A 56621-nucleotide genomic window follows, 5' to 3' on the forward strand; every position below is an offset into this window, starting at 1 on the left:
CATCGGTGGCCGAAGCGATGCGCTTGTACAGGATCAGGCGGGCGTGCACGTCCGGCAGGTAATCTTCCGGAATCAGCGCCGGCACCCGCAGGTTGACTTCCGGGCCACCGCCGAGCGGTTGGTCGAGGTTCGGCTGTTCGCCCTTGCGGATCGACTTCACCGCGCGCTCGAGCATTTCCATGTACAGCGTGAAGCCGACAGCCTGAATCTGCCCGCTCTGACCGTCGCCCAGCAGTTCGCCGGCACCACGGATTTCCAGGTCGTTGGTGGCCAGTACGAAGCCAGCGCCCAGATCCTGAGTATTGGCAATCGCCTCCAGACGTTTTTCCGCATCGCCGGTAATCTGCTGGCGCGGCGGGGTCAGCAGGTAGGCGTAAGCCTGGTGGTGGCTACGGCCAACGCGGCCGCGCAACTGGTGCAACTGCGCCAGACCGAACTTGTCGGCACGCTCGATGATGATGGTGTTGGCGCTCGGCACGTCGATGCCGGTCTCGATGATGGTCGAGGCGATCAGCACGTTGAAGCGCTTGTGATAGAAGTCGCTCATCACCTGTTCGAGTTCGCGTTCGCGCATCTGCCCGTGGCCGATGCCGATCCGCGCTTCCGGCACCAGTTCGGCCAGTTCGGCGGCGCACTTCTCGATGGTCTTCACGTCGTTGTGCAGGTAGTAAACCTGTCCACCGCGCAGCAGCTCACGCAGCAAGGCCTCTTTGACCGTGCTCTTGTTCTGCTCCATGACGAAGGTGCGCACCGACAGGCGTCGCGCCGGCGGCGTGGCGATGATCGACAGGTCGCGCATGCCCGACACCGCCATGTTCAGCGTGCGCGGAATCGGCGTGGCGGTCAGCGTAAGAATGTCGACTTCGCTGCGCAGAGCCTTGAGCTGTTCCTTCTGACGGACACCGAAACGGTGCTCTTCGTCGATGATCACCAGCCCGAGATTTTTGATTTTGACGTCGTCCTGCAGCAACTTGTGGGTGCCGATGACGATGTCGATGTTGCCCTCGGCCAGTTCGGCCACCGCAGCGTTGACTTCCTTGGCCGACTTGAAGCGGCTCATCACTTCCACGGTCACCGGCCAGTCGGCGAAGCGGTCGCGGAAGCTGTTGTAATGCTGCTGGGCGAGCAGGGTGGTCGGCACCAGGATCGCCACTTGCTTGCCGCCGTGCACGGCGATGAACGCGGCGCGCATGGCGACTTCGGTCTTGCCGAAACCCACATCGCCGCAGACCAGTCGATCCATCGGTTTCGGCGAAAGCATGTCCTCGCGCACGGCTTCGATGGTGGATTGCTGGTCCGGGGTTTCTTCGAACGGGAAACCGGCGCTGAAGGTCGCGTAATCGGCCTTCGGATCGGCAAACGCATAACCTTCGCGGGCGGCGCGGCGGGCATAGATGTCGAGCAGTTCGGCAGCCACGTCGCGCACTTGCTCGGCGGCCTTGCGCTTGGCTTTCTGCCAGGTCTCGGAGCCGAGGCGGTGCAGCGGAGCCAACGCATCGTCGCTGCCGGTGTAACGGGCGATCAAATGCAGGTTGGCCACCGGCACGTAGAGCTTGGCGTTCTCGGCGTATTCGAGGGTCAGGAATTCGGCGGCCTGATTGTCGATTTCCAGAATCGTCAGGCCGAGATAACGACCGACGCCGTGGTCGATGTGCACCACCGGCGCGCCTTCGCGCAGCTCGGTGAGGTTCTTGATCACTGCATCGTTGTTGGCGTCGGCGCGTTTTTCGCGGCGGCGACGCTGCATCACGCGCTGGCCGAACAGCGGACTTTCCGCAACCAGTGCCAGCGCCGGGTCGTCCAGCATCAGGCCTTCGTCGAGCGGGGCAATGGTGATCGCCAGGCGATCCTTGCTCGCGACGAAGTCCGGCCAGCTGTCGACGGTTTTCGGTCGCAGCTTCAGGCGATCCAGCAACTCCAGCAGCACTTCGCGACGGCCCGCGGATTCGGCAGTGAACAGCACGCGTCCCGGGAACTCGTCGAGGAATGCCGAAAGTGCGGCTAACGGCTGGGTAGCCTTGGCTTCGATCGCCAGATTCGGCAATGCCTGCGCCGGGAAGCGCTCGCGGCCGACGCCAGTTTCCACGTCCTGCTGGCTGGCGACCACGCGCGGCCAGTTCTTCAGGCGGGCGAAGCAGTCTTCCACCGGCAGGAACAGTTCGGCCGGCGGCAATAAAGGACGGGATGGATCGACGCGGCGCTCTTCATAACGGTTGCGCACATCGTTCCAGAAGTTTTCCGCCGCCTGCTCGATGCCCGGCAGCGAGAACACTTGAGTGTCCTGTGGCAGGTAATCGAACAGGGTTGAGGTTTCTTCGAAGAACAGCGGCAGGTAGTACTCGATACCGGCCGGCGTGATGCCGCTGCTCAGGTCCTGGAAGATCGGGCAGCGACGGAAGTCGACGTCGAAGCGCTCGCGAAAACGCGCCTTGAAGCGAGTGACCGCGTCTTTCTGCAGCGGGAATTCCTTGGCCGGCAGCAGCTTGACCGAATCGACTTTGTCGATGGAGCGCTGATTTTCCGGATCGAAGGTGCGCAGGGTTTCGATTTCGTCGTCGAACAGATCGATGCGATAAGGCAGTTTGCTGCCCATCGGGAACAGGTCGATCAGTGCCCCACGTACGGTGAACTCGCCGTGCTCGTAGACCGTGTCGACGTAGCGATAGCCACTGGCTTCGAGCCGTGAGCGCATCTGCTCGACATCGAGTTTCTGCCCGACATCCAGCACCAGGCTGCTGCCGAGCAGGAATTTGGTCGGCGCCAGACGGTGCAGGGCGGTGGTGATCGGCACCACCAGCACGCCATGTTCCAGCTCCGGCAGCCTATAAAGGCTGGCAATACGCTGGGAAATGATGTCCTGGTGCGGCGAAAACAGATCGTAGGGCAGGGTTTCCCAGTCGGGGAAATGCAGCACCGGCAAATCCGGGGCGAAGAAACTCAGCTCCTGCTCCAGCCGTTCGGCACTCTGGCTGTCGGCGGTCAAAAGCAGCGTGAAGCGCTTGGCAGCGCTGGCAGCCTCGGCAATCGCCAGGCTCAGGGCGGCACCGGGGAGGTTGCCCCAGTGCTGTTTACCTGCCGCGGCAGGGAGAAGCGGTAGACGCAGAACAGGCACGGAAGGTTGAGCTCCAGGCGTTGCGACAAAGTCGGTAATTGTAGCGGCGTCCGGTGCCGCCTGTCAGTTGCAGGATGCGTCTATCTGCACCGTTTGGGAAAAATGTAGTGGTAACCATAAAAACCAGCGCTTTTTTTACGGTTATGTAGTGCCAAAAGTCGGTGGTGTTACGGAGGGTTACAGACATCGTCTAACAGTCGTCGAAAAACTGACTGCGCTGGAAGCCCCGTATTTACTGGGCTGGCGGAGGGCGTTATTTTTTTGAACGGATTTTTGTTACCGATTGCGCGACAGGCGCGCATTGCTACAAGAGGTTCTCGGCGGCATAATGTAGCCCCTTTTTTCTGCCCCTACATGTGGAAGGTTACCGTGACTCAGAAGCCCGACCAGTGTCTTGGTGAATGGATCGACCGTGAAGCACTCGCAGAAGCGATGATTCCGCTTATCGGTCAGCTCTACCGCAACAACAACGTGGTGAGCTCGATCTATGGCCGCAGCCTGATCAACCAGTCTGTCATCGCGATTCTCAAAGCTCACCGCTTTGCTCGCCACCGTTCTGCCGACGACAGCGAACTCTCCGTCCACGAAACATTCCCACTGCTCAAGGCCATGAGCGAGCTCAAGCTCGGCGCGGCCTCGGTAGATCTGGGCAAGCTGGCGTACAAATTCCGCAACGAAGGCAACGGCCGCACCGCCGAGCAGTTCGTGCGTGAAGAAATGGCTGACGTGGTAGGCCAGCAAAACGCTTCGGCCCGCAAAGGCACCGACGTTGTGCTGTACGGCTTCGGTCGTATCGGCCGTCTGCTGGCGCGTATCCTGATCGAGAAAACCGGTGGCGGCGACGGCCTGCGTCTGCGTGCCATCGTGGTGCGCAAGGGCGCCGAAAACGACCTGACCAAACGCGCCAGCCTGCTGCGTCGCGATTCGGTACACGGTTCGTTCAACGGCACCATCACCATCGACGAAGAAAACAACACCATCACCGCCAACGGCAACCTGATCCAGGTTATCTACGCGAAGAACCCTACCGAAGTGGACTACACCCAGTACGGCATCAAAGATGCGCTGCTGGTGGACAACACCGGCGTATGGCGTGATGCCGATGGTCTGGGCCAGCACCTGGCGTGCCCGGGTATCGACCGCGTTGTTCTGACCGCGCCTGGCAAGGGCAAGCTGAAGAACATCGTTCACGGTATCAACCACAACGAAATCACTGCTGACGACAAGATCGTGTCCGCCGCTTCCTGCACCACCAACGCCATCGTGCCGGTGCTGAAAGCCGTGAATGACAAGTTCGGCATCATCAACGGTCACGTCGAAACCGTTCACTCGTACACCAACGACCAGAACCTGATCGACAACTTCCACAAGGGCGATCGCCGTGGCCGTAGCGCCGCGCTGAACATGGTCATCACCGAGACCGGTGCTGCCACCGCTGCTGCCAAGGCCCTGCCTGAGCTGGCCGGCAAGCTGACCGGTAACGCGATCCGCGTTCCGACGCCGAACGTGTCCATGGCCATTCTCAACCTGAACCTTGAGAAAGCCGCCTCCCGTGAAGAGATGAACGAGTACCTGCGCTACATGGCGCTGCACTCCGATCTGCACAAGCAAATCGACTTCGTCAACTCGCAGGAAGTGGTTTCGACCGACTTCGTGGGCTCGCGTCACGCCGGTGTGGTCGATGCTGAAGCGACCATCGTTCAGGACAACCGCGTTGTTCTGTACGTCTGGTACGACAACGAGTTCGGCTACAGCTGCCAGGTGGTTCGCGTGATGGAAGACATGGCCGGTGTAAACCCGCCAGCGTTCCCGCGCTAAGCCTTAGCTGCAAATGAAAACGCCCCGGCTCTGGTCGGGGCGTTTTTGTTTGCGCGCGATTTGCCTTAGCGGGGGATGGCGGCTTGGGCCGTGCGCAGTTCGTGCCTGTTGCCACGGAACAGCACCAGCGTGGCGATCAGGCCCAATACGGCTGCGCCACTGAGCCAGATCCCCGGCGCCGCCTTGTTGTCCAGCACATGAATCAGATAAGTGCAGGCCGCCGGGGTAAAGCCACCAAAGGTGGCGGTCGCCAGGCTGTAGGCCAGCGAGAAGCCAGTCGTACGAACTTCTACCGGCATGATTTCGGTGAGTGCCACCACCATTGCCCCGTTGTACGAACCGTACAGGAACGACAGCCACAATTCGACGATCAACAAATGGCTGAAGCTCGGGTTCGCCACCAGCCAGGACAGTGCCGGGTAAGCGGTCAGGATCGCCAGAATCGTCGCCGCCAGCAGTAGGGGTTTACGACCTACCTTGTCAGACACCGCGCCCATCACCGGCAACCAGAAGAAGTTCGACAGGCCGATGCACACGGTCACCAGCAACGCATCGAAGTCCGATAGGTGCAATTCCGCCTTGCCGAAGGTCGGTGTGTAGGCAGTGATCAGGTAGAACGACACCGTTGTCATGACCACCAGCGCCATGCCAGCGATGACGATGCCAAAGTTCTGACCGATCGAACGGATGATTTCCTGCAGAGTAGGGCGATGTTTGCGCGCCTGGAACTCCGGGGTTTCCTCCAGCGAGCGGCGGATGACAAAAATCACCGGGACGATCATGCAGCCGATCAGGAACGGCACGCGCCAGCCCCAGTCGCCCATCTGTTCCGGGCTCAGCCAATGGTTGAGACCGACACCGAGCAGGCCGGCGAATACCACCGCCGCTTGCTGGCTGGCGGACTGCCAGCTGACGAAAAAGCCCTTGCGGCCCGGCGTGGCGATTTCCGCCAGATACACCGACACCCCGCCCAGTTCCACGCCGGCCGAGAAACCTTGCAGCAATCGGCCGAACAGCACGATCAGCGGCGCGGCAACCCCAAGGGTGGCGTAGCCCGGCACGCAGGCAATCAGCACGGTGCCGGCCGCCATCATGGCCAGCGTGATGATCAGGCCCTGGCGCCGGCCATGTCGGTCGATGTAGGCGCCGAGAAAAATCGCCCCCAGCGGGCGCATCAGGAAGCCGGCGCCAAACGTGGCCAAGGAAAGCATCAGGGACGCGAAGGCGCTGTCGGTGGGAAAGAAGGTCTTGGCAATGGCCGTGGCATAGAAGCCGTAGACCATAAAGTCGAACATCTCGAGAAAGTTGCCGCTGACAACGCGAAAAATCGCCTTGCCTTTGCCGGTCGTGGAAGACATGGGTAGGTACTCGCTCTAAATCTTGTAAGAAAGCGTTGCGCTCGTAGCCCATAATGGCCGGCGCGGTTTTGCGGGGAGATGAAGAATTGTTAACTGGACGCTGGGCGATTCTCGTGCTGCTGACCGGGTTTTTGTCCGGCTGCGGCAACGGTGATTCCCTGGAGACTTTCGGTGGCCCGACGATGGGCAGCACCTATTCGATCAAGTACGTGCGCCACGCCAATCTGCCTGCCCCGCAGGAGGTGCGTGTCGAAGTGGAAAAAATCCTCGCGGGCGTCGACCGGCAGATGTCGACTTACCGCGCAGACTCCGACATCTCGCGCTTCAATGCATTGCCGGCTGATCGCTGTCAGGTCATGCCCGCGCCGATCCTTGAATTGGTCCGCGTGGGCGAGCAGCTGTCGCGACAAAGCGAAGGCTCCTACGACCTCACCGTCGAACCGCTGATGAATCTGTGGGGGTTCGGCCCGCAGGGGCGTGAAGAAAAAGTCCCGGATACGGCAGCGCTGGCCGAGGTGCGACAGCGGGTCGGTCATCAGCACCTGCGCATCGACGGTGACCAGTTGTGCAAGGACGCGGCGGTCGAGGTGGATTTCAACAGCATCGCAGCCGGTTACGCGGTCGACACCATTGCTGCGCGGCTCCAGGCTCTGGGCATACATGATTACCTTGCCGAAGCCACTGGCGAACTCAAGGCGTCCGGCAGGAAGCCCGACGGTTCGCCATGGCGTATCGCACTGGAAGAGCCGCGCGACGATCAGCAGGTTGCAGAGCGCGTCATCAATGTCGATGGCTTCGGTCTCTCCACTTCAGGCGACTACCGCAACTATTTTCAACAGGATGGCCGGCGTTATTCCCACACCTTCGATGCCTGGACCGGTGCGCCGGTCCTACATGATCTGGCGTCGGTCACGGTAATTCATCCTTCAGCGCTGATGGCCGATGGACTATCGACGCTGTTGCTGATTCTCGGGCCTGAAAGGGCCTGGGACTATGCCGAAAAACACGACATTGGTGCATTCTTTGTGATTCGTGCCGATACAGGTTTCGTCACACGCACCAGTCACGCGTTCGAACGGCTCAGTGGCGCAAAAGTTGACTGAGAACAGTACGAAAACTGGCGTTGTAGTGCAGGCAAAAGTAGCCTACGACGCGACCAAGGGTTAATGTGCGCGGCGTTGACGCTTCTATAGACTGTGTCCGGGTTTTCTACTGGCCCCCAATTGTTCCTTCGCGCCGTCGTTCGGCGTGATTTAGCCGCCGGTGCTGCTGGCACCGCGGCCTGTTCTGAGGAGTACGCATGGCTGTCTACAACTACGACGTGGTGGTGCTGGGTTCCGGCCCGGCGGGAGAAGGCGCGGCAATGAACGCCGCCAAAGCAGGGCGCAAGGTGGCGATGGTCGACAGCCGTCGTCAGGTCGGCGGCAACTGCACCCACCTGGGCACCATCCCGTCCAAGGCCCTGCGTCACTCGGTGCGGCAGATCATGCAGTTCAACACCAATCCGATGTTCCGTGCGATCGGCGAGCCGCGCTGGTTCTCCTTCCCGGATGTGTTGAAAAGCGCCGAGAAAGTCATTTCCAAACAAGTCGCTTCGCGTACCGGCTACTACGCCCGTAACCGCGTCGACGTGTTTTTCGGCACCGGCAGCTTCGCCGACGAGCAAACCATCGAAGTGGTCTGCGCCAACGGCGTGGTCGAGAAACTGGTGGCCAAGCACATCATCATCGCCACCGGTTCGCGTCCTTATCGCCCGGCGGACATCGATTTCCACCACCCGCGTATCTACGATAGCGACACCATCCTCAGCCTCGGCCACACCCCGCGCAAACTGATCGTTTACGGCGCCGGCGTGATCGGTTGCGAATACGCTTCGATCTTCAGCGGTCTGGGCGTGCTGGTCGAACTGGTGGACAACCGCGGTCAGTTGCTGAGCTTCCTCGACTCGGAAATCTCCCAGGCGTTGAGCTACCACTTCAGCAACAACAACATCACCGTGCGTCACAACGAAGAGTATGACCGCGTCGAAGGCGTGGACAACGGCGTGGTCCTGCACCTGAAGTCCGGCAAGAAGATCAAGGCCGACGCCTTGCTCTGGTGCAACGGCCGTACCGGCAACACCGATCAGTTGGGTCTGGAAAACATCGGGGTCAAGGTCAACAGCCGTGGCCAGATCGAAGTCGACGAGAACTACCGCACCTGCGTGCAGAACATCTATGGCGCCGGTGACGTGATCGGCTGGCCGAGCCTGGCCAGTGCCGCCCACGACCAGGGCCGCTCGGCCGCTGGCAGCATCGTCGACAATGGCAGCTGGCGTTTCGTGAATGACGTGCCGACCGGTATCTACACCATTCCGGAGATCAGCTCGATCGGCAAGAACGAGCAGGAACTGACCCAGGCCAAGGTGCCGTACGAAGTGGGCAAGGCGTTCTTCAAGAGCATGGCGCGTGCACAGATCGCCGGCGAGCCGCAAGGCATGCTGAAGATCCTGTTCCACCGTGAAACCCTCGAAGTGCTGGGCGTTCACTGCTTCGGTTATCAGGCGTCGGAGATCGTGCACATCGGTCAGGCGATCATGAACCAGCCGGGCGAACTGAATACCCTGAAGTACTTCGTCAACACGACGTTCAACTACCCGACCATGGCCGAAGCCTATCGGGTAGCGGCGTACGACGGCCTCAACCGGCTTTTTTGACGGGCTCCGGCCGGTGGCCTGAGCCGGCCGGGGAGACCGATTTCAGCAATTCCCGAGGGTGGCAGTGGCCAAACCGGGAAAGTCTGTAATCAGGCTGTCAACGCCGAAGTCAACGAGTCTGCGCATCAGCGCAGGCTCGTTGACGGTCCACACCGACACATGCAGCCCTTGACGCTGCGCCTTCTGCAGGCGTTCCGGCGTACACAGCGTCCAGTTCAACGCCAGAATCTCGCAACCGTAACTTTGTGCGACCTTCAGCGGGTCGAGCCAGGCGTATTCGGCCACCAGGCCGCGCGATACGTCGGGCACCAGATCCAGTGCAGCCTTCAAGACTTCCCGCGAACTCGAGGTGATTGTCACCTTGTCGAGCAGCCCGTGTCTGACTGCCATTTCACGGATCGCCAGCACGGTGGTCGCGGCGCGGGTGCGAGAAGCGCTTTTGACTTCCAGCTGCCAGTGCTCGAAATCACACTTTTCGAACAGTTCTTCCAGCGTTGGAATCGGGCATGGCTTGATCCAGCCCGGACCGCCCTTGCGCGCGTCGTAGGTCACCAGCTCGGCGGCGGTGTGCTCGACCACCTTGCCGCGCCGGTCGGTGGTGCGCTTGAGGGTCGGGTCGTGGATGACCATCAGCTCGCCGTCCTTGGACAGGTGCAGGTCCAGCTCGCAACGGCGAACGCCGTGCTTGAGACATTCCTGAAAACTGCTCAGGGTGTTTTCCGGTGCTTCGCCCTTGGCGCCGCGGTGGCCGTAGATAAGGGTCACGGTTCTTCCTTAATTTAGATGCCTGATTCGTTCTGTTCGCGGGCCAGACGTCGTTCCTGGGCCTGCTTCTGCAAGATATAGCGGGCGAGCAACTGGCGCTGGGCGTCAGTCAGGTGTTCGAACTCGGTACCGACGTCGTAGCCGTCGCCCTTGCGGTCGCAATGGGTCACGCGGGCGCGCAGCAACAGGCCGAGGGCCTGGGGCATCAGCACCAGTTTCACCGACAGGTGCGCGCCGGTGGCGATCGGGGTAGGGTGCTGAAAGTCGATGCCGCCCTCGGAGATGATCACCGGTTGCGGCTCGCCGATATGGCCGAGCACGGTCAGGGCGACCACCTGGCTGAGCAGGTCGATGCGTTTGTTCTGGGATTTCAGGAACGCCGCGATGGCGCGGTCGCGTTCACTGATCTGGCGCAGCAGGTGCTGCGACTCGAATTCGCTCAGGTGCAGTTCGCTGAGCAGGTTGAACAGTGGAGAAGCATCCTGCAACACTTCCTGGCCTGCGGCTTCGGGAGCGGACAGGGGCCGAATTTCCAGTGCGATCGTGTCCTCGATACGGTAGTATTCGCGGCGATCTTCTTCATCTAATGTCGACATGGCGAACCCATGGTAGCGGCGGTGGTCTGAGTGTAAAGCTGGTTATCGACCCCCGCCACAAGGACGTTCCTTTTCCCTCCGAACAAGCCCCGACATGTTCAGACCTCTCTTCGTATTTATCGGCACGCGTTATACCCGTGCAAAGCGTCGCAATCATTTTGTGTCATTCATTTCCCTGACTTCGATGATCGGGCTCGCCCTTGGCGTGGTCGTGATGATCGTGGTGCTGTCGGTGATGAACGGCTTCGATCATGAGATGCGCACCCGCGTGCTGGGCATGGTGCCCCACGCGACCATCGAGTCCGGTGAAGCCATCAATGACTGGCCGAGCCTGGCCGCCAAGGTCAAGCAGAACCCGCAGGTGGCGGCCGTTGCGCCGTTCACCCAGATGCAGGGGTTGCTGACCAACAACGGCCAGGTGTCCAAGGTGTTGCTCAATGCCATCGACCCGGCGCTGGAGCGCAACGTCTCGATCATCGACAACTTCATGAAGCAGGGCAAACTTGACGATCTGACGCCGGGCAGCTTCGGCATCGTAATTGGCGACAAGGCCGCGACCAAGCTCGGCGTGGGCCTCGGTGACAAGATCACCTTCGTCGCGCCGGAGGTCAGTGTGACCCCGGCCGGGATGTTCCCGCGCATGAAGCGCTTCACCGTGGTCGGCATCTTTCATGTCGGCGCCGGTGAATTGGACGGCTATCTGGGCGTGACCAACCTGCAGGATCTGGCGAAGATGCATCGCTGGAAGCCTGATCAGGTGCAGGGCCTGCGCCTGAAGTTCGACGATCTGTTCCAGGCCCCGCGTGAGGCGTGGAACATCGCCCAGCGCCTCGGCGAAGACCGTTACTACGCCCGCGACTGGACCCGTACCCACGGCAACCTGTATCAGGCGATCCGCATGGAAAAAGCCATGATCGGTCTGCTGTTGCTGCTGATCGTCGCGGTGGCCGCGTTCAACATCATTTCCACGCTGGTGATGGTGGTGAATGACAAGAAGGGCGATATCGCCATTCTGCGCACACTGGGCGCCACGCCGGGCACGATCATGCGCACGTTCATGGTGCAGGGCACGGTGATCGGCTTGGTCGGCACGGCCATCGGCGCCGTGGTCGGGATCTTCGCCGCGCTAAACGTCAGCGCTGCGATTTCGGCCATCGAAGGCGTGATCGGACACAAATTCCTCAACGCCGACGTGTATTTCATCGATTACCTGCCGTCGCAGGTGCAGAGCCAGGACGTGGTCATGGTCTGCGCCGCTGCGTTGGTCCTGAGTTTCCTCGCCACCCTGTATCCAGCCTGGCGTGCCGCGCGCACCCAGCCGGCGGAGGCGCTACGTTATGAGTGAGTCGGGCATGAGTGAAAAAGCAATCTTGAGCTGCCGCAACCTGGGTAAATCCTACGAGGAAGGCCCGGAGTCGGTGGAAGTGCTGGCCAACCTGCAACTGGAATTGCATCCGGGTGAGCGGGTGGCGATCGTCGGCAAGTCCGGTTCGGGCAAAAGTACCTTGCTCAACCTGCTGGGCGGTCTCGATACGCCGACCAAGGGCGGTGTCTGGCTCGACGGTGAAGAACTCTCGGCGCTGAGCGAGAAGAAGCGTGGCCTGCTGCGTAACCGCGCCCTCGGGTTCGTGTACCAGTTCCACCACCTGCTGCCGGAATTCACCGCGCTGGAAAACGTCTGCATGCCGCTGCTGATCGGCAAGACCGCGATCCCGGAAGCACGTCAGCGTGCCACGGCGTTGCTGGAACGGGTCGGCCTGGGTCATCGCCTGGAACACAAACCGGCGGAGCTGTCCGGTGGTGAACGCCAGCGCGTGGCCATCGCCCGTGCGCTGGTGAACAATCCAGGGCTGGTGATGCTCGACGAGCCGACCGGCAACCTCGACTCCCACACCGCCGAAGGCATTCAGGATCTGATGCTGGAACTCAGCACGTCGATGCGCACGGCGTTTCTGGTGGTGACTCACGACATGAACCTGGCTCGCCAGATGGACCGCGTCCTGCAACTGCAGGAAGGTTGCCTGACCCCCATCTGACGGCTTGAAACCCGATGTCTGAAAAGGCGTCGGGTCTTTTATTTTTATACGGTGCCCCAGCGAATGTTCAGACCGTTATCGATCTTTATCGGCACGCGCTATACCCGCGCCAAGCGCCGCAATCGCTTTGTTTCGTTCATTTCGATGACCTCGATGATCGGCCTCGCCCTCGGCGTGCTGGCGATGATCGTGGTGCTGTCGGTGATGAACGGCTTCCAGCGCGAAATGAGCTCGCGCATCCTCGGCATGGTGCCCCACGCGACCATCGTCGGCGTCAAGCCGATCGACGACTGGCAGCCAGTGGCCGCCGCCGCGATGAAGAACCCGCAAGTGACCGCCGCCGTGCCGTTCACCGAGATGGAAGGCATGCTGTCCTACAAGGGCATGATGCAGCCGATCCAGATCAGCGGCGTCGATCCGGCCCAGGAAGGCAAGGTGTCGATCGTTGCCCAGCACATTGTTCAGGGCCGTCTCGATGCCTTGAAACCGGGTGAATTCGGCGTAGTGCTGGGCGAAATCACCGCTCGGCGTTTTCGCCTCAACGTCGGCGACAAGATCACTCTGATCGTGCCGGAAGTCAGCACCGCACCGGGCGGCATCACTCCGCGCATGCAGCGCTTGAACGTGGTCGGCGTGTTCAAGGTCGGTGCCGAACTCGACGGTTCCATGGGCCTGATCCACGTCTCCGACGCCGCGACCATGCAGCACTGGGAGCCGAATCAGGTGCAGAGCGTGCGTCTGGCGGTGAAGGATCTGTACGCCGCGCCGAAGGTTTCCTCGGACATTGCCAGCGGCCTCGGCGCCGATTTCAAGGCTGACGACTGGACCCACACCCAGGGCAGCCTGTTCAGCGCGATGAAGATGGAAAAAACCATGATCGGCCTGTTGCTGCTGATGATCGTCGCGGTGGCGGCGTTCAACATCATCGCGACCCTGATCATGGTGGTGAACGACAAAGGCGCGGACATCGCGATCCTGCGCACCATCGGCGCCACACCCCGGCAGATCATGGCGATATTCATGGTGCAGGGCACGGTGATCGGCATCGTCGGCACCATCATTGGTGGCGTGCTGGGTGTGATTGCGGCGCTGAACGTCAGTGAGATGGTGGGCTGGGTCGAGCGGGTGACCGGGCAGCACATCTTCAGTTCGGACGTGTATTTCGTCAGCAACCTGCCATCGGAATTGCAGGGCGGCGACGTGCTGCTGATCTGTTCGGCGGGCTTCATCCTCAGCTTCCTGGCCACCGTTTACCCGGCGTGGCGAGCGGCGAAGATCGAACCGGCGCACGCGTTGCGTTATTCCTAAGCATCCTGATGCCCGTTCCCACGCTCCGCGTGGGAATGCATCAACGGACGCTCCGCGTTCGGCTCTTTAGGGCGCAGAGCGCCCCGGGCTGCATTCCCACGCAGAGCGTGGGAACGATCAGCTTCGAGGCAACTCAATCACAAACCGCGTCCAGCCCTGAGCCGATTCGCAATGAATCTGCCCGCCATGGGCCCGGATGATCGACTGAGTAATCGCCAGCCCCAATCCCGCATGCTCGCTGCTGCCTTCCTGGCGCGCCGGATCCGCCCGGTAGAAGCGGTCAAACAAACGCGGCAACAACTCCGCAGAAATCCCCTCGCCACTGTTCTCCACGGTCACCCTCATGGATTTCGCCTGCTCGGTGACCCGAATGCGCACCTCGCCGTTTGCAGGGGTAAAGCGCAACGCGTTATCCAGCAGATTCGATAGCGCCCGGCGCAACATCGCGCGATCCCCCTCAAGCTGCCCCGCACCGTCGCGGCTCAGGCCGACCTGAGCGTCTTCGGCCAGCGGCGCAAAAAACTCCAGCAACGCATCGGCTTCTTCCGCCAGCTCCAGCGGTTCACGCTTGGGCACCAGCAAACCGTGGTCAGCCTTGGCCAGATAAAGCATGTCGTTGACCAGTTGCGCCATCCATTGCAGCTCTTCGAGGTTGCTGTGCAGCGCTTCACGATAGTCTTCGAGAGGGCGAGGGCGGGTCAGGGTGACTTGGGTGTGGGTCAGCAGGTTCGACAGTGGCGTACGCAGTTCATGGGCGATGTCGGCAGAGAACGCTGACAGCCGCTGAAAAGAATCGTCGAGGCGTCCGAGCATGGCGTTGAAGCTGTGGGCCAATTCCGCGAGTTCTGCAGGCATCCGCGCTTCCGGCAATCGGGCATTCAGCGATTGCGCCGAAATCCCACGGGCCACGGCACTCATGCGCCGTAACGGGCGAAGACCGCTGCGGGCGGCCCAGGCGCCGAGCAGCGCGGTGGCCAGCGCCGAGAGGCCGACGGTCAGCCAGATCAGATGCTGCATGCGTTGCAGGAAGTGCTGGTGGTGGGTGATGTCCAGCAGCAAGGTCAACTGCGGTGAATCGGGTTTTCCCGGTTCAAGCGCGGCGTTGAGCAGGCGATAGTCCGTGCCGTTGTCGTTGATGGTGGCCAGACCGGGTTGCTGCGGCAGGTTTGCCGGGGCGTGCAACGAGCGCCCAAACCAGCGCTGGCCCTCAGGGCCGCTGACGCGCAACGTGATATCGCCCTGTTGGCTCAACTCATCGGTGATGTGCGCGGCGTCGCTGCCACTCAGCAGCGTCTGACGTACGCTGAGCAGTTTTCCTTCGAGCAGTTGCTGGTCGAGCTCGATGAAGTGGCCTTCGCTGGCCCGATTGAAAACGACCCCGGCGACCAGCGAAACCACGGCGGTGCAGCCGGCGAACAGCAGCGCCAGCCGACCGCTCAAGGACAGTCGGCGCATCAGTCGGCACGCTCTTCAAGGACGTAACCCATGCCGCGCACCGTGTGAATCAGCTTGTGGGGGAAGTCGTCATCGATCTTCAGGCGCAGTCGACGAATCGCCACTTCGATCACATTGGTGTCGCTGTCGAAGTTCATGTCCCAGACCTGTGAGGCGATCAGCGATTTGGGCAGCACTTCGCCCTGGCGGCGCAGGAGCATCTCCAGCAGAGCGAACTCTTTGGCCGTAAGGTCGATGCGTTGACCGCTGCGTTCGACCCGGCGGCGGATCAGGTCCAGGCTCAAATCGGCCAGGCGCAGGCTGGTTTCCTGAGGTGTGGAACTGCCGCGGCGCAACAGGCTGCGCACCCGGGCCAGTAATTCGGAGAAGGCGAACGGTTTGACCAGATAATCGTCGGCGCCCAGTTCGAGGCCGTGAACCCGGTCTTCCACGGTGTCCTTGGCGGTCAAAAACAGGATCGGCGTTTCCAGACCGGCGCTGCGCACCGCTTGCAGGATTTGCCAGCCATTGCGTCCGGGCAGCATCACGTCGAGGATCAGCAGCGCATAATCGCCACTCAACGCCAATTGCTGGCCGGTGGTGCCGTCGGCCACCAGTTCGGTGTTGAAACCGGCCTCGGTCAGGCCCTGGCGCAGGTACTGGCCGGTTTTGGGTTGGTCTTCGACGATCAGCAGTTTCATGGGCGACTCGGGTAGCGGGAACGAGGACGTTATACCGTGGGCAAACGCGGTGAGCGCCAACCTGACAAAGTTGTAATCTGCCTGTCAGGTCGCTGCCAGCGCAGGCGGGCTAGAGTTTCCCACAGGCTGAACCTTGATTTGTTGGAGTACGACTATGTTTTTGCGCAATCGTCTGGCCCTTGCCGCGTGTCTGCTGGCGCTGAGTTCGCCGCTGTGGGCATCGCCGGCGCACACTTATGACTTCGGCCAACCGGCCCCGGCGGCCAAGGCCACCCGCAGCATCGAAGTGGTGATGGGCGACATGAGCTTCGATCCGAAGGCGATCGAGATCAAGGCCGGTGAGACCGTTCGTTTTGTGCTGGTGAATAAAGGCCAGTTGCTGCATGAATTCAACCTCGGCGACGCGACGATGCATGCAAAACATCAGCAGGAAATGTTGCAGATGCAGCAAAGCGGCATGCTTACGCCGACTGGCATGAAGGAAATGTCCCACGACATGGCGGGCATGGATCACGGCTCGATGGGGCATGGCATGAAGCACGACGACCCCAACAGCGTGCTGGTGGAGCCGGGCAAGACCGCCGAGCTGACCTGGACCTTCAGCAAAGCGGTGAACCTGGAATTTGCCTGCAACATTCCCGGGCATTACCAGGCCGGAATGGTCGGCAAACTGACTGTCAGTCAGTAAGCACTCAAAGGCGGGAGCAAAGGCTGGTAGAATCCGCTGATTCTTCAGTCAGGTTTCCGCCATGCATCCCGCAGCCGAACATTCGCCGCTGGGCAAATCCAGCGAATACATCGCCACGTACACACCGTCCCTGCTGTTCCCGATTCCGCGCACCGCGAAATGGGCCGAGCTGGGCCTGACCGCCGAAACCCTGCCGTATAAAGGCGTGGATTTCTGGAACTGCTTCGAGCTGTCGTGGCTGCTGCCGTCGGGCAAACCGGTGGTGGCGATCGGTGAGTTCAGCATTCCGGCGGATTCGCCGAACATCATTGAATCCAAGTCGTTCAAGCTGTACCTGAACTCGCTGAACCAGACGCCGTTCGCTGATATCGCGAGTCTCGAAGCAACGCTGGTCAAGGATCTGTCCGCTGCTGCCGGCAAACCGGTGGGCGTGCGGGTTCGCAGCCTGAAAGACGTCGAAGCCGAAGGCGTCGTCGCGCTGCCGGGCGTGTGCATCGACGATCTGGATATCAGCGTCAGCAACTACGAACACCCGCGTCCTGAACTGCTGCGCTGCGACGATTCGCGCGTGGTGGAGGAGAGCGTGCACAGTCATCTGCTCAAATCCAACTGCCCGGTGACCAGCCAGCCGGACTGGGGCAGCGTGGTGGTGGAATACCGTGGCGCGGCGCTGGATCACGCCAGCCTGCTGGAATACATCGTCAGCTTCCGTCAGCACTCGGACTTCCACGAGCAATGTGTGGAGCGGATCTTCCTTGACCTGCAGCGCCTGCTGAAACCGGAAAAACTCACGGTGTTTGCGCGTTATGTGCGCCGGGGCGGGCTGGACATCAATCCGTACCGCAGCACTGAAAGCGTGCAACTGCCGAACCATCGTCTGGTTCGTCAGTAACCCGCCTCGCGGACATGAAAAAGCCCTGCCAGTGATGGCAGGGCTTTTTTGCATTCGCGGGTTTCAGATGCCCATGCTGACCAGAGAATTCATGATGTTGCGCAGTGTGCCGGCGATGGTGGGGTGATCAACTTCAAAACGCTCAACGGCCAGGTTCACGCCATCGGCAATGTTGGAGTCCTTGGTTTTGGTTTCCAGTTCAAGTTCCAGTTCGATCTGTTCCATCAGTGCATGTAGATCAGCGCGCTCGGCTTCGGTCAGCGGAGGATTTTGATCCAGTTGCTCGCGCAGGGCATTGAGCTGTTTCTGCAGTTCTTGAGCGGGCATGGTTGTTTCCTTTTATCGAGAGGCACTGGCATAGACCGCAGCTGTGCGCCAAAGGTCTATGGCTCTCCTTAAGACTAATCCACTCTTGGCCAACCTGCATGATCCCGGTCAGGGCTTTTCGCCTTTGAGGCGACGCAGGTTGATGTCCGCGAGGCAAGTGTCGAGGTCGCCCAGATGATCGATCACCGAGTGCACGCCGAGGCTGAACAGTTGCACGGTCGCCTTGCCGCGCAGTTGTTCGCGTTCCTTCTGGCTCAGGGCCTGCCATTCGCTCGGCGCCAGGCCGCACAGTGAACCGCAGGACGCCAGGCCAATGGTCCACAACCCGGCATTGAGGCCCGATTGCAGCAGGCGCGGTTCGCCGCTGACCAGTACGCAACCGTCGAGGCGATCGACATTCAAGCCCATCAACGCTTGCCAGCAGGCGTTGGGCGCCGGCCAAGGATTGATTGTTGCCGAATATTGCGATGGTTTGATCCAGTCTGGCAGCGCCGATGCCAGCACCTGAGTGCTCACGATGGACAACTCATCGAGCCAGGCGCAGGGAATTTGCTGGCGCTGCAGGCTGCGCAGGCTGTCGAGGGCGCCGGGTGTGACGTCGGCGTGTTCCGGGCCGACGCTGGTTTGATGACGGGCGCGGGCGCCGAAGTCCACCAGACAGCCGCTGAGTCCGAACAGCACGGCGGTCAGCGTCGGTGCCGCGAGGGGCAAGGCTTCGGCTTGAGGCATGGAAAACGTCCCTGAAATAGCGATCAGGCTAAGCGTCAGCGGTGACAGTTACGTGACAGGTGAATGACGAAGCGTCCTACAGAGGGTTTCACCGGGGAACTGCCTAAAGCGCCGTTTCCGTCTTATACTGACGCACTAATCGCCGCGGCCCAGGTGCTGCGTCCGTACTATCCAAGGAGTTTTCTATGCGCTGGAGCCATCCTCTTGCTCAGCTTTGTGTATGTGCCAGCGTAATGCTGGTGCCGTTCGCCGCTCAGGCCGCAACGGAAGAAGATCCTTGGGAAAGCGTCAACCGTCCGATTTTCCAGTTCAACGATTTCGTTGATACCTATGCGCTGAAGCCGCTGGCGCAGGGTTACGAATTTGTTACTCCGCAATTCCTGGAAGACGGCATCCACAACATGTTCCGCAACGTCGGTGATGTCACCAACCTGGCGAACAACATTCTTCAGGCCAAACCGGCCGCCGCTGGCGTCGACACCGCGCGCCTGATCTTCAACACCACGTTCGGCCTGCTCGGATTCTTCGACGTCGGCACCAAAATGGGCCTGAACCGCAGCGACGAAGACTTCGGCCAGACCCTCGGCTACTGGGGCGTCGGCAGCGGTCCTTACGTGATGCTGCCGCTGATGGGCCCGAGCACCCTGCGTGACGCGCCGTCCAAGTACGTCGACAGCTTCACCGGCCCGTATCGCTACATCAACGACGTGCCGGTGCGTAACTCGATTTTCGGCCTGAACATCGTCGACACCCGCGCCAGCCTGTTGTCCAGCGAGAAGCTGATCAGCGGCGACAAGTACACCTTCATCCGCAACGCCTACCTGCAGAACCGCGAGTTCAAGGTCAAGGACGGGCAGGTTGAAGACGATTTCTGATCTCGATTGATCAGTACAAAAGGGCGACCGTGAGGTCGCCTTTTTTGTGGGCGCGTCCAATGATTGGGTTACGGTTGAAGCCGTTCTTATAACTGCGAGTGATTTGACAAACAAAGTCTCCAAGCGACCATCGGCGCATGCTTGAAACGCTCGAAGGATGGGAGTACCGTCTGCGCCTTAGAAGGGCACCTCTGGTGCAACCGTGTGCGGGGCAAACGCTCCGAAGCGGTGCAGCAGAGAGGCTAGAAAGCGAATCCAGTAGTCTGCGCCGGGCCGTTGCCCCGCCTGCTACGCCAACCTAATTCTGGCGCCGTTTGCCCACATGCCAAAAACCAGTGCCACGCTGCTGATAATCGATGATGACGAAGTAGTGCGCGCGAGCCTCGCGGCCTATTTGGAAGACAGTGGTTTCAGCGTCTTGCAGGCCAGTAACGGCCAGCAGGGTCTTCAGGTATTCGAGCAAGACACGCCCGACTTGGTCATCTGCGATCTGCGCATGCCGCAGATGGGCGGTCTCGAACTCATCCGTCAAGTCACTGAGCGGTCACCGCAGACTCCGGTGATCGTGGTCTCGGGCGCCGGCGTGATGAACGACGCGGTCGAGGCCCTGCGCCTGGGCGCGGCGGATTATCTGATCAAGCCTCTCGAAGATCTGGCCGTGCTTGAGCACTCCGTGCGCCGGGCCCTGGATCGTGCGCGTCTGCTGCTGGAAAACCAGCGCTACCGCGAAAAACTGGAAAAGGCCAACCGCGAACTCGAAGCCAGCCTGAACCTGCTCCAGGAAGACCAGAACGCCGGTCGCCAGGTGCAGATGAACATGCTGCCGGAAAGTCCGTGGGCCATCGACGAATTCAGGTTCGCGCACCAGATCATCCCGTCGCTGTACCTGTCGGGTGATTTTGTCGACTACTTCCGGGTCGACGAGCGCCGGGTGGCGTTCTATCTGGCGGACGTGTCCGGTCATGGCGCCTCTTCGGCGTTCGTCACCGTGCTGTTGAAGTTCATGACCACGCGCCTGCTGTTCGAATCCAAGCGCAACGGCACGCTGCCGGAATTCAAGCCTTCGGAAGTCCTCGGTCATATCAACCGGGGGCTGATCAGTTGTAAGCTGGGTAAACACGTCACAATGGTCGGTGGAGTCATCGACGAGGAGACCGGTTTGTTGACCTATAGCATCGGCGGCCATCTGCCGTTGCCTGTGTTGTACACGCCTGACAGTGTTCGCTACCTCGAGGGGCGCGGTCTGCCGGTGGGGCTTTTCAATGAGGCCACCTACGAAGACCACGTGCTCGAGCTGCCACCGACGTTCAGCCTGACGCTGATGTCTGATGGCATTCTGGATCTTTTGCCAGAGCCCACACTCAAAGAGAAAGAAGCCGCTTTACCGCAAAAGGTGAAGTCGGCGGGCGGCAGCCTGGATGGTCTGCGGCAGGTTTTTGGATTGGCCACGCTAGGGGAGATGCCGGATGATATCGCCCTGTTGGTGTTGAGCAGGAATCTTTGATGAGTACCGGTAGAATCCAGTTCGCCGAGCAGGACGGCACCTTCGTCCTGAAGTTCGTCGGTGAAGTTCGCCTGACCCTGTGTTCGGCGTTGGATGCGACTATTGAAAAAATCTTCACCGCGCTGAATTTCAACGCGATCGTGATCGATTTGACCGAAACCCGCAGCATCGACAGCACCACCTTGGGCCTGCTGGCCAAGCTGTCGATCCTGTCGCGGCAGAAGGTCGGCCTGCTGCCGACCGTGGTCACCACCCACGAGGACATCACCCGTCTGCTGCAGTCGATGGGTTTCGAGCAGGTGTTCAATATCGTCAACCATCCCGTGCCGTGCCCGGAATGCCTTGATGACCTGCCGGATCAGGACCAGTCGGAAGAGGTGGTGCGGATCAAGGTGCTCGAAGCGCACAAGATCCTCATGGGCCTGAACGACTCCAACCGCGAAGCCTTCCATGACCTGGTGAATGCCCTCGAACGGCACTGATCAGCCAGGCCGCGAGGCACAAAAAAGGGCGAACCTGTGAGGGTTCGCCCTTTTTGCGTTTGCGCTTGGCCGATTACAGCTTGGCTTGCAGCAGCGCCTCGAGTTTTTCCTGGTCGCGGGCAAACTGACGTATGCCTTCGGCCAGTTTTTCGGTGGCCATCGCGTCTTCGTTGGACAACCAGCGGAACTGCGCTTCGTTGAGGCTCAGGCGCGCTTCGCCAGCATGGCCCGGAGCGAGTTTGCGTTCCAGCTTGCCGGTGTCGGCCGCCAGTTTCTCGATCAGGTCCGGACTGATGGTCAGGCGGTCGCAGCCGGCCAGTTGCTCGATCTGACTCAGATTGCGGAAGCTCGCGCCCATGACCACGGTCTTGTAGTCATTGGCCTTGTAGTAGTTGTAGATGCGCGTCACGGACTGCACGCCCGGATCGTCGGCACCGGTGTAGTCGTTGCCGTTGGCCTTCTTGTACCAGTCGTAGATGCGGCCCACGAACGGCGAGATCAGGAATACGCCGGCATCGGCGCAGGCAGCGGCCTGAGCGAAGGAGAACAGCAGGGTCAGGTTGGTCTGGATGCCTTCCTTCTCGAGGATCTCGGCAGCGCGGATGCCTTCCCAGGTCGAGGCGATCTTGATCAGTACGCGGTCACGGCCAACGCCGGCCTTGTCGTACAGCTCGATCAGGCGGTGGGCCCGTTTGAGCACTGCGTCCTTGTCGAACGACAGGCGTGCATCCACTTCAGTGGAAATACGGCCCGGGATCACTTTGAGGATTTCCTGGCCGACCGCGACGCCGAAACGGTCGCTGGCCAGGCCGACATCGCCCTTGCAGTCGCCGACGCTGGCGTTCAGCAGTTCGGCGTAGGCCGGAATCGCCGCTGCCTTGAGCAGCAGGGAAGGGTTGGTGGTGGCGTCGACCGGTTTGACCCGGGCAATCGCTTCGAAGTCGCCGGTGTCGGCCACGACGGTGGTGAACTGTTTGAGTTGTTCCAGCTTGGAAGTCATGAGCGTGCTCTGTCCTATGGGTCTGGTGACATTACCCGAGCGCCGACAGCCACTCAAGGGCATGTCGGCGTATCGAGCGCCCCGGCGGCAACAACCTGAAAACGGCTGTTTGAAAGGCGGGGCGCGTATCGATCAATACGATGCCAAAAAGGACCACAGGTTCAAAGCAACTGACCCGCTGTACGGCTTAATCGGCGTTCAAATGAGTCGAGACCGCCGTCTGTGCCGGTTTCGGCTGGCCGTCGGAGGTCAGCAGGCCGAAATTCTTCTCCCGGTCGTTACTGCCCGACTCGCTGTTCTTCCATTCGTAAATCGATGTCAGCGGGATGTTGAGTTTTTTAACATCGGCGATGAACGCAGCGATTTTACTGGCTTGCCCTTCCGGCCCGCCGTTGGAAGCGAGCGCCGAGACGCCCCATTCACTGATAACGCCCGGCAGACGGAAGTTTTGCTGGATGAAGGTCTGCGCGTTACTGATCTGCGTCGCGGTCATGCCGTAGGGGTGATAGGAAATGGCGTCCAGGCACTCAGGATAAGTGCCGAGGATGCTGTTGAGGGCCACGGTCGAGGCGGAGCCGGCTGTCGGCGGACGGGCAAAACCGAAGCCCACCAAAGGCGTCGATTGCGGTTTGCCCTGCAGCGTCTTGCACATGGCCGTCATGAACGGCACGAAGGTGTTTTTGAAGTCTCCAGTGGGCCAGTAGGTGTCGAGGTCCGGCTCATTCCAGATTTCGATCCCCACCAGTTGCGCGCTCCAGGCTTGCTCAAGCCCGCTCACCGCGTTGGCAAAGGCTTCACCGGCGGTGGTCAGGTCACCGGTCAACGGTTTGGTGGCGCGAACGGTCATCAAGACCGGCAACCCGGCGGACCGCGCCGTCGCAAACGCATCGCTGATCTGTTTCTGGTAGGCCTTACCGCCGAGGCTGTCGCTCCAGACGCCGAAGCGCACAAAGCTGAATCCGGCCGCTTTGATCTGCTCGGCGTCCGCCGGGGTGAAGTTCTGGATCTTGACCTGAACGCCAATGGTTCGGGTGGGCAATGACGGGAACAGCGTACTGGCGTGAACCTGTGCGGTAGCACTGAGCATCAACAGGGTGGCACCAAGATGTTTGAGATGTGCTGATTTCATGTCGGCTCTCCTGATGAGAATGACATCTAGCGAAGGGTTATCTCGTTACACAGGTTTCGAGGGCAATATGGATGCTAAGTGCACGAATGTTATTTTTTGTCGGAAAACTTTCGCCTGAAAATCACAGTTATTTTTAGTCCGGTAATTCTGGTTGGGGGACTTTTAGAGGCCGTGGTACTTAATGCATCGGTATTAAGGGTGAATCTATTTCCGAGTGAAGGAAGGTCTTGCGGGTTCATTCGAATTTGCAAGGCATGTTGGCCGATTGACATTACACGGGAAAGTAAACCTTGTTCAAAAAGATTCTTGTCGTTTGCGTAGGCAATATCTGCCGAAGTCCGACAGCGGAACTTCTGTTGCGCAATGCACTGACACCCTCGGCGATCAGCGTGACCTCCGCAGGCCTGTCTGCACGGGTCGGCGAAGGCATGGAGTCGACCGCGCGCCAGGTGCTGGAAGAGCGCGGCCACAGTGCCGAAGGGTTCAAGGCGCGGCAACTGACAGCGGACATCGTCAATGAATCAGACCTGATTCTGGTGATGGAAAAACAACATGTTAATCAAGTACTGAAGATTGCCTCTCACGCCAGGGGCAAAGTGTTTCTGCTGGGCAAGTGGCAGAGCGAACGAGAAATACAGGACCCGTATCGTCAGGGGCAGGCCGCTTTTATTCATGCCCATGCATTGATTGAAGATGCTGTTAGCTCATGGACGCAACGCCTGGCGCGTTGATGAATATTCTTCAGTTCAGTGAATGGTAAGAAAGACTTATGCAGTTACCGTCAGTAATCGGCACCCGCGACAACGATCAAGACAGTATTGATCTTCTCGGCATCTTCGGCAGCCTGATCGATCAGAAATGGTTGATCGGTGCGTTCACCGGCGCGTTCATGATGACCGGTGTCGCCTATGCGATTTTGGCCACGCCGGTGTATCTGGCCAACGCGCTGGTGCAGGTCGAACCGAAAAAGAACGACATGCTCGGTTTTTCCGACCTCAACAGCATGCTCGGCGGGCAATCGCCGTCGGTGACCGAAATCGGCATCATCAAATCCCGCGCGGTGATCGGCAAGACAGTTGATGATCTGCGCCTGGACATCGACGTCACCCCCAACACCTTCCCGCTGATCGGCGGCTTTCTTTCCCGGCGCTATCGCGGTGAGACCGAACTCAGCGTCGCGCCGCCGCGTTTCGGCCTGAGCAGCTACGCCTGGGGCGGTGAACGCCTGGAGTTTGCCAAGCTCAATCTGCCCAAGGAACTGCTGGGCAAGAAACTCACCCTGATTGCCGGCGAACAACATCGCTTTCAGCTGTTGGACGACAACGACAACCTGCTGGTCGAAGGCGTGGCGGGCGAAGCCTTCTCGCAGGACGGCGTAGAAGGGCAGGTCGCGCAACTGTTGGCCAACCCCGGGACCCGTTTCGAAGTGGTGCGCTACCCACGAATCGTGACCATTCAGGGTTATCAGGACGCGCTGGACATCTCCGAGCAAGGCAAGGAATCGGGGATCATCCGTCTGGCCCTGGCCAGCAGCGACGCCGCCGAAGCGGTGAAGATCCTCAACAAGATCGCTTCGCTGTACGTCGATCAGAACGTGCGCCGCACCTCGGCCGAAGCGGCGCAGAGCCTGGCCTTCCTGCAAAGCCAGTTGCCGCAGGTCAAACGCGATCTGGCCAAGGCCAGCGATGCGCTCAACGCCTATCAGACCCACGGCAAGACCGTGAACATCTCCATGGAAACCCAATCGGTGCTCGGCCAGTCCGTGGCGCTCGAAACGCGGATTTCCGAGCTGAAACTGCAACAGGCGGAGATGGATCGCAAGTTCACCAAACAGCACCCGGCCTACCGCGCGCTGATGACCCAGATTGGCGAATTGACCCAGCAACAGCGCTCGCTGGAAGGCAAGGTTCAGGACCTGCCAGCCACGCAGCAGGAACTGCTCAACCTGACCCGCGATGTCGAAGTCGCCTCGCAGATCTACACCCAGTTGCTGAACAAATCCCAGGAGCTGGACATCATCCGCGCCGGTGCAGTGGGTAACGTGCGTCTGGTGGATACGGCGGACGTCGACCTGACCAGCCCGGTCAAACCGAAAAAAGCCCTGATCGTGTTGATCGCCACCTTCCTCGGCGCCTTCGTCGGCGTGGCGCTGGTGCTGTTGCGCAAATCCCTGAGCAAGGGCCTGGAAGGGCCGGAAGCCATCGAGCAGCTCGGCTTGCCGGTCTACGCGTCGATTCCCTACAGCGCCCTGCAACAGGAAGAGGACAGCAAAAAAGTCCGGGCCAAAGTCGCGGCGGACACGCCGGCGTACCTGCTGGCCCTGCGCAACCCTACGGACCTGTCCATCGAATCGATCCGTAGCCTGCGCACCTGCCTGCACTTCGCCGCACTGGATTCGACCAACAACCGCATCATGATTTCCGGCCCGAGCCCGCAGGTCGGCAAGACCTTCGTCTCTTCCAACCTCGCAGCGGTCATGGCCCAGAGCGGGCAGCGCGTGGTGCTGATCGACGCCGACATGCGCAAGGGGCATCTGCACAAAACGCTGAACACGCCGATCACCAACGGTTTGTCCGATCTGCTGGTCAAGCGCTGCACCCTCGAACAGGCGATCAACAAGGTCGAAGTCGACAACCTGCACTTCATCAGCCGTGGCCAGGTTCCACCGAACCCTTCCGAGCTGTTGATGCACGCCAATTTCCGCGACCTGCTGGCGCAACTCAGCGAGCGCTATGACGTGGTGATCATCGACACGCCACCGCTGCTGGCGGTGACCGATGCGGCGATTGTCGGTCGCGAAGCCGGCATCAGCCTGATCGTCGCGCGGTTCGGGGTGAACCCGGCCAAGGAAATCGAAATGACGATCCGGCGTTTCGCCCAGAACGGTATCGAGTTGAAAGGCGCGGTGTTCAACGGCGTCGAGAAGCGCGCGGCCAGCTATTACGGCAACGGCAGCTATTACAACTACGAATACGCGTCCGACCAGTCCTGAAATTCAGCGACGGTCCTTACAGGCATGAAAGTGGGTGAGTTGTGAAAAAAATACTGCACGTGGCGGAAACGATCAAAGGTGGGGTGGCGACGGTCATCCGCACGATTTCGGCGGCTCCCGAAGACGGGCGCTATGAGCTGGTGTATCTGGTCCCGCTCGACCAGAAGAAAGAACTGCACGGCATCGATCCACAGCAGATCCGCACCTTCGCCCGAAGCGGGCGGAACGTGCCGTCGCTGCTGCGCTTTGCCTGGCAACTGGCGCGAGTCCTGCTCAAGGAAAAACCCGATGTGGTGCATCTGCACAGCACCTTTTCCGGGGTGATCGGCCGTTGCGTGTGCGTGCTCCTGCGGCCGTGGCGCAAGCCGAAAATCGTCTACTGCCCCCATGCGTTCTCGTTCCTGATGGAAAGCTCGCCGATCAAGCAGAAACTCTATGCGGGGATCGAACGGGTGCTGCAGAAGGTCACGGACACGATCATCTGCGTCAGCCAGTTCGAGCTGGACAAGGCCGCGAAGTTTGGCATCGAGCGCAAGCGCATGACGCTGATCTACAACGGCATCGATCACAAGCATGAAGAACGCAAGGCCAACGATCCGGCACCGATTCATCTGCTGTTCGTCGGTCGCCTCGACTACCAGAAAGGCTTCGACGTATTGCTCAAGGCTTACAGCGAAGCAAAGCGCAGCGACCTGAAACTGACGGTGGTGGGCAGTGCAGTGAACGAGGACGTGGTCGAATGTCCGCCGCTGGACGGGGTGGAATACCTACCCTGGGTGACCCCAACCGAAGTGCACGCGCTGTATCAGAAAGCCGATGCGCTGATCGTCCCGAGCCGCTGGGAAGGTTTTGCCATGGTGCCGCTGGAAGGCATGGCGCTGGGCCTGCCGGTGATTGCCAGCGACTGCACGTCGTTGCCCGAACTGGTCACCCATGGTGTGTCCGGTTACGTGTTCCCCGCCGGTGACCACCAGGCGCTGGCCGATCGCCTGAAGAAAATCCAGAAGCCTGCGTTGTCGGCCCTCGGCATCGAAGGTCGGCGCATCGTCCGCGAGCGTTTCAGCGCCGCGTTGATGATCCGCCAGACCTACGACGTGTATTCCGCTCCCTCTTATTAAGTAGAACTCCGCTCATGAACGTAACGATTTTGCATGGCTACAGTGCCTCCAATTCCGGCGATGGTCTGCTGGTCGATCTGGCTATCGCGCTGGTGCAGCGCAACTTTGGCGAAGACGCCGCGATCAGTGTCGTGGCGTCCGATCCGGACTCTTTCAAGTACCTGCCGCACCCGCGTTTCAACGCGCCGGTGATGGCGGCCAAGGGCCTGGGCCGGGTCAAAGAAGCGGTGTTCCTCAATCAGTCCTACGCGGGGCTGGCGGATCTGTTGAAGAAAACCGATCTGATCGTCGGCGTTGGCGGCGGCTACATGCGCTCGAAGAGCGCCTTCGAGCACATCAAGCTGAAACTCGGCCACGCCAAGCAGCTGGAAACCGCAATCCTCAGCAAAGTGCCGTCGGTGTACCTGCCGCAAAGCATCGGGCCGTTCCACGGCGACAGCGACAAGATCGTCGGCCACTACGCCAGCGCCGACGCGGTGTTCGTGCGCGATAACCGGTCCTCGGCGCTGTTCGATGCTTGTGAAAATGTCTACCGCGCGCCGGACCTCGCGGTGCAGGCCCTGGCCGGCAAGATCCTTCAGCAACCCAAGTTCACCCGCTGCGCCTCGACGCCGGCCACGGTGTGCGTAGTGCTGCGCAAGCCACCGGCGTGGAGCAAGGAGAAGAAACTCGCCTACGTGGCCAACCTGAAGGTGCTGCTGCAGCGTTTGAAGAACAAAAGCAAAGTGGTCTGCGCCGTACAGAGCGCCGTGCGTGGTAACGATGACGGCGCGTTTTACCGCGAGCTGGGCATCACCGAAGACCTGTTGCCGCTGAAGGCCACGCTGGCCAAATACCAACCGGACCTGGTGATTTCCGTACGCCTGCACGGCGCGATCGAATCACTGCTCTCGGGTGTGCCGGCGTACCACATCAGCTACGAACGCAAAGGCTTCGGCGCTTATCAGGACATGGGCGTCGAAGACTGGGTGATCAACGGCGGCGATATCAATGTCGACACCATCATCGACACGGTTTACGCACCGGACGCGCTGTCGAATTTCGGCAAGCGCCTGACCGACACCTGCCGCGAGATCGAGGCGAAAACCGTGGCCATGGACGACATCATCAAGGGCGTCATTCGATGATATTCCGGCTGTTGCTGCGCGGCGGAGCACTGGGCGCGAAGTTCTTGCTGGTGCTCGCCATCACCCATTACCTCGGTTACGAGGCGCTGGGTTTTTACGGCGTGGTGGTCGCGGCGTCGTTGATCGCGTCGAAGTTCTACAGCGTCGGTTTCAGTTCCGAGATCAACCGGCTGATCAGCGTGGGCGGCAGTTCGCGCCGGGTCGTGGACAAGGTGCTGCTGCTGTACCTGGCCGTAGGGCTGGCGTTGTCGGTGCTGACGGTGGTGATCTATTCGCTGTTCCAGTCGGTGCAAGCGACTACCGCGCTGATCGCCTGCGTGACGCTGGTACTGCTCACCGAACACCTGTCGTTCGAGATCAACTCGTTCGTGTTTTCCGCGCAGAAAGCCACGGCGGGTGCGCTGCTGTTCTTCATCAAGACCGGGCTCTGGGCGCTGCTGGCCGTGGGCGGCATGGCACTCGGCTGGGTGTCCGCAATCGCCAGCGTGCTGTGGCTGTGGGTCATCGCCAACGTGCTGGTGATCGTCGCCGGTTACCTGATCGTGGTGAATGTTCATCGTGGGCGGGAAGAGGGGACGCTGGCCACTGCCGCAGTGTGGAAAGCCGGGTTGCCGTTTTATCTCGGCACTGGCCTGATCGCCCTGAGTCAGTACGCCGAACGCTTTCTGATCATCGACCTCGAACCTTACGCCAGCCTCGGTAAATACGTGTACGCGTGGTCGGCGGCCAACACCTTGCAGGCTTTGTCTTACGCGGTGGTGGCGGTGGTCGGCATTCCGCTGCTCGCCAAGCGTTATCAGGCCGATCAGCAACCGTTCACGGTCCGGCAGTTGTTCGTGAACAAGTGGGTCGCGCGTTCGCTGGTGGTGTCGGCGGCGGTCGCAGTGGGCATTTATCTGTTCTTCAACGTGGTGCTCGATTACGTCGCCACCAGCGTTCCGCGTCCGGACAACGGCATCCTCGGCGTGCTGATTTTCTCCTTCGCCCTGCGTGCCATTGGCGACATCGTCTGGGGCGGGTTGATCGCTTCGAAAAACAGCCGGGTGTCCCTGGCCAGCGCGGCCATTTGTCTGTTGGTTTCAGTGCCAGTCAGTTACCTGCTGATCAAGCATTATTCGATCTACGGCGCGGCCTGGGGCAACGTCTTCGCGATCATCGTGCAGCTTGCCGTGATCGCGCTGCTGACTCGTGCCACGCTGGCGAAAAAGGCTGTCGTGTCATGGGCCTGAAACTGCCGTGCATCGAGTTTCGTGGTCGCCGTCTCGATTCGTCGCTGTCGTTCCTGATCCTGTTCACCGGGCTGTTTCTGTCCGTGGCCATGCCGCTCTTGGTGCCGCGCGATCCGGGCCCGGATGCGATGACCCTGTGGTCGTCCTATGCCCGGGCCGACAACTGTAATTTCTGGAACCCGTTCTCGCCGGATCGCTCGTCCTACGAGTGTTCGGCATTCCTGCTGCGGCCCACCGGGATCAACCTGACCAACGCCTGGGCCTACGGGATGTTCTGCAACTTTTTCCTCACGGCGATTCCCGTGGTGGTGTTCCGGCGCATGCCGCTGACCATCTTCGGAACCCTGTGCCTGTGGGGCATCGTACGTTCGTTTTTTCTGGAAAACCTGACCAAGGAAATCATCGTGTCGGTGGCGGTGTTGAGCATTCTGTTCAGCTCGCTGACGCGCAAATATCGCGGCGGATTTTTCCTTTCGGCGGTGATCTACGGCGTGCTGATCCGGCCTTACTGGATTCTGTTTTCGCTGTCCTGGGTCGGCGTCTGCGTGATGAAGAAATACGTCTCGCGCACCACCTTCTTCCTGATGCTGTTCCTGTTCTATCTCGCGGTCGCCATGGCGATCCAGCTGGCGCTGGGCTTTCCGGTGTCGTCGATTCGCGCCAGCAACAACGAACTGCGCACGGCGGGCGAAGAGGGGTCCAAATCGCTGATCGTCTCGTGGCTCAGCGGCAGCGATTTCGTCTCGCAGGCCCTGGACTCGATGATCATTTTCTTCCGCTTGTCGTTTCCCGTTGAGCTGATCCTGCTGTCCGGGCCGGGCCAGGTGATCTTCGTGGCGTTGATGATCATGACCGCGCTGCTGCTGTTCAAAGTCATCACCTCGACCGATTACAAGGGCGCACCGATCCAGACCAAACCCAAGGAACTGATCGCGATTCCACTGGCGTTTCTATTGGTTCAGGGCTTGTTCGAGCCGGACTTCGGTTCGTTCGCCCGGCACTTTTCGATGGTGGTGCCGGTGCTGTTCGTGGGCCTGGGGTTGATGCTGCGGGCGAACAAACCGGCGAAGGTTGAATCAAGAATTCTGAATTGAGGCGGGTGCTTTATGTCGAGCAAGAAAAAGTCCCTGGAGATCGAAACCCTGCGTGGCCTGGCGTGCCTGTTGCTGGTGCTCTATCACGTGATCGGGCCGTTGGGCGGTGGTTTGAAAATCGACATCGGCTCGCCGTTCCGGGTGATCGCCGATTCGATGGTGTACGTGCGGATGCCGCTGTTCACCTTCATCTCCGGCTACATCTATTCCCTCTACAAGATTCGCGGTAATGACTTTTCCGCGTTCTTCAGCGGCAAGGTGCGGCGCCTGATCGTGCCGCTGTTTTGCGTCGGTGTGCCGTTCTCGGTGTTGCAGGCGGTGGGGCCGGGCGTGAACAAGGACGTCAGCGTGATGGATGCGCTGTTGTCGTTCTACGTGCCGATCAACCACTTCTGGTTTCTGCAGGCGGTGTTCATCATTTTCATGTTCGTCGGCCTGCTGGAGTGGCGCGGTTTGTTGCGTACACCGACGCGCCTGTACCTGTTGTTCGCCTTCGCGGCGGCGGTGTTCCTGTTGCCGCCGTTTCCCGTGGATGCGTTCGGCATCAACGGGGCGATTTATCTGCTGCCGTTCTTCGTGGCGGGCATGATCGGCCAGGAGAAAGTCAGCGAGCTGAAGCAGACGTTCAAGGTGATCGGCCCGCTGGTATTTGTGCTGATCTCGCTGACGCTGCTGTATGTGGCGGCGGTGGATCGCGAGCTGATTGTCGACCGCCGCAGCTTGATCGGCCTGACGGTGGGCTGCGTATCCTGCATCGCGTTACTGTCGAGTGACATGCGCTCGAAGACGTTGACCTGGCTTGGCGGTTACTCCTACGCAATTTTCCTCTTTCACGTATTGTTCGCCGCTACGTCGCGTTCGATCCTCGGCCGCCTGGGTGTGAAGGACGAAAGCGTGCTGGTGTTCTGCGGTTTGACGTGTGGCTTGCTCGGGCCTGTGGTGTTGTCGATGATTTTCAGCCGCTTCAACTTCACCTCCGTGCTGTTCCTCGGCGAACGTGCCGCGACCAAAAAGAAGCCGGCGGCGACCATTGCCCCGGTGGCGCAGATTCGATGAAGGAAGCGATTCATGCTGGCTGTTGATGATGTGCCGCCGATGGCGGCGTCGGTGGTGCAGGTCGGCGACGCTCGCGAGCGGTTTGGCCAGTGGCGCGAAGGCAAGGCCGGCAAGGTGTTATCGATCTCGGTGATCGGCGACAGCTACAGCGCGGGGCAGGACTTCTACCTGAACAAACTGGTGCAACGGGTGGCCGGGGAGGTCGGGTTTGCCGGGCCGGGTTATGTCGGTTTCAACCACGGCGCAGCGCTCGGCGGCACGCACTTCAAGTACACCCGCAGCAGCGAAAAATACTTCGGCGGCGACTGGCAGGTCTCCGGCCTCGGCCAGGCCAGCCCCGATAGCCGCACGGTGACCGGTCACCCCGGCGCCTGGCTGCAAGTCGAGGCCAGTCCGACGCCTGCCATCAACACCGCAGTCACTCAGGCGAATCTGCTCTACCTCGGCAACGGCGAGTCCAGTGAGTTGCGTTATCGCTGGTCACCCTCCGCCGACTGGCAGCCGTTGAAACTCGCGGGCGAGGGCGTACAGGAAGTCCCGCTGTCCGGCACATCGGCAGCGACCGATTGGGCCTTAAGGCTGGAAGTGGTGAAAGGCGCGCCGACCCTGTTCGGCCTGTGGCTGAGCAACGATCAGAACGGGGTTCGGGTGTCGAAACTGGCGGCGTCCGGCGCGGCATCCGCTGATTTCTACCACGACGATGCCCGCTGGCAGGCGCAGTGGAAAGCTGTGGTATCGAAGATTCCCGCAGACATTTACCTGATCATGCTCGGTGGCAACGATCAGGGTTTTGGCGTGAAGCCCGAGCAGTATCTGCATAACGTTCAGGGGCTGGTCGGCATGCTCCGCGAGATTCAACCGGCGGCAAGCATCAACCTGATCCTGCGTCAGGACACTACCCGCTCCAGCGCCTATCCGATGTCGGCTTATGCGCAGGTCATCGAGCCCTGGGCCCGTGAGCAGCGTCTGGGTTATGCCAATCTGCAATGTGCGTTCGGCACCGACGTCAAACGCTACGCGGCGGCCATGATCGGGCCGGACAAGATTCATCCGGTGCCGGCCACGGGCGGGCGGGTGATTGCCGATTACTTCTATCGTTGGGTCGTGGGCGGACAGCAAAAAGTCTCGCCACAGGATAGCTGTGGCGAGACTTCGAAGTAGCCGTCAGTTGTCGAACAGATCCAGATGGCTCAGCAGCTCTGCGGTTTTCTGCGGCATCAACTGCGTCACGCAACGGGTTTCCACATTGACAATGATCGCCGGGTCGTTGCAGCAGATCCGCACCCGAAAACGCCAGTCGCTGAAGATCATCTTCAGGCCGTCGCGGTCATCGACCTCCAGCGCCTGCTCGCCGTAGATCCGTTTCAGGTGGGCGAGCAGAGGATAGGGATCGCGCATCGGTCGGCGTATGTCCCCGGACGAGGGAAACACGCCGAGACGGTCGACCAGCAGCAGGGTGCCCAGCCACGGGCCATTGGCGCTGGGCAATGGCTGATGGCGGGATAACCAGCTCATCACCCCGAGGTTGTCCACCTCACGTTCAATCTCTGCGGAATGTTGTGCAATGTTCATGGTTGCCTCGTTGGATGTGCGTGCCGCAATGAATCAGTGGGGGCCGCTCAGCGGCCCTTCAGGTAAACGTTGTCGTAGCAGAAGTTGGTCGCCTGCAGGTAACCCTCGGCGTCGCCGCAGTCGAAGCGCAGCCCCTTGAATTTGTAGGCCAGCACGCAACCGTTCTGCGCCTGTTTCATCAGGGCGTCGGTGATCTGGATTTCGCCGCCCTTGCCCGGCTCGGTGTCGGCGATCAGGTCGAAGATGTCCGGCGTGAGGATGTAGCGGCCGATGATCGCCAGGTTCGACGGTGCGTCTTGCGGGGCCGGTTTTTCCACCATGTGGTTGACCCGGTAGATGCCCTCGGAAATCGCTTCGCCGGCGATCACGCCGTACTTGTGGGTCTGGTCGCGCGGCACTTCCTGGATGGCGACGATCGAGCAGCGGAATTTCTTGTACAGCTCGATCATCTGCGTCAGTACGCCGTCGCCTTCGAGGTTCAGGCACAGGTCGTCCGCGAGAACCACAGCGAAGGGTTCGTCACCGATCAACGGGCGGCCGCTGAGAATCGCGTGGCCCAGGCCTTTCATTTCCACCTGACGGGTGTAGGAGAAGGTGCAGGTGTCGATCAGCTCGCGAGTACCGGCCAGGAACTTCTCTTTCTCGGTGCCGCGAATCTGGTGTTCGAGTTCGTAGCTGATGTCGAAGTGGTCTTCCAGTGCGCGCTTGCCCCGGCCGGTGACGATGGCCATGTGTTGCAGGCCGGCGTCCCGTGCTTCTTCAACGGCGTATTCGATCAACGGCTTGTTGACGATCGGCAGCATTTCCTTGGGCATGGCTTTGGTGGCCGGCAAGAAACGCGTGCCATAACCGGCAGCGGGGAACAAACATTTACGGATCATAAAAGTTTCCTGGTCATTCATGGCGCACTGCCATCGTTTATTGCAATAACGAAGGTTGCAAGTTATTGAAGCTGTACTTTAATACCTGACTCGGGAGATGAGTGGCAAATAGCAATGAGTGTAAAACACGACAATGTTATGAGATGTCGGTTTGACAGTTATTGGTTATTTTTAGTCGGCATCCGTTGATAGTGATGAATGCGCGGGAGTGCTAATAAGTACCAGGCAATACAGTTTGGCTTGTAAAAATATTTATAGCCAGTGATTGAACTGTTTTTGTTTCTGGTTGTTGTCGCGCGGTTTGTGTGAATCAAGACACACATTAAACAAACAGCGCTTGACACGCGAGTTGGCACTTTTCCCACTTATGGACCGCGCTATGAAGATTCTGGTAACGGGTGGCGCCGGCTATATCGGCTCGCACACCACACTTGCACTACTTGAAGCAGGTTATGAAGTTGTAGTTCTGGATAATCTTTGCAACAGCAGCGACGCCGCCTTGCACGCGGTAGAAGCCATTTGCGGCAAAAGTGCGCTGATGATTCGCGGGGATGTCTGTGACCGGGCCCTGCTGGACCGGATTTTCCAGCAGCACGCCATCGATGCCGTACTGCATTTCGCCGGGCTCAAGGCTGTCGGCGAGAGCGTGCGCAAGCCGCTCGAATACTACGAAACCAACGTCAGCGGCAGCATCACGCTGTGCCAGGCAATGGCAGCGGCGGGGGTGTTCCGGCTGGTGTTCAGCTCGTCCGCCACGGTCTACGGCGAGCCGGCGCAGATGCCGATCCGCGAGGATTTCCCGACCGGCACTCCGACCAATCCCTACGGCCAGTCCAAGCTGATCGTCGAGAACGTGCTGCGCGACCTGTGCCAGTCCGAACCGCGCTGGAGCATCGCGCTGCTGCGCTACTTCAACCCGATCGGCGCGCATCACAGCGGCCAGATGGGCGAAGACCCCAACGGCATTCCCAACAATCTGGTGCCTTACATCAGCCAGGTGGCGGTCGGCAGTCTGAAGGAGTTGTCGATCTTCGGCGACGATTACCCGACAGTCGACGGCACCGGCGTGCGTGATTACATCCACGTCGTCGACCTGGCGGACGGGCACCTGAAAGCCCTGCAAACCATCGCCGACCGTACCGGCATTCATACCTGGAACCTCGGCACCGGCGACGGCTACAGTGTGTTGCAGGTGCTGCGGGCCTTCGAGCAGGCCTGCGGGCAGCCGGTGCCTTACCGGGTAATGCCACGGCGTTCCGGGGACATTGCCGAGAGCTGGGCCGACGCCTCCAAGGCCGCCAAGGAACTCGGCTGGAAAGCCACACGCAACTTGCAGGACATGGTCACCGACACCTGGCGCTGGCAATCGAATCATCCCCGGGGTTATCAGGGATGATGGCGTTTTAGTGCAATGTTAGTTTCAGTCAGGTTGTTAGATATCGTCGGGAAATTAGACTGGCAATGCCTTTTGCAAGTCCGTAGATATAAACCTGCCGTTCGACTTTTATCAGTTGCGTAAGACTGTGAAAGAACAACGGATCTTGTTCGCGCTTTTTGCGACTTGAACTCTACCACCTCTAACCAACACCCGATGTTCAGGTGCGATGTTAGAAAGGAGTTGATATGAAGAAAGTGATGGCGATCGCCCTGTTGACGATGTTGAGCAACTGGGCCTCCGCAGCTGAAGCGCCGCTTACAGCAGTGACCAATGTATCTGGCAGTGTTGCGGCTTCTACAGCGCCTGCTGCCAGTACTGCCATGGTCGCCAGTGCTGTAGCGGCGTCCAACAGTGGTGGAAGTGCCAACGGCGGTACAACGGGTACCACCGGTACCACGGGTACAACCGGCACGCACAACTAACTGAAGTATCTGTTGGTGCAGTACAGGGTCGCCCGACGAAAGTCGGGTGACTTTGTTTTTGGATTCGCCCTTGAATAGCGTAGTGCCATTATGACCCGTCGTTTTTCTCTTTTATTGTTGGCAAGTATCGCTTTGCAAGGTTGCATGTTCTCCCCCGGCCAGTACCTGAGCACCAGTAGCATCACGCGCCAGGGCGCCAGCGAAAGCAGCCGGGTCGAGCTCATTCCGATCACCCCCAAGCTCATCGCCATGAACCGCGCCACGTACAAACGTGAGTCGGTGCCGGCGGAGTTGTTGGCGACCCCGGCCGAATACCGCATCGGCAGCAACGATGTGCTGTACATCACGGTCTGGGATCACCCCGAGCTGACCGCCCCTTCGGGTGCGCAACAGCAGATCGATGCCAACGGTCGTCTGGTGCGTTCCGACGGCACGTTGTATTACCCGTACATCAAAGAAGTCCAGGCCGCCGGCAAAACCATCCAGCAACTGCGTTCGGACATCGAGCAACGCCTCTCGGCGTTCATTGCCGAGCCGCAAGTGGATGTCGCGGTGCTGCGTTTCGCCAGCCAGAAAGTCGTGGTCTCGGGCGCTGTAACCAAGGCTGGCCCCCAGGCGATTTCGACCAACCCGCTGAGCGTGGTCGAAGCCCTCGGCTCGGCCGGTGTCGATACCAACAATGCCGACTTGTCGGGGCTGATGCTGACGCGCAACGGGCGGGTCTATCCGCTCAATCTCGATGCGCTCAATCAGCAGGATTCCGAATTGCAGAACGTCTACCTCAAGGGGGGCGATCAGCTGTATCTGCCGTACAACGACAACAAGCGCATCTACGTGATGGGCGAGGTCAACCAGCCCCGTGCGCTGAGTTTCAAGACCGCCACCATGAACCTGTCCGACGTGCTCGGATCGGTCGGCGGCTTGAGCCAGACCACCTCCAACGGCAACGCCGTGTATGTGATTCGCGGGGTGGAAAACCTCGATGTCGAGCCGGCGAAAATCTATCAGCTGGAAGCCGAATCGCCGACCGCCATGGCGCTCGCCTCGCACTTCGAAGTGCGGCCCCAGGACGTGGTCTACGTCGGGCCTGCCAACGTGACTCGCTGGAATCGCCTGATCAGCCAGTTGGTGCCGTCGGCATCGATTGTCGGGACCGGGGCTTCCGCTGCGAAGAACTGGAGCGAATACAGTAACAACAGCAAATAAGGCCGCCGACTGTGAAAACGTTGAAAGTGGGCGTGTGCCTGATGGCGGCCGTGTTGCTCAGTGGCTGCAATCCGCTGATGAGCGCTTCGTTGAACAACCTCAAATCCGCCGTCATCGGGCCGGATGAACTGGACGTGTCGGCGGAGCAGGTCGCGGGGGTCAAGTATCCCCAACTCAAACTGACCACGCCGTCCGGCTCCGGGGTGCTGGCGCTGGTGCGCGAGCGCGAGGACCTGCAGTTCTGGGTCGCCTCCGGCAAGCAGGTGCTGCTGATGCGCGACGGCCTGGCCATGCGCACTGTGGGCCTGGGTGTGGAGGGCGATCTGGACGGCACGCGTCTGTCCGATGACTCGCCGTTCAAACAGGGCCTGCATCGCATCACCGACGGCTACACCAGCCGCCGCTGGATCGACCTCTACAAGGGCCAGGAAGTCGGGATCATCATCAACAGCCGCTTCTCCCGAAAATCCCTGGAAACCCTCGACATTCTCGACAAGGAATACTCCGTGCTGCGCGTCGATGAGCAGATTGACGCGCCGGCCATCGGCCTGCGCGCGACCAACCGTTACTGGGTCGATCCGGTGGACGGTTTCATTGTGCAGAGTGAACAGCAACTGACCTCGCAGTTGCGGGTCAGGATCGTGCAGCTGACCCCTGACCGCAGGCATGTCCCGTGAAGCGGCTAAGAGCGCTCTCGGCGTGCCTGATGTTGCTTGCCGGTGCCAGCGAGGCCGCGGTCATCGTCAGCGGTGATGTCGCCAACCCGGGCCCGATCGAATTGCCGGCGGGCGGACGTTTGCGCGATGTGATCGGCGAGGCCGTGCCGAATGCCGAAGGCTACTGGCTGGCGGGCGTCCTGTTGCGTCAGTCATTGCTGGAAGAACAGACGCGGCTGAAGGTCGGCGTGCTGTTCGATCTGGACGTGCTGCAGCGCATGGCGATGCTGTTCGACAAACCGAGTCGAGCGGCGCTGGCACAGCGCCTGGCCGAGCAGGTCCGGCAGATGCCGGTGACCGGGCGGCAGATCGCCGATCTCGATCCGGTGGCGGTGGAAGTCGGTTTCGCCCGCAACATCCGCCTCGACGATGGTGATCAACTGATCTACCCGAAACGGGTCGACGAGGTCGAAGTGCTGGGCGCGGTCGCCGAGCCGTGCCGTTTGCCTTATCAGCCGTTGCAGGAAGCCCGCGAATACCTGCAGGGCTGCACGTTGCTGACGGCGGACACCGATGCCGATTACCTGTGGCTGATCCAGCCCAACGGCGAATCGCGGCGGGTCGGCATCGCCCACTGGAACCGCGAGAGCGGGCAGATGCCCGTGGCCGGCAGCAAGATTCTGGTGCCGGTGAAAAACGATGATCTGGATCCGCCTGTCCCTGAACTGAATCAGCAGTTGGCCGAATTGATTGCCACGCAGTTGGCTGAGGTGGTTCGTTGAATTTGCGTTTTGCAGCTGTGTTGTTATTGCCGTGTGGCCTGGTGCATGCCGAGCCACGGATTACCCAGAATGACTTCGGCGGCGTCGGTCTGTTGCAGACCCCGACCGCGCGCATGTCGCCCGCCGGTGAGTTGAGCGTCAACGCCAACCGCACCGAACCGTACAGCCGATACAGCGTTTCGTTGCAGCCGCTCGACTGGCTGGAAGGTTCGTTTCGCTACACCGCCATCACCAACCGTCCGTACGGTTCCGAAGCGCTGAGCGGCAGCCAGAGCTATAAGGACAAGGCGGTCGACGCCAAGGTCCGGCTGTGGCAGGAAAGCCACTGGGCGCCGGAAGTGGCGCTGGGCTTTCGAGACATCGGCGGTACCGGTCTGTTTGCCAGTGAATTCTTCGTGGCCAACAAGCGCTGGGACAATTTCGATTTCAGCGCCGGCATCGCCTGGGGTTACATCGGTAATCGTGGCGATGTCGACAACCCGTTGGGTTCGATCAGTGACCGCTTCAACACCCGCCCGGATCTGGAAGGCACCGGTGACGTCAACGCCGGCTCGTACTTCCGCGGCAAGCCGTCGTTTTTCGGCGGCGTGAGTTACCAGACGCCCTGGGACCGCCTCAGCCTGAAACTCGAATACGAAGGCAACGACTACAAGCACGAGCCCAAGGACAACATCATCAAGCAGGACTCGCCGATCAACCTCGGCGCGGTGTTCAAGGTGACCGATTCCGTCGATCTGAGTGCGGCCTGGGAGCGCGGCAACACGGCGATGTTCGGCATCACGTTCCACACCAATTTCGTCAGTCGCAAGGCCCCGGCCAAGACCTTCGACCCACCGGCCGAACCGCTGCCGGCGAAGGCGCCAACCGCGACCATGGAAGAGGTCAACTGGGCTGACGTGTCGCGCCGCTTGCAGCAGAACGCCGGCTACAAGGTCGAGCGCATCACTCAGCGCGATTCCGAACTGATCGTGTACGGCGAGCAGCAGCGTTATTTCCATTCGCCCAAGGCCGTCGGCCGCGCGAGCCGGATTCTCGACAACAGCGTCAACGACGACATCGACTGGTTCACTGTGGTCAACAAGCGTTACGACCTGCCGCTGGAAGAAACCAGCGTGCCCCGGCAGACCTTCCGCGAAGTGCTCAACAACGAGGAACCGCTGGAGTCGCTGCACCGCACCACCGAGATCAACCCGGCAATGCCGCGCAACGAGAAAACCCTCTACACCGAAGCGCCGCAGCGCTTCAATTACGGCGTCGGCCTGGGCTTCAAACAGAACGTCGGCGGCCCCGATGGTTTGCTCTATCAGTTCACGGCGGATCTGGATGCCGAGTACCGCTTCAACCGCAACACCTGGTGGAACGGTCTGCTCAGTCAGAACCTGATCAACAACTTCGACAAATTCACCTACGACGCGCCCAGCGGCCTGCCGCGTGTGCGCACCGACTTGCGTCAGTACCTGACCACGTCGGACACCACCATGCCGCTGTTCCAGGTCAGTCATGCCGAGCAACTGGACAAGGATTTGTACGGCATGGTCTACGGCGGTTATCTGGAATCGATGTTCGCCGGGGTCGGGGGCGAGGTGCTGTTTCGTCCGACCGGCAAGCGCTGGTCGATTGGTGCGGACCTGAACTACGTGCGTCAGCGTGAATTCGACCAGGGTTTCGGCCTGCGTGATTACTCGGTCTGGACCGGCCACATCACTGGCTACACCGACCTGCCGTTCGACACGCTGGCCGCGGTCAGCGTCGGGCGTTACCTGGCGGGCGACTTTGGCGGCACGGTGGATATCTCCCGCGAGTTCTTCAACGGCGTACGCTTTGGCGCCTGGGCGACCATCACCACCGCCGGCAGCGCCGAGTATGGCGAGGGTAGTTTCGACAAGGGGCTATACCTGTCGATCCCGTTCGACGAAATGATGAGCATGTCGACCATGCGCCGCGCCAACCTGGTGTGGGCACCGCTGACCCGTGACGGTGGCGCACGGCTCAATCGCAGCTTCCAGCTGCATTCGATGACGGACAGCCGTGAAGGGGACATGTTCTACCGGAACTTCGGGAAGATTACCGAGTAAGTTTGGGGGGAGCGGAGAATTAAAGCGGGAGCCTGATGGCTCCCGTTTTTGTTTGTGGTGAAGGGGGATCTTGATGCAGCCGTGATTGCTGTGGGAGCTGGTGTGTTGCGGGTGGTTGGCAGGTTCAAATCTGGTGTTGAATGATCCGGCGCTTTCGCGGGCAAGCCCACTCCCACAAGGATCGGGGAATGCTGAAGATTACGGCATCACCCAAAAACCTGTGGGAGCGGGGCTTGCCCGCGAAGGCGTCCGCTCAGCCGACATCAGAGCATCTGTCACTCCTCGGTTTCAGAACCCCGACCAACCCCAAACCCCGCCCACAAAAAAGGGGACTTTCGTCCCCTTGCGGTGTTGCTTTCTCAAGCCCTGCGTCTCAGTAAATATCCTTCGACAACAGGGTGAACGGCGTCTTCACCAGAATTTTCAGATCCAGCCACAGCGACCAGTTGTTGATGTACTTCAGGTCGATCTCAACACGCTTTTCCATCTTGTCGAGGGTGTCTGTCTCACCCCGGCAACCGCTGATCTGCGCCAGGCCAGTGATACCCGGTTTGATTCGGTGGCGGGCCATGTAGGCGAGGATCTTGCCCGAGTAGTAGTTGTTGTGCGCCACGGCGTGCGGACGTGGGCCGACCAGTGCCATGTGCCCTTGCAGCACGTTGAACAGTTGCGGCAGCTCATCCAGCGAAGTGCGACGGATGAAGCGACCGACCGCGGTAATGCGCGAATCGTTGCGGCTGGCCTGCTTGACGTCACGGTCATCGTGAACGCGCATCGAGCGGAATTTCCAGACCTTGATCACCTTGCCGTTCCAGCCGTGGCGATCCTGCTTGAAGAACACCGGGCCCGGCGAGTTGAGTTTCACCGCCAGGGCCACGGCCAGAAGCACCGGGCTCAACAGGATGATCGCCAGCAGGGCGACGGCTTTCTCCACCAGACTCTTGCTCAGCGCAGCGGTCGGGCGGCTGGTTAGCGGGCTTTCGTTGAGGTAGATCGCCGGCAGACCGTCCACGACTTTCACCGAGTGATTGAGCAGCGTCAGGCTGTTCAGGTCCGGCACCCAGACCACGTCAACGTTGGCATCCAGCAAGTCCACATACATCGCCTCGATCTTGGCGGCTTCCGACAGCGGCAGCGTGATGTACAAGCGGCGGATGTCGTGGGTCTGGATCAGCTCGAGCAGTTCGTCCTGAGCGCCGACAACGCGCGGGGCGTCCGCTTCCAGCGACGGGGTATCGCCGTTGCTGACCAGACCAACCAGCGGCAGGTTTTCATGCTGGCTCAGCTTCTTCGCCAGACCCAGCGCCAGTTCGCCGGTGCCGACGATCAGGGTCTTGTGTTCGCTTTTGCGCGAACGCTGGTAGAACTTCGAGAACGCATGCAGCGGTGCGTACAACAGCGCCTGACCGAGGAAACCGTACACCGCCCACTCAAGGATGACCTGGCGGGAAAACAGCGCATCGGCCTTGCAGATGAAGGCGATGAACGCCAGCCCGGCCATGGTCATGAACCAGCCCATGAACAGTCGACCCAGCCCGGTCAGGTAATTGTCTCGCTTTCGATACGCGCCGCTGAAGGTATAAGCCGGCACCGAGGCCAGTACGGCCAGGATCGTGCACATCCGATAGTAGAACTCGACGGTGCCCGTGTGCTGTTCGGCCAGTATGAACAACAGGGAAACAATGAAACTCTGTGCCAGCGCCCATTGGCCCCAAAAGGTCAGTCCCTTGAGGCCGGTGTTTCGATTGATACGAAGAGAAAGATCCATACGATATCCCCAAAAGACGTCCGTTCAGGTTTCGACAGTAGAAAACCGAGTTGTTAAGCAGACTTGTTATTGTTGTTTGAGTCAGTGTCCTGAGGTAACAACGCCGGAATGCGGAACTGTCGTCAGTCAATAGACTAAGTTATTGCCGGGGATGCTGTCTGACGAGTTCTAACAAGATGGCACAGTGCCAACTTATTTAAATTTCCAATATTCAAACGTTAGAAAAGGTCGAAAGGCAGGGGGTGAATAATCAATATTGTGTTTGCTATCGTAGGTGGGGTCAGGAGGCGGGTATAACCAGGGAGGGGTGAAACCAAACAGAGTGCTTTTTTATTTTTGTAATCGCACTTGTATCTGTTTGTCTTGTAGTGGGGGATGTTGTTTAGGCAACAACTTCCTGGATCAGGCAATAACCGCGATTGCGCACGGCACGAAACAATCGTTCACCGTTGCTGGCGTTCTTGAATTTGTCTTGAAGACGGCTCAGGCACATTTCCAGTCCCCGGTACTGCTCCGGCTCGCGGCCGATGCTGAGGATCAGATCGTCCCGACTGACAACACGATCTTCATGGTGCAGCATCTTGCGCACCAGTGCGGTTTCAAGCCCGGTGAGACTGATTTCGACACCCTCTTTGGTCAATGCACCCTGATCATTGTCCAGATGCCAGGCTTCGGTGCAGGGCGCGTCGGATTCGATCGTTCGGGAAGTGTCAGTAGGGTTTTCGGACATGGCCGTGGAATTGTGGAATGAATGCGCCGATTGTGCTGCCAGCCATTCCGATTCGAGGGTGGCCAATAAGCGCTGGGTATCATGTTCGATGCTACGTGCGACATGCTTCCTTGTGCCGCGTGGGTAAGTGAACTCCATCAGCATCGGAGTGGAAGAGGGCGAAGCAACACCTTCAATAAACATTTGTGCCTGAGACGTGCCGAACGAATTGAAACGCTCACTGGAGAGAATGCTCTCGAGTTCGCGTTGCGACGCTGAGCTGTTAGTCACGACAACAAAGTATTTTCTTGGGAGGGTCGTGCTGGTTTCCATGTCTCTCTCCTAAAGTACACACCAAATTTGGCGAAAAAATAATGGCAGGCGAGCAATGTTTTCCTCGGAATTAATCGATCAGGCAGGGTCTGGGCCCAAAGATGGCCTCGATAAGTTCCACTCGGTCTGCGTTAGAGTAATGGTTTATTGTTATGTTTAAGTGTTGCAGCGCTCATGCAATTGACAGCTTTTTATTAGATATGTGACGCGGTTAAAACTATGAGAAAGCGGATGTTTGAAGCGTTGCATCAGACGTTCCCTCGTATGCTGCAAAAGAGTGTTTCCCTGAATCAGGGGGTTGAGATCAACCCCCTCATCAGACGATAGCCATACCCGCGAATGCTCTGTATGGCGTTCGTACCGTACACGTCCTTGATTTTCCCACGCAAGCGGCTGATGGATTTTTCCAGCGCCCGAGGGTCGTAGAATTGGGTGTTCAGCCCCATGATGCTGGCGATTTCATCGTGGCTGAGAATGTGATTGCCGGTCTGCGCAAAGGCTTGCAGGATCTTCATTTCGGCAAAGGAGATATCCAGTTTCTTGCTGGTGTCCGAGAGGCAGATGCGGGTGGGGTCCAGCACCAGGCTGATATCCCGCTGCCATTCTTCGCTGTCGAAGAACTCACCCAGCAGTTCCGCGCTTTCATCGGACAAGGTATTGAGTTTGATACAGAAGTCGGCACCGGCCAGAAAGTACTTGATCTTGTTGTGGGCGCCGCGCCCCGTGATCACTGCACAAATAATCGGCTTCAAGTTGTCGTTGCGCAGGTTTTCCACCAGTGCAAGGTTATCTTCGAGTGCCTGAGGGCTGTCGATGATAATGAAGATCGCCCGATACAGGCCGTGATATTCGTTGTGCTGATATGAACTAATGTAGGCGTCGGCTTCAACAGCCACACCGCTCTGCACATGCTTTGCGATTAGCGCGCTAAAGTGTTCAGCCACGCCACGGGTACGACCCAGGGTGAGAACACCTGGTTCGTCGCTTGTGCGGCGCGGGCTTCTAGTCGCTAAGTTACCTGTGAGCATCATGCATTGACTCGAAAAGGTGCTGACATCGGGATGTTAAAGCACCGGTTCTCATCTGTGACTGACAATTGGTAACATTTGGACGAATTTTAGACGTGGCTCCCGAGTTTTCTAACAATAATTAAGCGATTCAAGCTTTTAGTTGATTTTTTCGGGGCTGTGAACTAACGGAATTGAGGCCGTTAGATGGTGGCAATATGGAATGGTGCCACTATTTTGTAATTATCGCGAGCTGTTTTTATGTCCCTTGGCCATCACTCAACTGCATACGTATCAGAGCAGTGTGAGGTGGGTCACATTTTATGGAGAGGCCTGTCTTTTGGCTATAACGTCGACAAGTTCACACACGGACGTTTATTAACATGCCTTGAGTGTGGCTTTTGATAAGACATATTCTCCGTCCCCGAGTCGGGCAATGGGTGTACATCTGCCAATTGTTTTACTTCAGATACTCAATGCCTGAATGCATTTAACAGGGCGCCCGCAAAGAGCGCTCTGACGGAGGATTAATGGATTTACTGACCTTGTTCAAGGTGCTGATTCTTGGGGCGGTAGAAGGCCTGACCGAGTTCCTGCCCATTTCCAGTACGGGCCACCAGATTATTGTTGCCGACTTGCTGGAATTCGGCGGTGAACGCGCCATGGCGTTCAACATCATTATTCAACTGGGCGCCATTCTGGCGGTGGTCTGGGAGTTTCGCCCGAAGATCTTCGAGATCGTCAAAGGCCTGCCGACCCAAAGCAATGCCCAGCGTTTTACCCGTAATCTGCTGATCGCCTTTTTCCCGGCAGTCATTCTCGGCGTGTTATTCGCCGACACGATTCATGAATACCTGTTCAACCCGATCACCGTAGCGGTTGCATTGGTGGTGGGCGGCATCGTGATGTTGTGGGCCGAGCAGCGCGATCATGTAGTGAGCGTCGACCATGTGGACGACATGAAGTGGGCCGACGCCCTGAAGATCGGTTGCGTACAGTGCCTGGCGATGATTCCGGGCACGTCGCGCTCCGGTTCCACCATCATCGGCGGTCTGCTGTTCGGCCTGTCACGCAAGGCCGCCACGGAGTTCTCGTTCTTCCTGGCAATGCCGACCATGGTCGGCGCTGCGGTGTATTCCGGCTACAAGTACCGCGAACTGTTCCAGAGCAGCGACCTGCCGGTCTTCGCCCTGGGCTTCGTCGTAGCATTCATCTTCGCAATGATTGCCGTGCGCGGCCTGCTGAAGTTCATTGCAAACCACAGCTACGCCACTTTCGCCTGGTATCGGATCGGCTTCGGCTTGCTGATCCTCGCCACCTGGCAATTTGGTTGGGTCAACTGGACGGCTGCGGCGGCAAGCTGATTACTGACTGCTGAGCAGCGCAGCGACGGCGAGGTCATTCAATTCAGAGTCGGGCGAATCCTGACGAAACCGCTGCAACGCCGAGGTGAAATACGCGGCTTGCAGCACGCCGTCACTGGCGAGGAAATAACGTGCCGCTTCAATTTCCTCTACCGAATACACACGTTTTTTCAGTCCGGAAATGTCCGACATCCCGTCGACTGTGACCATCGTCGTCGTGAAAACCAGAAAACCAGACATCTGGGTAGATTGAAAAGGGCCATTTTCCCCGTTGCCGCACCCCTTCGCAAAATCACAGGATGCATAGGCGCTTGCAGAGAGAGTCGAGAGTAAAGCGAGGAGGGTGAAACGCTTGAATAAAACACAGCTGAACGTGGGCATAACCAAAAGACATCCTGTCAGTACAGCAAAACACCGGGCAACGCTCATTCGTTGCCCACACGCTCCAAGCGTCGATCAACGCCCGGCCAGCAACTCCGCCGCCTGATCCAGCAACGCCAGCGGATCCTTGGCCTTGTGGATATCCACCGACAACAACTGACGAAACTTGCGCGCCCCCGGGAACCCGGTGCCCAGGCCCAGCACATGCCGGGTGATGTGATGCATCGCGCCGCCGGCCAGCAAATGCTCGGCTATATAAGGCCGCAACTGCGCCAGCGCCTCGGCCCGGCTGATCACCGGCGCGCTACTGCCGAACAACTGCTGATCCACCTCGGCCAGCAGATAAGGATTGTGATACGCCTCGCGCCCCAGCATCACCCCGTCAAAGGTCTGCAAATGCTCATGGCAGGCCTCCATCGTCTTGATCCCGCCGTTCAGAATAAACTCCAGCCCCGGAAAATCCGCCTTCAACCGCGCCGCCACGTCATAACGCAACGGCGGAATGTCCCGGTTCTCCTTCGGCGACAACCCCTCCAGAATCGCAATCCGCGCATGCACCGTAAAACTGGTGCACCCGGCATCCCGCACCGTGCCGACGAAATCGCACAGCTGCTCATAACTGTCCCGCCCGTTGATCCCGATCCGATGCTTCACCGTCACCGGAATCGACACCGCATCACGCATCGCCTTCACACAATCCGCCACCAACTGCGGATGCCCCATCAGGCACGCACCAATCATGTTGTTCTGCACCCGATCACTCGGGCAGCCGACGTTCAGATTCACCTCGTCGTAACCGTGCTCCTGCGCCATACGTGCGCAAGCGGCCAGGTCCAGCGGAACGCTACCGCCCAACTGCAACGCCAGCGGGTGCTCGGCGTCGTTGTGACGGAGGAAACGCTCGTGATCGCCGTTGAGCAAAGCGCCGGTGGTGACCATCTCGGTGTAGAGCAGGGCGTTTTTCGACAGGATGCGTAGGAAGTACCGGCAATGGCGGTCAGTCCAATCCATCATCGGCGCGACGGAGAAACGGCGGGAGAGTGTGGCGGGTGTAGCGGTGATTGGGGGCATTGGGGGTACGGAATCGGTGTGGCTGGGAGGTGGGGGAGTTTATCAGGAATGGATAGGGAGGGCCTTGCTGATGCTCTGAGGTTGCTTTCGAGGAGTTGGTAGTGGGAGGGGAGAAGGATGGTTCTCTAGTAACAGATTCGGTTATGGCGCCAAAGCCTTCTCTGCCTTCCTCTTCTTTTTGTGAAAACGGTTACCTCTGGGTGGAGTGTTTCTACGGTTTTTTTGCTAGTGCTCAATCGACAGTGCCGTTAAAGTAGCGTCATCCACTACTCAAATCTATAAGCGATGGTAGCTGTGTAATGTTATCGCTTTCCGGGTTGGAGAGGATTCTCTACGGGGGTGGTGTTCTAATTTCGATTAACTAGTTGTATAGATTTAGGGGTTTTTATGTCCTCTTATGCATTTTGGAACAATAAGGGTGGGGTTGGGAAGAGTTTTCTTTGTTTTATTGCGGCTTGTGAGTATGCAAATAGAAATCCGAATACTGATGTGTATGTGATTGATCTATGTCCTCAGGCGAATGTTTCGGAAATGCTCCTGGGTGGCCAAGATAAAGGAGGATTAGTTCTTAGAAAATGCCTTGCCAATCCAAAATTTAGAAAGAGTGTTGGAGGGTATCTCGAAGAGCGATTAAACTCTCCGTTCCATAAAACTCCGGATGCAGTGAAGTTTGCTGTTAATGTGAGTGAGCATAATAGTGCGGCTCCAAGTAATCTTTCGTTGGTTTGTGGGGATAACTTGGTTGAGGTTCTCGGTGAGGCGATTAGACAAACGTCCCAGTTGTCGGTGCCGTTTGATTCGTGGAAAAAGGTTATTTCGTGGATTGCAGATTTGAAAGAGTCTTTGACTGAAGCATCTTCCAATGAGGCGGTTTTCTTTTTTGATTGCAATCCTAGTTTTGCTGTTTATACGCAGTTAGCTATCGCTGCAGCAGAGTATCTGGTTGTGCCATTTACTGCGGATGAAAGCTCTCGACGAGGTATGGAAAATATTATTGCTTTGTTGTATGGTCAGGGGGATGATTATCTTGCAAATTTTGCTCGGTTAAGTTTTTATAAGCGTGCGAAAGAGGAAGGTATTTCTCTCCCGAAAATGCATACGTTCGTATCAAATAGAATCATTTTGTTTGACGGGAAAGCCAGTAAAGCTTCGCAGGCAGCAACGACGGCGATTACTAGAACGGTTGAACTTGTTAAAAAAAATCATCGGTCCATATTCGCTAACCCGTCCGTAGGTGTCGCCGAGCGGTTTATTGAAATACCGGATTATCATACGGCTGCTATTGTTTCAGCTCTTACAGGCACCCCTATGCATAAATTAAAAGCGGGACCTAAGATGATTAATGGTGAGCGGATTCAGATTAACGTGTCACCTTTGTCTGGCTATAAGGAAGCCTTGTCTAAATTTGTGGATGTGCTCTAACTATGCCGTCGAGAGCTTTGGTGGATTATGGAAGTCAAAGAAGCAAGGCAGATTATCTTATTAGTCATGCAGGACAACTCAGACGTGCGAAATTGCATAAGGAAAAAGCTATATTGCTCCATGCCGCGTTAGCAGCGCACGTTGCTGCTTGGGATTCCTATGTAAAACGGCTTATGCGAGAAAAGTACGGTGCTATATTCAGTACAGTCTCTCCAGGGTATGGGACATTACATGAAATTTCTCGAAGGCGAACAGAAAAGGCTATCGAGAAACTGAACACTCCGAATGCAGAGAATGTTCGGAATTTCATGATGGAGTGCTCAGACTTTGACCCATGGCCTAGTTGGATAAATATACGATTTGGTTCTGCTACGTTACCCGCCTCGATTATGGTTACTAACCGTCTGAATGAGGTCTTTAAGGTTCGTCATAGCTTCGCTCATGGTTTCACGATGCCAATGTTTCCTTGGAATACGGGAAGAGCTGGGAGTGCGCACCTTGATTGCGGGACGCTTAGGTCGGTATCTGGTTTTTTGAATGATTTAGCGATTGCTACCGATTCTGGATTTTCGATACATATTGCTTCTCGCTTTGCCATTGCTAAACCGTGGTAAGTAGAAGTGAGAACGAGGGTTGTGAGGAGTATTGGCAAAGCAGGTGTTAGGATTTATATGTAGATCCTAACCTTTCATAGCGCTCTTTTCTCGATCGATTACGTTAATTAGTTTTGAAGTTAAGGAGGGGGCTGGGAAAGTGAGGGCGGCAAAAGAGATGGCAAAAGGGATAGATTTATTTATCTTGGATTTCTAGGTAGTAAATAGATCTGTCCCAATTATTACAGCGGAGTGCCCAGCACTAATTAGTCGTCCATGGAGCAAGAATGTTAGGTAAGGATATGGGTAAATTTGACGTGATATTGCAGCGAGTTACTTCAGTTAGTCAAATTGTTCTTGTGGTTATTGCTGTTTTTACTATTTTTTATTCGGTGATCCCCCTTTATCAGAAAGAACTGGCAAGCGAGCAACTTGCAAAAATACAAATTGATCAAATAGCCGCAGAGGAGCGATTAAACTTCCTTAATGCTAGCTACTCTACGCAGGTTCAGGAAATAGAGTCTGCTCGAAAGGAAGTTTCAGGCCTGAAGGAAAAATTAGCTGATGACAGATCTCGGTTGTATGCTTTAGAAGAAGAGATAGGCCAAAAAAATGATCAATTGCTCCGCTTAAGTTCGACATTGAATAAAGAGAAGCTCCGGGCGCTATCTGCCAACGCTCAAATTGTTCATTCTCAGAAGCTGAAGTTTATTCAAGCATTGGAATGGTATACCCTCATTTCCCCGCTCGACAAAAAATGTGATACCAGCCTGAGGCGGTGGAGACGCCCCGATACTCCTGAATATGAAAAAATGAAAAAAGTAGGTTGTAATCCTTACGAAAATATAAAGTCAGCTATATCAGATGTTCAGCTCGCAACGGCAAAAGATTCATCCGGAGATGATTTGCAAATTGAAAGATCTAGTCTTGAGGCGTGGAGTAAGCAGGCTTATTCGTTGATGGAGAAGAATAGATATCAACTCTCTGACAGAATGGATTACGCATACAGAGATCAGCTCCTACGCGAAGCAGAAAAAGAAAACGAAAACGGCCTGTCTCCTGCTGAAGTTGACGAGGCATTGAGAAAAAGTCTTGAGGCTGGAAAGGCGCTGATTAATTATGAACACTCGATTAGAGAAAAAAATAGAGAGGCAGTTAACTGGTACATCAAGTTGCTACGGGGCGCGCTCTGAGTGCTATGGGACATGCATATACATCCAGCATGTCCATTCGCAGTATTGAATATATTCGAGTGGCTTTTAATGTTTTTTTTTGAGTGGGCGGCGGAAACCATTGCATGGTCATTTATGGCCAAAAGGAGGCGCTCGAATGGAGACTCCCTCGAATGATGGCACATGTCAGTTTAGGGCAAAATTAGGGCATACCGTAGGCCGGAATAGTCCGCGGCATGCCGTGTGATTACCGCGTGAAAGCTCAATTTGGTGGCCTGACGCGGCCTTGAAGGAGTTAGTAGGGTGTTCGAATCCCTATCCTGACTAGTGGCCGCAAGCTGCTTGATAAACGTTGATAGCATTCGAGCTAAAGGGCCGCGTACGCAGAGTCAGTAGGCAAAGAAACTAACTTAACCTATTGTTACTCATTATCAGATAGTCTCTCAGGGATCTCACCAGTCAAGGCTATCGTTTCGAAACACGCTAGGTAAGAAAGAGTCCCAACAATCGCTGTATAAAGAGCGGCATTGGATTCTTGCTTTGATGTTTTCTTTTTGTTCGGTTTCGGAGCGAACGAAAGAAATTTCTGGATTTTTGCTTCTAATTTTTTTGGCTCCAGAGCGTGAGCTAGTTCATTTCTCAGGGAGTTTAAAGCTTCTAGCATTCCCCACACGCTGTCGGTAAGAAGCAGACCGTTTGGATGAGAGTTCCCGATTAGGGCGCGTGCGAGTTTCGCTTTCAAGAAAAATCCAATTTCAACGCCTTCAAGAGTTTCAGGGAAACGGCATTTGGATTTAATTAGGTTCTCTAAAATTTCCTCTGCCAGAAGATGCCCTTTAAGGACCACCAATGTTGGATCATCTGACGATGGTAGGTGAGCATCAAAACGCTTGAATCGCTCTTGTACTTCTGGCGAGAGATTTTTGTTCACTGTTGTGCCTAATTTTTCAGTAGTCTGCGAGTTTTAGTGTTCTGGAAAAAAGCTGAGGCGAACTATTTGAACGTCTATTTGCGCTCAGCACGCCAAGATTACGCACCTTGCCGAAAACGGGCATATCGTAGCCCATCCCGAATGATCGAACGCAGATGCATAAAAATCAAATCTAGCCCAGGCTCTTTCCCTTCAGCTTGGCAAGTCCCTGCTTGATGTGCCCAGCGTTCTCGCTGTTCGGCACGAAGCGTAAGCTCCATCAAGGCTGCTTCTAGACTAAGCTGATTCTGGTACATCCTCTCCAGCACATCCGCTAACGAATATTCGTCTGCCAGTGCATCGACCCCTTTCGAAAAAATACAAGCATAGTACCGATAGTGCTCTTAGTGGGCTGGAATTGCTGCATGCTTAGAAATTGCTACGAGGCTATGTGTTTTCGCGGGATTAGCCAGGCTGGCCGGGGGGCAGGCGATGGACTACGCCCAATACATCATCGGTTTGACTGTGGCGATGCGGAAGGCGGGGCTATTCGCTAGTCGGAAATCCTTGCGCACGTTTTAAACCTAAAAACTCACTCGTTTAAGTTACTCATTCTTTCGTCATCCAAGCCCTACATCACCTTGCGCCACCCCCTACACCTAAGACAGAATCCGCCGGCTTGTGCGTCTAAGCCGTGGCTTTTATCGTTCTCGGGTCACTGAAAACCAGTGATCGGGTTTGGTAGCCCGTGTGTTAGATGTACAACGTCATCGTCTCCGGTCGTGCTTTCGGCCGGGGTCTATGGTGGTCATGTACAGGGCGTCTTCGGGCGCGCCGGCTCCTAACACCCGGTCTACCAACCTGTTCATGGCCGCCACCCTTCGTTTGGTAGCGAAAGGGTGAAGCCTTCACTAAAAGTGTTAGGAGTTTCATCCATGTTCAAACCAACACCCAACCCACCAGAAACAGATCCAGTCTCCCCCTACAAATTCCCTGATTCACGAACCCTGAACGAAGCCGCCGAGCGCGCCCTCGATCACTACCTCACCCCACAGCAACGGATCATGGGCAGTCACACCCAACATGACCCGATGTACTTCGCCAACCCGGCCTACGACACCGAATCCCTGCTCGCCAACGCCAGCGAATCCTTGGGATCAGCCTCCGAAATGCTCAACAACTTCGCCGCCACCCTGGAACCCGCCCACCGCAAAACCGCCATCGGCATTGCGCAGTTGGTGATGTTGGGGTCTTTGGCGGTGAATCAGGCGCTGGATAACGTCGAGCCGAAGTAGGTCGTTGTGACCCTCTGTGGCAGGCGGGCAGTTTGCTGTCGCGGAGGGTTCGTCACTCGAGCGATGAAGGGAAGGGCAGTAGAGAATGTGCGCATAGCGCTGATTATTTTGGATAGTGCCTGGAGATTTCTTTCCATATGTATCTGTATCGGAACTCAAGCCAACGTATCAGCAGTTTGTCTATTTGGCGTCGATAACGGCTGCGCTTTCGGGCTTTCAAATTTTCCCTAATGTCAGACGTTAGTTGTTCAAGGTTGAACGCAGACCAGATCATCGGGATGACTGTCTCAAGGTTCGAATGGCAGACAGGTGCGACTTCCTCGTAGAGAATTCGCTTTATCTCTTGCGGGTCGTAATCTTCGGTCTGGCGCGCGATGGATTCGTAGTTGACCTCGTTGTCTACAAACGCGTCGGACAGTGCCCAATAGACGTGGGAGCGCTCTTTCTCAGTCGCTAACGCCCAGTCACGCTTGATGGAGGATGTCTTCCCAGTGGTTGGTTCAGCCATTTTTTGACGTCCTGTCATTCGATGGTGTCAGCCTTGCTTCTAAGGGCGGCCGTGAATGTGGCTCTCAAACCGCGCAAAAAAACGAAATCGAGTTGATTTGTTCCGACGCTTAGAGCCGTTAACAAACTATTATCAGGTCAGAATTTACCAACTGGCTGTTCGACGGCATTACGTGTTCTCTAGGTCTCGTAAGTTGCAAAAAACTATACCGAGCGAACTGAAAAACCGATGTAAACCTTTGTGAAAGGCCGAACCTGAACCCACGCTGAAACCCCCGCAAGTTTCATCTTCCCGCCACCCGCACAGGCCTACGATCCATCCACAAGATCCCGACCCCACCCGAGCGCCATACACCATGAACAATCCACTCAAAGCGCTGTTGATCGTCGCAACCGTCTCAGTTCTAAGCGCCTGCTCCGGCTCCGGTGGTTTGACCACCACCAGTTGTTTCTCCAGCGACTGTCAGTCGCCGGAGGCGCGGAACGTGAATACGTTGAAGTTCGGCGGGAGCAATATCGGTAACAGTTTCAACCAGTACAGCTCCGGCCTGATGCATGACGATTGAGGGTTACTGGGCCGCGGGTACGGCGATCCATTCGCTCAGGACTTTCTGGTATTTGCCGGTGACTTTGCTCAGGTGCAGCCACTGGTCGACGTAGAGTTTCCAGCTGATGTCGTCGCGCGGCAGCAGGTAGGCTTTTTCGCCGTATTGCATGTACTGGCTCGGGTTGACGGCGCACAGGCCGGGTTTGAGTTTCTGCTGGTAGAGGGCTTCGGAGGCGTCGGTGATCATCACGTCGGCCTTGCTGTCGAGCAGTTGTTCGAAGATGGTCACGTTGTCATGCAACGCAAGTTGCGCCTTGGGCAGGAAGGCGTGGACGAAGGCTTCGTTGGTGCCACCGGCGGGTTCGACCAGGCGCACGTTCGGCTGGTTGATCTGGTCGATGGTCTGGTATTTGGACTGGTCGGCGCAGCGCACCAGCGGGATCTTGCCGTCGACGTCGAGGGTGTTGCTGAAGAAGGCTTTTTTCTGGCGTTCGAGGGTCACCGAAATGCCGCCGACGCCGATGTCGCATTTGCCGGCCTGCATGTCCGGCATCAGGGTTTTCCAGGTGGTCTGCACCCATTCGACCTTGACGCCGAGGCTGTCGGCCAGGGATTGCGCCATGGCGATGTCGATGCCTTCGAATCCGCCGTCCGGGCGTTTGAAGGTGTAGGGCTTGTAGTCGCCGGTGGTGCAGACGCGCAACTGGCCTTGTTGCTGAATGGTGTCGAGGTGCGAGGCCGGTTCTTGTGCCTGGGCGGCGCCGGCCATGGCCAGCAGGCTGCAAAAGATCATCGTGCTTTTTTGAATTGTCATGGGGATCTGGCTTGTGCAGTGGGAGTGCGGGCCAGTGTAGTGAATGGGTTTGCCGGGTGTCATCCCGGTTCCGGGCTCAACGTGCCCAGCCACGCCACCAGTCCCACGATCAGAAGCGCAATCATCAGCTCCAGTGCCACGCTGCGGCGCAAGGCATTGGCCGCCACTTGATGCTGCCCGGCGCGCAAAGATTGCTCGAGCAACGGCCCGAGGTGGAAGCGGTTCAACGCGGCCAACACCAACATTCCCCCGAACAACACAACCTTGATCGCCAGCAGAATCCCGTAGGTGCCGAGCAGGACTTCGCCCAGTGTCGGGCCGACGATGAACAGGTAATTCGCCACGCCGGTAATCGAGAGGAAGAGCACAATCGCCGCGCCGACGCCTTCGAAGCGTTTGACGGAATCCGCCAGCGAACGAATGCGCGCTTCGCTGCACAGTGCGTCGAGCCGCGACATCAAGATCAGCGCGAGCATCGCGCCCAGCCACGCACCCGCCGCGAGCAGGTGCAGGATGTCGCTGAGCAGATGCCACGCGTTATCCATCGCGCCGTGTCCGCTCCAGGCCAGAGAGGCGAGGGCGACGGCGCCGGCCATTGATGCCAGCCACAATCCCGGCCAGATCATCACGGCGATCAGCGCAATCATCCGCAGCGCCCACGCCAGCCCGACGTCGGTTTCCAGCACCATCATTTGCAGGTGCGGCCACAGCGCCGCGAACTCCGTTTCACCACTCATGGCGCGGGTCATCAGCACCAGTCCCGCCACTGACAGCAATGCCCCGATCAACGCCATCCCGCGCAGCATCGGCCGAAACCGCAGCACCGCGTCAACGCTGTATAGCCCGAACAACGCCAGCCCGAACAACATCAGCAAATCCACATACAACGCCAGACGCAGGAGGATGTTGATCAGTTCAGCCATCACTCATTTCACTTTGAATGTGACGTTGCCGGTGATCGGGTGCGTGTCCGACGACACCGCGCGCCATTCGACCTTGTAGGTGCCGGCCGGCAGAGGTGCGAGCGGGGTGACGAGCATGGTTTTCGGGTCGCTGCCGGCGCTGACTTTGGCCTTCATCGGCATGGGCGAGTGGGCCATGCCGGGCATTTCGGTCATCACCAGTTTGGCGCCGGAGAACTGGGTCAGCAGATCCTCCGAAAAGCGCAGTTCGATCTTGCCGGGCGCCACGCCGTCGGCACCTTCGGCCGGGGTTGACGACAGCAGTTTCGGATGGGCCTGGGCCAGGGTGCTGAAGAGCAAGCCGCTGGCGAGGACGAGGGAGATTTTCAATGTGCGCATGCAAGACCTCGGTGTTGTTTTTTGATGGGATTCAGAACCACAGCCGCACGCCGAGGACGAGTCGCGCTTCGCTGCGATCCTCGCCTTCTTCCCGTGCGTAATCGGCGGTGTGGCCGTAGGTGCGGTTCCAGGTCACGCCGATGTAGGGCGCGAATTCGCGGCGGATTTCATAGCGCAGGCGCAGCCCGGCTTCGGTGTTCGCGAGGCCCGAGCCGATCCCGCGTTGCGGGTCGTTTTTGCCGTAGACGTTGAGTTCGGCGGTCGGCTGCAGGATCAGGCGATTGGTCAGCAGGATGTCGTAGTCGCCCTCCAGCCGCACCGCGCTCTGGC

The 56621-nt window shown here is 58.4% G+C and carries 54 protein-coding genes (2 of these 54 cut by a window edge); 31 read left to right on the forward strand and 23 right to left on the reverse strand.

Annotated elements, in window-relative coordinates:
* Positions 1-3112, reverse strand: the 5' portion of a protein-coding gene (mfd, locus tag ACM6JM_RS24285) for a transcription-repair coupling factor (protein ID WP_074689241.1). Its footprint begins 338 nt before the window's first position; 3112 of the gene's 3450 nt are visible here — the first part of the coding sequence; it begins with the start codon at positions 3110-3112; its stop codon lies beyond the left edge, outside the window.
* A gap of 354 nt (positions 3113-3466) precedes the next feature.
* Here mfd and ACM6JM_RS24290 point away from each other — a divergent pair, with 354 nt between their 5' ends.
* Positions 3467-4930, forward strand: a complete 1464-nt coding sequence (locus ACM6JM_RS24290) for a glyceraldehyde-3-phosphate dehydrogenase (protein ID WP_039772791.1) — start codon at positions 3467-3469, stop codon at positions 4928-4930.
* A 65-nt stretch (positions 4931-4995) separates the two neighbouring features.
* Here ACM6JM_RS24290 and ACM6JM_RS24295 read toward each other — a convergent pair whose 3' ends face one another.
* Positions 4996-6288 (reverse strand): MFS transporter, encoded by a 1293-nt coding sequence (locus ACM6JM_RS24295; protein ID WP_039772790.1) that lies wholly within the window; start codon positions 6286-6288, stop codon positions 4996-4998.
* 53 nt (positions 6289-6341) lie between these two features.
* Between ACM6JM_RS24295 and ACM6JM_RS24300 the strand changes: the two genes are divergently transcribed.
* Positions 6342-7391, forward strand: a complete 1050-nt coding sequence (locus ACM6JM_RS24300; protein WP_414882634.1) for an FAD:protein FMN transferase — start codon at positions 6342-6344, stop codon at positions 7389-7391.
* A 197-nt stretch (positions 7392-7588) separates the two neighbouring features.
* Positions 7589-8983 carry a Si-specific NAD(P)(+) transhydrogenase gene (sthA, locus tag ACM6JM_RS24305; protein ID WP_039772789.1) on the forward strand — a complete coding sequence of 465 codons (1395 nt, stop codon included), beginning with the start codon at positions 7589-7591 and terminating at the stop codon, positions 8981-8983.
* A gap of 42 nt (positions 8984-9025) precedes the next feature.
* On the opposite strand, the gene ACM6JM_RS24310 is transcribed toward sthA, so the two are convergent.
* The gene (locus tag ACM6JM_RS24310; protein WP_414882635.1) at positions 9026-9748 is read right to left on the reverse strand and encodes a glycerophosphodiester phosphodiesterase; all 723 of its coding nucleotides are present in this window, start codon (positions 9746-9748) and stop codon (positions 9026-9028) included.
* 14 nt (positions 9749-9762) lie between these two features.
* Entirely contained in the window at positions 9763-10344 is a 582-nt protein-coding gene (locus tag ACM6JM_RS24315; protein WP_039772787.1) for a PilZ domain-containing protein, read from the reverse strand.
* 94 nt (positions 10345-10438) lie between these two features.
* Between ACM6JM_RS24315 and ACM6JM_RS24320 the strand changes: the two genes are divergently transcribed.
* The 3 genes from ACM6JM_RS24320 to ACM6JM_RS24330 all read left to right on the forward strand — a co-directional run bounded on the left by ACM6JM_RS24320 (position 10439) and on the right by ACM6JM_RS24330 (position 13688).
* Positions 10439-11689 carry a lipoprotein-releasing ABC transporter permease subunit gene (locus ACM6JM_RS24320; RefSeq protein ID WP_414882636.1) on the forward strand — a complete coding sequence of 417 codons (1251 nt, stop codon included), beginning with the start codon at positions 10439-10441 and terminating at the stop codon, positions 11687-11689.
* A 7-nt stretch (positions 11690-11696) separates the two neighbouring features.
* Positions 11697-12380 carry a lipoprotein-releasing ABC transporter ATP-binding protein LolD gene (gene lolD / locus ACM6JM_RS24325; protein ID WP_162831788.1) on the forward strand — a complete coding sequence of 228 codons (684 nt, stop codon included), beginning with the start codon at positions 11697-11699 and terminating at the stop codon, positions 12378-12380.
* A gap of 63 nt (positions 12381-12443) precedes the next feature.
* Entirely contained in the window at positions 12444-13688 is a 1245-nt protein-coding gene (locus ACM6JM_RS24330) for a lipoprotein-releasing ABC transporter permease subunit (RefSeq protein ID WP_074689237.1), read from the forward strand.
* A 117-nt stretch (positions 13689-13805) separates the two neighbouring features.
* Here ACM6JM_RS24330 and ACM6JM_RS24335 read toward each other — a convergent pair whose 3' ends face one another.
* Entirely contained in the window at positions 13806-15143 is a 1338-nt protein-coding gene (locus ACM6JM_RS24335; protein WP_134333854.1) for a heavy metal sensor histidine kinase, read from the reverse strand.
* Positions 15143-15823 carry a heavy metal response regulator transcription factor gene (locus ACM6JM_RS24340; RefSeq protein WP_007951608.1) on the reverse strand — a complete coding sequence of 227 codons (681 nt, stop codon included), beginning with the start codon at positions 15821-15823 and terminating at the stop codon, positions 15143-15145. The genes ACM6JM_RS24335 and ACM6JM_RS24340 overlap by 1 nt, the downstream gene beginning before the upstream one ends.
* A 154-nt stretch (positions 15824-15977) precedes the next feature.
* Between ACM6JM_RS24340 and ACM6JM_RS24345 the strand changes: the two genes are divergently transcribed.
* Both ACM6JM_RS24345 and queF read left to right on the forward strand, forming a co-directional pair.
* Complete coding sequence (locus ACM6JM_RS24345) at positions 15978-16511, forward strand: plastocyanin/azurin family copper-binding protein (RefSeq protein ID WP_103386743.1); 534 nt, start codon at positions 15978-15980, stop codon at positions 16509-16511.
* A gap of 61 nt (positions 16512-16572) precedes the next feature.
* On the forward strand, positions 16573-17403 hold the full coding sequence (queF, locus tag ACM6JM_RS24350) for an NADPH-dependent 7-cyano-7-deazaguanine reductase QueF (protein ID WP_085608218.1): 831 nt from the start codon (positions 16573-16575) through the stop codon (positions 17401-17403).
* A gap of 63 nt (positions 17404-17466) precedes the next feature.
* Here the strand turns inward: queF and ACM6JM_RS24355 are convergent, their stop codons facing one another.
* Both ACM6JM_RS24355 and ACM6JM_RS24360 read right to left on the reverse strand, forming a co-directional pair.
* Positions 17467-17730, reverse strand: a complete 264-nt coding sequence (locus tag ACM6JM_RS24355) for a DUF4404 family protein (RefSeq protein ID WP_039772780.1) — start codon at positions 17728-17730, stop codon at positions 17467-17469.
* 108 nt (positions 17731-17838) lie between these two features.
* Entirely contained in the window at positions 17839-18459 is a 621-nt protein-coding gene (locus tag ACM6JM_RS24360; RefSeq protein WP_103386744.1) for a phosphatase, read from the reverse strand.
* A gap of 185 nt (positions 18460-18644) precedes the next feature.
* Here ACM6JM_RS24360 and ACM6JM_RS24365 point away from each other — a divergent pair, with 185 nt between their 5' ends.
* The 3 genes from ACM6JM_RS24365 to rssC all read left to right on the forward strand — a co-directional run bounded on the left by ACM6JM_RS24365 (position 18645) and on the right by rssC (position 21320).
* Positions 18645-19334 (forward strand): VacJ family lipoprotein, encoded by a 690-nt coding sequence (locus ACM6JM_RS24365; RefSeq protein WP_011335174.1) that lies wholly within the window; start codon positions 18645-18647, stop codon positions 19332-19334.
* Between the two features lie 322 nt (positions 19335-19656).
* Positions 19657-20838 carry a two-component system response regulator RssB gene (gene rssB, locus ACM6JM_RS24370; protein WP_041475374.1) on the forward strand — a complete coding sequence of 394 codons (1182 nt, stop codon included), beginning with the start codon at positions 19657-19659 and terminating at the stop codon, positions 20836-20838.
* Entirely contained in the window at positions 20838-21320 is a 483-nt protein-coding gene (gene rssC / locus ACM6JM_RS24375; RefSeq protein WP_003226553.1) for an anti-sigma factor antagonist RssC, read from the forward strand. Before rssB ends, rssC begins: the two co-directional genes overlap by 1 nt.
* Before the next feature lie 73 nt (positions 21321-21393).
* Here rssC and tal read toward each other — a convergent pair whose 3' ends face one another.
* Positions 21394-22320 (reverse strand): transaldolase, encoded by a 927-nt coding sequence (gene tal, locus ACM6JM_RS24380; RefSeq protein WP_039772777.1) that lies wholly within the window; start codon positions 22318-22320, stop codon positions 21394-21396.
* A gap of 187 nt (positions 22321-22507) precedes the next feature.
* Positions 22508-23449 carry a glycosyl hydrolase family 5 gene (locus ACM6JM_RS24385; protein WP_414882637.1) on the reverse strand — a complete coding sequence of 314 codons (942 nt, stop codon included), beginning with the start codon at positions 23447-23449 and terminating at the stop codon, positions 22508-22510.
* Positions 23450-23739: 290 nt separating this feature from the next.
* On the opposite strand from ACM6JM_RS24385, the gene ACM6JM_RS24390 reads away from it, so the two are divergent.
* Genes ACM6JM_RS24390 through ACM6JM_RS24425 form a run of 8 tightly spaced genes read left to right on the forward strand, consistent with a single transcriptional unit; the run spans position 23740 to position 33226 of the window.
* Positions 23740-24180 (forward strand): low molecular weight protein-tyrosine-phosphatase, encoded by a 441-nt coding sequence (locus tag ACM6JM_RS24390; RefSeq protein ID WP_414882638.1) that lies wholly within the window; start codon positions 23740-23742, stop codon positions 24178-24180.
* Positions 24181-24218: 38 nt separating this feature from the next.
* Positions 24219-26441, forward strand: a complete 2223-nt coding sequence (locus ACM6JM_RS24395) for a polysaccharide biosynthesis tyrosine autokinase (protein WP_414882639.1) — start codon at positions 24219-24221, stop codon at positions 26439-26441.
* A gap of 41 nt (positions 26442-26482) precedes the next feature.
* A complete protein-coding gene (locus tag ACM6JM_RS24400) occupies positions 26483-27559 on the forward strand; it encodes a glycosyltransferase (RefSeq protein ID WP_039772773.1) in 1077 nt (358 codons plus the stop codon).
* 14 nt (positions 27560-27573) lie between these two features.
* Entirely contained in the window at positions 27574-28686 is a 1113-nt protein-coding gene (locus ACM6JM_RS24405) for a polysaccharide pyruvyl transferase family protein (protein ID WP_108562843.1), read from the forward strand.
* Positions 28683-29915 (forward strand): phosphoribosylaminoimidazole carboxylase, encoded by a 1233-nt coding sequence (locus ACM6JM_RS24410; RefSeq protein ID WP_414882640.1) that lies wholly within the window; start codon positions 28683-28685, stop codon positions 29913-29915. Before ACM6JM_RS24405 ends, ACM6JM_RS24410 begins: the two co-directional genes overlap by 4 nt.
* Positions 29906-31009, forward strand: coding sequence for a hypothetical protein (locus tag ACM6JM_RS24415; protein WP_039772770.1), 1104 nt, complete (start codon positions 29906-29908; stop codon positions 31007-31009). Before ACM6JM_RS24410 ends, ACM6JM_RS24415 begins: the two co-directional genes overlap by 10 nt.
* 12 nt (positions 31010-31021) lie before the next feature.
* Complete coding sequence (locus ACM6JM_RS24420; RefSeq protein ID WP_074689227.1) at positions 31022-32065, forward strand: acyltransferase family protein; 1044 nt, start codon at positions 31022-31024, stop codon at positions 32063-32065.
* 12 nt (positions 32066-32077) lie between these two features.
* Entirely contained in the window at positions 32078-33226 is a 1149-nt protein-coding gene (locus ACM6JM_RS24425; RefSeq protein WP_210710532.1) for an SGNH/GDSL hydrolase family protein, read from the forward strand.
* A 3-nt stretch (positions 33227-33229) separates the two neighbouring features.
* On the opposite strand, the gene ACM6JM_RS24430 is transcribed toward ACM6JM_RS24425, so the two are convergent.
* Both ACM6JM_RS24430 and galU read right to left on the reverse strand, forming a co-directional pair.
* The gene (locus ACM6JM_RS24430) at positions 33230-33637 is read right to left on the reverse strand and encodes a mannose-1-phosphate guanylyltransferase (RefSeq protein WP_039772767.1); all 408 of its coding nucleotides are present in this window, start codon (positions 33635-33637) and stop codon (positions 33230-33232) included.
* A gap of 47 nt (positions 33638-33684) precedes the next feature.
* Positions 33685-34518, reverse strand: coding sequence for a UTP--glucose-1-phosphate uridylyltransferase GalU (galU, locus tag ACM6JM_RS24435; protein WP_007951629.1), 834 nt, complete (start codon positions 34516-34518; stop codon positions 33685-33687).
* A gap of 379 nt (positions 34519-34897) precedes the next feature.
* On the opposite strand from galU, the gene galE reads away from it, so the two are divergent.
* The 6 genes from galE to ACM6JM_RS24465 all read left to right on the forward strand — a co-directional run bounded on the left by galE (position 34898) and on the right by ACM6JM_RS24465 (position 41097).
* Positions 34898-35914 (forward strand): UDP-glucose 4-epimerase GalE, encoded by a 1017-nt coding sequence (gene galE / locus ACM6JM_RS24440; RefSeq protein ID WP_039772766.1) that lies wholly within the window; start codon positions 34898-34900, stop codon positions 35912-35914.
* A 227-nt stretch (positions 35915-36141) separates the two neighbouring features.
* Positions 36142-36378 carry a hypothetical protein gene (locus tag ACM6JM_RS24445; RefSeq protein WP_003226528.1) on the forward strand — a complete coding sequence of 79 codons (237 nt, stop codon included), beginning with the start codon at positions 36142-36144 and terminating at the stop codon, positions 36376-36378.
* A gap of 90 nt (positions 36379-36468) precedes the next feature.
* The gene (locus ACM6JM_RS24450; RefSeq protein WP_172829496.1) at positions 36469-37584 is read left to right on the forward strand and encodes a polysaccharide biosynthesis/export family protein; all 1116 of its coding nucleotides are present in this window, start codon (positions 36469-36471) and stop codon (positions 37582-37584) included.
* Positions 37585-37595: 11 nt separating this feature from the next.
* On the forward strand, positions 37596-38261 hold the full coding sequence (locus ACM6JM_RS24455; protein WP_414882641.1) for a YjbF family lipoprotein: 666 nt from the start codon (positions 37596-37598) through the stop codon (positions 38259-38261).
* Positions 38258-39022, forward strand: coding sequence for a capsule biosynthesis GfcC family protein (locus ACM6JM_RS24460; protein WP_414882642.1), 765 nt, complete (start codon positions 38258-38260; stop codon positions 39020-39022). Before ACM6JM_RS24455 ends, ACM6JM_RS24460 begins: the two co-directional genes overlap by 4 nt.
* The gene (locus tag ACM6JM_RS24465) at positions 39019-41097 is read left to right on the forward strand and encodes a YjbH domain-containing protein (protein ID WP_414882643.1); all 2079 of its coding nucleotides are present in this window, start codon (positions 39019-39021) and stop codon (positions 41095-41097) included. Before ACM6JM_RS24460 ends, ACM6JM_RS24465 begins: the two co-directional genes overlap by 4 nt.
* Positions 41098-41470: 373 nt before the next feature.
* On the opposite strand, the gene ACM6JM_RS24470 is transcribed toward ACM6JM_RS24465, so the two are convergent.
* The 3 genes from ACM6JM_RS24470 to ACM6JM_RS24480 all read right to left on the reverse strand — a co-directional run bounded on the left by ACM6JM_RS24470 (position 41471) and on the right by ACM6JM_RS24480 (position 44938).
* A complete protein-coding gene (locus tag ACM6JM_RS24470) occupies positions 41471-42865 on the reverse strand; it encodes an undecaprenyl-phosphate glucose phosphotransferase (protein ID WP_074689221.1) in 1395 nt (464 codons plus the stop codon).
* A 382-nt stretch (positions 42866-43247) separates the two neighbouring features.
* On the reverse strand, positions 43248-43907 hold the full coding sequence (locus ACM6JM_RS24475; RefSeq protein WP_210710530.1) for a winged helix-turn-helix domain-containing protein: 660 nt from the start codon (positions 43905-43907) through the stop codon (positions 43248-43250).
* Between the two features lie 290 nt (positions 43908-44197).
* On the reverse strand, positions 44198-44938 hold the full coding sequence (locus ACM6JM_RS24480) for a winged helix-turn-helix domain-containing protein (protein WP_039772760.1): 741 nt from the start codon (positions 44936-44938) through the stop codon (positions 44198-44200).
* Between the two features lie 506 nt (positions 44939-45444).
* Here ACM6JM_RS24480 and ACM6JM_RS24485 point away from each other — a divergent pair.
* Positions 45445-46278, forward strand: coding sequence for an undecaprenyl-diphosphate phosphatase (locus ACM6JM_RS24485; protein WP_064381048.1), 834 nt, complete (start codon positions 45445-45447; stop codon positions 46276-46278).
* Here ACM6JM_RS24485 and ACM6JM_RS24490 read toward each other — a convergent pair whose 3' ends face one another.
* Together ACM6JM_RS24490 and dusA are read right to left on the reverse strand one after the other, a co-directional pair.
* Positions 46279-46659 (reverse strand): DUF2388 domain-containing protein, encoded by a 381-nt coding sequence (locus ACM6JM_RS24490; RefSeq protein WP_064381046.1) that lies wholly within the window; start codon positions 46657-46659, stop codon positions 46279-46281.
* 75 nt (positions 46660-46734) lie between these two features.
* Complete coding sequence (dusA, locus tag ACM6JM_RS24495; RefSeq protein WP_414882644.1) at positions 46735-47730, reverse strand: tRNA dihydrouridine(20/20a) synthase DusA; 996 nt, start codon at positions 47728-47730, stop codon at positions 46735-46737.
* 387 nt (positions 47731-48117) lie between these two features.
* Here dusA and ACM6JM_RS24500 point away from each other — a divergent pair, with 387 nt between their 5' ends.
* The 3 genes from ACM6JM_RS24500 (at position 48118) to ACM6JM_RS24510 (ending at position 50938) form a co-directional block, all read left to right on the forward strand.
* A complete protein-coding gene (locus ACM6JM_RS24500) occupies positions 48118-49152 on the forward strand; it encodes a ParA family protein (protein ID WP_414882645.1) in 1035 nt (344 codons plus the stop codon).
* A 20-nt stretch (positions 49153-49172) separates the two neighbouring features.
* Positions 49173-49766: a hypothetical protein gene (locus ACM6JM_RS24505; protein WP_414882646.1), complete on the forward strand. Its 594-nt coding sequence runs from the start codon at positions 49173-49175 to the stop codon at positions 49764-49766.
* A gap of 266 nt (positions 49767-50032) precedes the next feature.
* Positions 50033-50938 (forward strand): hypothetical protein, encoded by a 906-nt coding sequence (locus ACM6JM_RS24510; protein WP_414882647.1) that lies wholly within the window; start codon positions 50033-50035, stop codon positions 50936-50938.
* A gap of 400 nt (positions 50939-51338) precedes the next feature.
* Here ACM6JM_RS24510 and ACM6JM_RS24515 read toward each other — a convergent pair whose 3' ends face one another.
* Entirely contained in the window at positions 51339-51848 is a 510-nt protein-coding gene (locus ACM6JM_RS24515) for a hypothetical protein (RefSeq protein ID WP_414882648.1), read from the reverse strand.
* Between the two features lie 914 nt (positions 51849-52762).
* On the opposite strand from ACM6JM_RS24515, the gene ACM6JM_RS24520 reads away from it, so the two are divergent.
* Positions 52763-53122, forward strand: coding sequence for a DUF6124 family protein (locus tag ACM6JM_RS24520; RefSeq protein WP_007955862.1), 360 nt, complete (start codon positions 52763-52765; stop codon positions 53120-53122).
* 103 nt (positions 53123-53225) lie between these two features.
* Here the strand turns inward: ACM6JM_RS24520 and ACM6JM_RS24525 are convergent, their stop codons facing one another.
* Positions 53226-53630 carry a hypothetical protein gene (locus ACM6JM_RS24525; RefSeq protein WP_414882649.1) on the reverse strand — a complete coding sequence of 135 codons (405 nt, stop codon included), beginning with the start codon at positions 53628-53630 and terminating at the stop codon, positions 53226-53228.
* Between the two features lie 355 nt (positions 53631-53985).
* Between ACM6JM_RS24525 and ACM6JM_RS24530 the strand changes: the two genes are divergently transcribed.
* Positions 53986-54195, forward strand: a complete 210-nt coding sequence (locus tag ACM6JM_RS24530; RefSeq protein ID WP_064380963.1) for a hypothetical protein — start codon at positions 53986-53988, stop codon at positions 54193-54195.
* Positions 54196-54198: 3 nt separating this feature from the next.
* Here ACM6JM_RS24530 and ACM6JM_RS24535 read toward each other — a convergent pair whose 3' ends face one another.
* The 4 genes in view from ACM6JM_RS24535 to ACM6JM_RS24550 are tightly spaced (at most 59 nt apart) and all read right to left on the reverse strand, a layout consistent with a single transcriptional unit that may run on beyond the window.
* Positions 54199-54990 (reverse strand): transporter substrate-binding domain-containing protein, encoded by a 792-nt coding sequence (locus ACM6JM_RS24535; RefSeq protein ID WP_414882650.1) that lies wholly within the window; start codon positions 54988-54990, stop codon positions 54199-54201.
* A 59-nt stretch (positions 54991-55049) separates the two neighbouring features.
* On the reverse strand, positions 55050-55913 hold the full coding sequence (copD, locus tag ACM6JM_RS24540; protein WP_414882651.1) for a copper homeostasis membrane protein CopD: 864 nt from the start codon (positions 55911-55913) through the stop codon (positions 55050-55052).
* 3 nt (positions 55914-55916) lie between these two features.
* The gene (gene copC, locus ACM6JM_RS24545) at positions 55917-56291 is read right to left on the reverse strand and encodes a copper homeostasis periplasmic binding protein CopC (RefSeq protein WP_414882652.1); all 375 of its coding nucleotides are present in this window, start codon (positions 56289-56291) and stop codon (positions 55917-55919) included.
* A 31-nt stretch (positions 56292-56322) separates the two neighbouring features.
* Positions 56323-56621: the final stretch of a copper resistance protein B gene (locus ACM6JM_RS24550; protein ID WP_414882653.1), read on the reverse strand. The gene runs 559 nt beyond the window's last position; 299 of the gene's 858 nt are visible here — the last part of the coding sequence; its start codon lies off the right edge, out of view; it ends in the stop codon at positions 56323-56325.

It is taken from the genome of Pseudomonas sp. IT-P2 (genome assembly GCF_949767575.1).
GTDB classification, from domain to species: Bacteria; Pseudomonadota; Gammaproteobacteria; order Pseudomonadales; family Pseudomonadaceae; genus Aquipseudomonas; species Aquipseudomonas pharyngis.

Bases quoted from the DNA above. Each gene is read 5' to 3' on its own strand.
- ACM6JM_RS24290 (WP_039772791.1), top strand. From the start codon at position 3,467: ATGTGGAAGGTTACCGTGACTCAGAAGCCCGACCAGTGTCTTGGTGAA.
- ACM6JM_RS24295 (WP_039772790.1), bottom strand. From the start codon at position 6,288: ATGTCTTCCACGACCGGCAAAGGCAAGGCGATTTTTCGCGTTGTCAGC.
- ACM6JM_RS24300 (WP_414882634.1), top strand. From the start codon at position 6,342: ATGGCCGGCGCGGTTTTGCGGGGAGATGAAGAATTGTTAACTGGACGC.
- sthA (WP_039772789.1), top strand. From the start codon at position 7,589: ATGGCTGTCTACAACTACGACGTGGTGGTGCTGGGTTCCGGCCCGGCG.
- ACM6JM_RS24315 (WP_039772787.1), bottom strand. From the start codon at position 10,344: ATGTCGACATTAGATGAAGAAGATCGCCGCGAATACTACCGTATCGAG.
- ACM6JM_RS24320 (WP_414882636.1), top strand. From the start codon at position 10,439: ATGTTCAGACCTCTCTTCGTATTTATCGGCACGCGTTATACCCGTGCA.
- lolD (WP_162831788.1), top strand. From the start codon at position 11,697: ATGAGTGAAAAAGCAATCTTGAGCTGCCGCAACCTGGGTAAATCCTAC.
- ACM6JM_RS24330 (WP_074689237.1), top strand. From the start codon at position 12,444: ATGTTCAGACCGTTATCGATCTTTATCGGCACGCGCTATACCCGCGCC.
- ACM6JM_RS24335 (WP_134333854.1), bottom strand. From the start codon at position 15,143: ATGCGCCGACTGTCCTTGAGCGGTCGGCTGGCGCTGCTGTTCGCCGGC.
- ACM6JM_RS24340 (WP_007951608.1), bottom strand. From the start codon at position 15,823: ATGAAACTGCTGATCGTCGAAGACCAACCCAAAACCGGCCAGTACCTG.
- ACM6JM_RS24345 (WP_103386743.1), top strand. From the start codon at position 15,978: ATGTTTTTGCGCAATCGTCTGGCCCTTGCCGCGTGTCTGCTGGCGCTG.
- queF (WP_085608218.1), top strand. From the start codon at position 16,573: ATGCATCCCGCAGCCGAACATTCGCCGCTGGGCAAATCCAGCGAATAC.
- ACM6JM_RS24355 (WP_039772780.1), bottom strand. From the start codon at position 17,730: ATGCCCGCTCAAGAACTGCAGAAACAGCTCAATGCCCTGCGCGAGCAA.
- ACM6JM_RS24360 (WP_103386744.1), bottom strand. From the start codon at position 18,459: ATGCCTCAAGCCGAAGCCTTGCCCCTCGCGGCACCGACGCTGACCGCC.
- ACM6JM_RS24365 (WP_011335174.1), top strand. From the start codon at position 18,645: ATGCGCTGGAGCCATCCTCTTGCTCAGCTTTGTGTATGTGCCAGCGTA.
- rssB (WP_041475374.1), top strand. From the start codon at position 19,657: ATGCCAAAAACCAGTGCCACGCTGCTGATAATCGATGATGACGAAGTA.
- rssC (WP_003226553.1), top strand. From the start codon at position 20,838: ATGAGTACCGGTAGAATCCAGTTCGCCGAGCAGGACGGCACCTTCGTC.
- tal (WP_039772777.1), bottom strand. From the start codon at position 22,320: ATGACTTCCAAGCTGGAACAACTCAAACAGTTCACCACCGTCGTGGCC.
- ACM6JM_RS24385 (WP_414882637.1), bottom strand. From the start codon at position 23,449: ATGAAATCAGCACATCTCAAACATCTTGGTGCCACCCTGTTGATGCTC.
- ACM6JM_RS24395 (WP_414882639.1), top strand. From the start codon at position 24,219: ATGCAGTTACCGTCAGTAATCGGCACCCGCGACAACGATCAAGACAGT.
- ACM6JM_RS24405 (WP_108562843.1), top strand. From the start codon at position 27,574: ATGAACGTAACGATTTTGCATGGCTACAGTGCCTCCAATTCCGGCGAT.
- ACM6JM_RS24410 (WP_414882640.1), top strand. From the start codon at position 28,683: ATGATATTCCGGCTGTTGCTGCGCGGCGGAGCACTGGGCGCGAAGTTC.
- ACM6JM_RS24415 (WP_039772770.1), top strand. From the start codon at position 29,906: ATGGGCCTGAAACTGCCGTGCATCGAGTTTCGTGGTCGCCGTCTCGAT.
- ACM6JM_RS24420 (WP_074689227.1), top strand. From the start codon at position 31,022: ATGTCGAGCAAGAAAAAGTCCCTGGAGATCGAAACCCTGCGTGGCCTG.
- ACM6JM_RS24425 (WP_210710532.1), top strand. From the start codon at position 32,078: ATGCTGGCTGTTGATGATGTGCCGCCGATGGCGGCGTCGGTGGTGCAG.
- ACM6JM_RS24430 (WP_039772767.1), bottom strand. From the start codon at position 33,637: ATGAACATTGCACAACATTCCGCAGAGATTGAACGTGAGGTGGACAAC.
- galU (WP_007951629.1), bottom strand. From the start codon at position 34,518: ATGATCCGTAAATGTTTGTTCCCCGCTGCCGGTTATGGCACGCGTTTC.
- galE (WP_039772766.1), top strand. From the start codon at position 34,898: ATGAAGATTCTGGTAACGGGTGGCGCCGGCTATATCGGCTCGCACACC.
- ACM6JM_RS24445 (WP_003226528.1), top strand. From the start codon at position 36,142: ATGAAGAAAGTGATGGCGATCGCCCTGTTGACGATGTTGAGCAACTGG.
- ACM6JM_RS24450 (WP_172829496.1), top strand. From the start codon at position 36,469: ATGACCCGTCGTTTTTCTCTTTTATTGTTGGCAAGTATCGCTTTGCAA.
- ACM6JM_RS24470 (WP_074689221.1), bottom strand. From the start codon at position 42,865: ATGGATCTTTCTCTTCGTATCAATCGAAACACCGGCCTCAAGGGACTG.
- ACM6JM_RS24475 (WP_210710530.1), bottom strand. From the start codon at position 43,907: ATGGAAACCAGCACGACCCTCCCAAGAAAATACTTTGTTGTCGTGACT.
- ACM6JM_RS24480 (WP_039772760.1), bottom strand. From the start codon at position 44,938: ATGATGCTCACAGGTAACTTAGCGACTAGAAGCCCGCGCCGCACAAGC.
- ACM6JM_RS24485 (WP_064381048.1), top strand. From the start codon at position 45,445: ATGGATTTACTGACCTTGTTCAAGGTGCTGATTCTTGGGGCGGTAGAA.
- ACM6JM_RS24490 (WP_064381046.1), bottom strand. From the start codon at position 46,659: ATGCCCACGTTCAGCTGTGTTTTATTCAAGCGTTTCACCCTCCTCGCT.
- dusA (WP_414882644.1), bottom strand. From the start codon at position 47,730: ATGCCCCCAATCACCGCTACACCCGCCACACTCTCCCGCCGTTTCTCC.
- ACM6JM_RS24500 (WP_414882645.1), top strand. From the start codon at position 48,118: ATGTCCTCTTATGCATTTTGGAACAATAAGGGTGGGGTTGGGAAGAGT.
- ACM6JM_RS24510 (WP_414882647.1), top strand. From the start codon at position 50,033: ATGTTAGGTAAGGATATGGGTAAATTTGACGTGATATTGCAGCGAGTT.
- ACM6JM_RS24520 (WP_007955862.1), top strand. From the start codon at position 52,763: ATGTTCAAACCAACACCCAACCCACCAGAAACAGATCCAGTCTCCCCC.
- ACM6JM_RS24525 (WP_414882649.1), bottom strand. From the start codon at position 53,630: ATGGCTGAACCAACCACTGGGAAGACATCCTCCATCAAGCGTGACTGG.
- ACM6JM_RS24530 (WP_064380963.1), top strand. From the start codon at position 53,986: ATGAACAATCCACTCAAAGCGCTGTTGATCGTCGCAACCGTCTCAGTT.
- ACM6JM_RS24535 (WP_414882650.1), bottom strand. From the start codon at position 54,990: ATGACAATTCAAAAAAGCACGATGATCTTTTGCAGCCTGCTGGCCATG.
- copD (WP_414882651.1), bottom strand. From the start codon at position 55,913: ATGGCTGAACTGATCAACATCCTCCTGCGTCTGGCGTTGTATGTGGAT.
- copC (WP_414882652.1), bottom strand. From the start codon at position 56,291: ATGCGCACATTGAAAATCTCCCTCGTCCTCGCCAGCGGCTTGCTCTTC.